49 protein-coding genes (1 of these 49 cut by a window edge) are annotated in these 57,399 nt (G+C 66.0%); 17 read left to right on the top strand and 32 right to left on the bottom strand.

Annotated features, from left to right (window positions below):
- Positions 1-208: 208 nt before the first annotated feature.
- Positions 209-1,474, bottom strand: coding sequence for a LuxR C-terminal-related transcriptional regulator (locus tag ACWDTF_RS11705; protein WP_449754411.1), 1,266 nt, complete (start codon positions 1,472-1,474; stop codon positions 209-211).
- A gap of 147 nt (positions 1,475-1,621) precedes the next feature.
- On the opposite strand from ACWDTF_RS11705, the gene ACWDTF_RS11700 reads away from it, so the two are divergent.
- The 4 genes from ACWDTF_RS11700 to ACWDTF_RS11685 all read left to right on the top strand — a co-directional run bounded on the left by ACWDTF_RS11700 (position 1,622) and on the right by ACWDTF_RS11685 (position 5,697).
- A complete protein-coding gene (locus ACWDTF_RS11700) occupies positions 1,622-2,710 on the top strand; it encodes an S-(hydroxymethyl)mycothiol dehydrogenase (protein WP_355276483.1) in 1,089 nt (362 codons plus the stop codon).
- 6 nt (positions 2,711-2,716) lie between these two features.
- On the top strand, positions 2,717-3,349 hold the full coding sequence (locus tag ACWDTF_RS11695) for an MBL fold metallo-hydrolase (RefSeq protein WP_449754410.1): 633 nt from the start codon (positions 2,717-2,719) through the stop codon (positions 3,347-3,349).
- A 223-nt stretch (positions 3,350-3,572) separates the two neighbouring features.
- Positions 3,573-5,264: a SulP family inorganic anion transporter gene (locus tag ACWDTF_RS11690; RefSeq protein ID WP_449754443.1), complete on the top strand. Its 1,692-nt coding sequence runs from the start codon at positions 3,573-3,575 to the stop codon at positions 5,262-5,264.
- 76 nt (positions 5,265-5,340) lie between these two features.
- Complete coding sequence (locus tag ACWDTF_RS11685; RefSeq protein ID WP_355276479.1) at positions 5,341-5,697, top strand: helix-turn-helix domain-containing protein; 357 nt, start codon at positions 5,341-5,343, stop codon at positions 5,695-5,697.
- Positions 5,698-5,915: 218 nt separating this feature from the next.
- On the opposite strand, the gene ACWDTF_RS11680 is transcribed toward ACWDTF_RS11685, so the two are convergent.
- Entirely contained in the window at positions 5,916-6,521 is a 606-nt protein-coding gene (locus tag ACWDTF_RS11680) for a ClpP family protease (protein WP_240857440.1), read from the bottom strand.
- A complete protein-coding gene (locus ACWDTF_RS11675; RefSeq protein WP_240857439.1) occupies positions 6,518-7,132 on the bottom strand; it encodes a ClpP family protease in 615 nt (204 codons plus the stop codon). The genes ACWDTF_RS11680 and ACWDTF_RS11675 overlap by 4 nt, the downstream gene beginning before the upstream one ends.
- Positions 7,133-7,247: 115 nt before the next feature.
- On the opposite strand from ACWDTF_RS11675, the gene ACWDTF_RS11670 reads away from it, so the two are divergent.
- Positions 7,248-8,777 carry an ATP-dependent DNA ligase gene (locus tag ACWDTF_RS11670; protein ID WP_240857438.1) on the top strand — a complete coding sequence of 510 codons (1,530 nt, stop codon included), beginning with the start codon at positions 7,248-7,250 and terminating at the stop codon, positions 8,775-8,777.
- Positions 8,778-8,953: 176 nt separating this feature from the next.
- On the opposite strand, the gene ACWDTF_RS11665 is transcribed toward ACWDTF_RS11670, so the two are convergent.
- The 16 genes from ACWDTF_RS11665 to ACWDTF_RS11590 all read right to left on the bottom strand — a co-directional run bounded on the left by ACWDTF_RS11665 (position 8,954) and on the right by ACWDTF_RS11590 (position 27,286).
- Complete coding sequence (locus tag ACWDTF_RS11665) at positions 8,954-9,811, bottom strand: IclR family transcriptional regulator domain-containing protein (protein WP_433257273.1); 858 nt, start codon at positions 9,809-9,811, stop codon at positions 8,954-8,956.
- On the bottom strand, positions 9,808-12,264 hold the full coding sequence (locus ACWDTF_RS11660; protein ID WP_433257275.1) for a GcvT family protein: 2,457 nt from the start codon (positions 12,262-12,264) through the stop codon (positions 9,808-9,810). The genes ACWDTF_RS11665 and ACWDTF_RS11660 overlap by 4 nt, the downstream gene beginning before the upstream one ends.
- 57 nt (positions 12,265-12,321) lie before the next feature.
- Positions 12,322-13,170 (bottom strand): formyltetrahydrofolate deformylase, encoded by an 849-nt coding sequence (gene purU, locus ACWDTF_RS11655; protein ID WP_355276471.1) that lies wholly within the window; start codon positions 13,168-13,170, stop codon positions 12,322-12,324.
- Positions 13,171-13,172: 2 nt separating this feature from the next.
- The gene (locus tag ACWDTF_RS11650) at positions 13,173-13,748 is read right to left on the bottom strand and encodes a sarcosine oxidase subunit gamma (RefSeq protein WP_355276469.1); all 576 of its coding nucleotides are present in this window, start codon (positions 13,746-13,748) and stop codon (positions 13,173-13,175) included.
- Positions 13,741-16,674, bottom strand: coding sequence for an FAD-dependent oxidoreductase (locus ACWDTF_RS11645; RefSeq protein WP_449754409.1), 2,934 nt, complete (start codon positions 16,672-16,674; stop codon positions 13,741-13,743). The genes ACWDTF_RS11650 and ACWDTF_RS11645 overlap by 8 nt, the downstream gene beginning before the upstream one ends.
- Positions 16,671-16,943 (bottom strand): sarcosine oxidase subunit delta, encoded by a 273-nt coding sequence (locus ACWDTF_RS11640; protein WP_240857433.1) that lies wholly within the window; start codon positions 16,941-16,943, stop codon positions 16,671-16,673. The genes ACWDTF_RS11645 and ACWDTF_RS11640 overlap by 4 nt, the downstream gene beginning before the upstream one ends.
- 22 nt (positions 16,944-16,965) lie before the next feature.
- On the bottom strand, positions 16,966-18,177 hold the full coding sequence (locus ACWDTF_RS11635) for a sarcosine oxidase subunit beta family protein (RefSeq protein WP_240857432.1): 1,212 nt from the start codon (positions 18,175-18,177) through the stop codon (positions 16,966-16,968).
- 29 nt (positions 18,178-18,206) lie between these two features.
- Entirely contained in the window at positions 18,207-19,205 is a 999-nt protein-coding gene (locus tag ACWDTF_RS11630; RefSeq protein WP_240857474.1) for a hybrid-cluster NAD(P)-dependent oxidoreductase, read from the bottom strand.
- Positions 19,206-19,375: 170 nt separating this feature from the next.
- The gene (locus tag ACWDTF_RS11625; RefSeq protein ID WP_240857431.1) at positions 19,376-20,686 is read right to left on the bottom strand and encodes an aromatic ring-hydroxylating oxygenase subunit alpha; all 1,311 of its coding nucleotides are present in this window, start codon (positions 20,684-20,686) and stop codon (positions 19,376-19,378) included.
- A 597-nt stretch (positions 20,687-21,283) separates the two neighbouring features.
- Positions 21,284-22,015, bottom strand: coding sequence for an anti-sigma factor (locus ACWDTF_RS11620; RefSeq protein WP_240857430.1), 732 nt, complete (start codon positions 22,013-22,015; stop codon positions 21,284-21,286).
- Complete coding sequence (gene sigK / locus ACWDTF_RS11615; protein WP_449754408.1) at positions 22,008-22,697, bottom strand: ECF RNA polymerase sigma factor SigK; 690 nt, start codon at positions 22,695-22,697, stop codon at positions 22,008-22,010. The genes ACWDTF_RS11620 and sigK overlap by 8 nt, the downstream gene beginning before the upstream one ends.
- A complete protein-coding gene (locus ACWDTF_RS11610; RefSeq protein WP_449754407.1) occupies positions 22,694-23,611 on the bottom strand; it encodes a DUF1295 domain-containing protein in 918 nt (305 codons plus the stop codon). The genes sigK and ACWDTF_RS11610 overlap by 4 nt, the downstream gene beginning before the upstream one ends.
- Positions 23,611-24,903, bottom strand: coding sequence for a class I SAM-dependent methyltransferase (locus ACWDTF_RS11605; protein WP_449754406.1), 1,293 nt, complete (start codon positions 24,901-24,903; stop codon positions 23,611-23,613). The genes ACWDTF_RS11610 and ACWDTF_RS11605 overlap by 1 nt, the downstream gene beginning before the upstream one ends.
- On the bottom strand, positions 24,900-25,667 hold the full coding sequence (locus tag ACWDTF_RS11600; RefSeq protein WP_240857426.1) for a DUF1365 domain-containing protein: 768 nt from the start codon (positions 25,665-25,667) through the stop codon (positions 24,900-24,902). Before ACWDTF_RS11600 ends, ACWDTF_RS11605 begins: the two co-directional genes overlap by 4 nt.
- Positions 25,664-26,989 carry an NAD(P)/FAD-dependent oxidoreductase gene (locus tag ACWDTF_RS11595; RefSeq protein WP_240857425.1) on the bottom strand — a complete coding sequence of 442 codons (1,326 nt, stop codon included), beginning with the start codon at positions 26,987-26,989 and terminating at the stop codon, positions 25,664-25,666. The genes ACWDTF_RS11600 and ACWDTF_RS11595 overlap by 4 nt, the downstream gene beginning before the upstream one ends.
- 45 nt (positions 26,990-27,034) lie before the next feature.
- A complete protein-coding gene (locus ACWDTF_RS11590) occupies positions 27,035-27,286 on the bottom strand; it encodes a hypothetical protein (protein WP_240857424.1) in 252 nt (83 codons plus the stop codon).
- A gap of 50 nt (positions 27,287-27,336) precedes the next feature.
- Here ACWDTF_RS11590 and ACWDTF_RS11585 point away from each other — a divergent pair, with 50 nt between their 5' ends.
- Positions 27,337-27,732 (top strand): YccF domain-containing protein, encoded by a 396-nt coding sequence (locus tag ACWDTF_RS11585; RefSeq protein WP_240857423.1) that lies wholly within the window; start codon positions 27,337-27,339, stop codon positions 27,730-27,732.
- Here ACWDTF_RS11585 and ACWDTF_RS11580 read toward each other — a convergent pair.
- Positions 27,723-28,295 carry a TIGR03086 family metal-binding protein gene (locus tag ACWDTF_RS11580; protein WP_449754405.1) on the bottom strand — a complete coding sequence of 191 codons (573 nt, stop codon included), beginning with the start codon at positions 28,293-28,295 and terminating at the stop codon, positions 27,723-27,725. The genes ACWDTF_RS11585 and ACWDTF_RS11580 overlap by 10 nt on opposite strands.
- A 1-nt stretch (position 28,296) precedes the next feature.
- On the opposite strand from ACWDTF_RS11580, the gene ACWDTF_RS11575 reads away from it, so the two are divergent.
- Positions 28,297-29,241, top strand: a complete 945-nt coding sequence (locus ACWDTF_RS11575) for a helix-turn-helix domain-containing protein (protein ID WP_449754404.1) — start codon at positions 28,297-28,299, stop codon at positions 29,239-29,241.
- Positions 29,242-29,247: 6 nt separating this feature from the next.
- Here the strand turns inward: ACWDTF_RS11575 and ACWDTF_RS11570 are convergent, their stop codons facing one another.
- Both ACWDTF_RS11570 and ACWDTF_RS11565 read right to left on the bottom strand, forming a co-directional pair.
- Entirely contained in the window at positions 29,248-29,817 is a 570-nt protein-coding gene (locus ACWDTF_RS11570) for a LemA family protein (RefSeq protein WP_449754403.1), read from the bottom strand.
- Positions 29,818-29,858: 41 nt separating this feature from the next.
- Positions 29,859-31,655: a DUF2207 domain-containing protein gene (locus tag ACWDTF_RS11565; RefSeq protein ID WP_449754402.1), complete on the bottom strand. Its 1,797-nt coding sequence runs from the start codon at positions 31,653-31,655 to the stop codon at positions 29,859-29,861.
- Positions 31,656-31,912: 257 nt separating this feature from the next.
- Here ACWDTF_RS11565 and ACWDTF_RS11560 point away from each other — a divergent pair, with 257 nt between their 5' ends.
- The 4 genes from ACWDTF_RS11560 (at position 31,913) to ACWDTF_RS11545 (ending at position 36,484) form a co-directional block, all read left to right on the top strand.
- Complete coding sequence (locus ACWDTF_RS11560; RefSeq protein WP_355277992.1) at positions 31,913-33,190, top strand: GAF domain-containing protein; 1,278 nt, start codon at positions 31,913-31,915, stop codon at positions 33,188-33,190.
- Between the two features lie 180 nt (positions 33,191-33,370).
- Positions 33,371-34,234 (top strand): hypothetical protein, encoded by an 864-nt coding sequence (locus ACWDTF_RS11555; RefSeq protein WP_355277995.1) that lies wholly within the window; start codon positions 33,371-33,373, stop codon positions 34,232-34,234.
- Between the two features lie 250 nt (positions 34,235-34,484).
- Complete coding sequence (adh, locus tag ACWDTF_RS11550) at positions 34,485-36,008, top strand: aldehyde dehydrogenase (RefSeq protein ID WP_240857415.1); 1,524 nt, start codon at positions 34,485-34,487, stop codon at positions 36,006-36,008.
- Between the two features lie 53 nt (positions 36,009-36,061).
- Entirely contained in the window at positions 36,062-36,484 is a 423-nt protein-coding gene (locus ACWDTF_RS11545; protein WP_240857414.1) for a DUF779 domain-containing protein, read from the top strand.
- On the opposite strand, the gene ACWDTF_RS11540 is transcribed toward ACWDTF_RS11545, so the two are convergent.
- Positions 36,477-37,277, bottom strand: a complete 801-nt coding sequence (locus ACWDTF_RS11540; protein ID WP_433257299.1) for a PIG-L family deacetylase — start codon at positions 37,275-37,277, stop codon at positions 36,477-36,479. The two genes, ACWDTF_RS11545 and ACWDTF_RS11540, sit on opposite strands and share 8 nt — an antisense overlap.
- A gap of 70 nt (positions 37,278-37,347) precedes the next feature.
- Complete coding sequence (locus ACWDTF_RS11535; protein WP_449754401.1) at positions 37,348-37,818, bottom strand: hypothetical protein; 471 nt, start codon at positions 37,816-37,818, stop codon at positions 37,348-37,350.
- 158 nt (positions 37,819-37,976) lie between these two features.
- Between ACWDTF_RS11535 and ACWDTF_RS11530 the strand changes: the two genes are divergently transcribed.
- Positions 37,977-40,154 (top strand): DUF2254 domain-containing protein, encoded by a 2,178-nt coding sequence (locus tag ACWDTF_RS11530; RefSeq protein ID WP_449754400.1) that lies wholly within the window; start codon positions 37,977-37,979, stop codon positions 40,152-40,154.
- A 12-nt stretch (positions 40,155-40,166) separates the two neighbouring features.
- Here ACWDTF_RS11530 and ACWDTF_RS11525 read toward each other — a convergent pair whose 3' ends face one another.
- The 4 genes from ACWDTF_RS11525 to ACWDTF_RS11510 all read right to left on the bottom strand — a co-directional run bounded on the left by ACWDTF_RS11525 (position 40,167) and on the right by ACWDTF_RS11510 (position 44,331).
- Positions 40,167-41,819, bottom strand: coding sequence for a hypothetical protein (locus ACWDTF_RS11525; protein ID WP_355278004.1), 1,653 nt, complete (start codon positions 41,817-41,819; stop codon positions 40,167-40,169).
- A 175-nt stretch (positions 41,820-41,994) separates the two neighbouring features.
- Complete coding sequence (locus ACWDTF_RS11520; RefSeq protein WP_240857409.1) at positions 41,995-42,378, bottom strand: DUF4189 domain-containing protein; 384 nt, start codon at positions 42,376-42,378, stop codon at positions 41,995-41,997.
- 283 nt (positions 42,379-42,661) lie between these two features.
- Entirely contained in the window at positions 42,662-43,243 is a 582-nt protein-coding gene (locus ACWDTF_RS11515; protein WP_355278007.1) for a DUF937 domain-containing protein, read from the bottom strand.
- Positions 43,244-43,266: 23 nt separating this feature from the next.
- Positions 43,267-44,331, bottom strand: a complete 1,065-nt coding sequence (locus ACWDTF_RS11510; RefSeq protein ID WP_449754399.1) for an alpha/beta hydrolase — start codon at positions 44,329-44,331, stop codon at positions 43,267-43,269.
- Between the two features lie 408 nt (positions 44,332-44,739).
- Here ACWDTF_RS11510 and gltB point away from each other — a divergent pair, with 408 nt between their 5' ends.
- Together gltB and ACWDTF_RS11500 are read left to right on the top strand one after the other, a co-directional pair.
- Positions 44,740-49,371 carry a glutamate synthase large subunit gene (gltB, locus tag ACWDTF_RS11505; RefSeq protein WP_449754398.1) on the top strand — a complete coding sequence of 1,544 codons (4,632 nt, stop codon included), beginning with the start codon at positions 44,740-44,742 and terminating at the stop codon, positions 49,369-49,371.
- Positions 49,364-50,818 (top strand): glutamate synthase subunit beta, encoded by a 1,455-nt coding sequence (locus ACWDTF_RS11500; RefSeq protein ID WP_355278012.1) that lies wholly within the window; start codon positions 49,364-49,366, stop codon positions 50,816-50,818. The genes gltB and ACWDTF_RS11500 overlap by 8 nt, the downstream gene beginning before the upstream one ends.
- Positions 50,819-51,284: 466 nt before the next feature.
- On the opposite strand, the gene ACWDTF_RS11495 is transcribed toward ACWDTF_RS11500, so the two are convergent.
- Positions 51,285-51,725, bottom strand: a complete 441-nt coding sequence (locus ACWDTF_RS11495; RefSeq protein WP_240857405.1) for an SRPBCC family protein — start codon at positions 51,723-51,725, stop codon at positions 51,285-51,287.
- Positions 51,726-51,944: 219 nt separating this feature from the next.
- On the opposite strand from ACWDTF_RS11495, the gene ACWDTF_RS11490 reads away from it, so the two are divergent.
- Positions 51,945-52,766 carry a cutinase family protein gene (locus tag ACWDTF_RS11490; protein WP_449754442.1) on the top strand — a complete coding sequence of 274 codons (822 nt, stop codon included), beginning with the start codon at positions 51,945-51,947 and terminating at the stop codon, positions 52,764-52,766.
- A 205-nt stretch (positions 52,767-52,971) separates the two neighbouring features.
- Here ACWDTF_RS11490 and ACWDTF_RS11485 read toward each other — a convergent pair whose 3' ends face one another.
- Positions 52,972-53,385: a hypothetical protein gene (locus tag ACWDTF_RS11485; protein ID WP_449754397.1), complete on the bottom strand. Its 414-nt coding sequence runs from the start codon at positions 53,383-53,385 to the stop codon at positions 52,972-52,974.
- 165 nt (positions 53,386-53,550) lie between these two features.
- Between ACWDTF_RS11485 and ACWDTF_RS11480 the strand changes: the two genes are divergently transcribed.
- The gene (locus ACWDTF_RS11480) at positions 53,551-53,691 is read left to right on the top strand and encodes a hypothetical protein (protein ID WP_449754396.1); all 141 of its coding nucleotides are present in this window, start codon (positions 53,551-53,553) and stop codon (positions 53,689-53,691) included.
- Positions 53,692-53,738: 47 nt separating this feature from the next.
- Here ACWDTF_RS11480 and ACWDTF_RS11475 read toward each other — a convergent pair whose 3' ends face one another.
- On the bottom strand, positions 53,739-54,143 hold the full coding sequence (locus ACWDTF_RS11475) for a hypothetical protein (protein ID WP_449754395.1): 405 nt from the start codon (positions 54,141-54,143) through the stop codon (positions 53,739-53,741).
- A gap of 449 nt (positions 54,144-54,592) precedes the next feature.
- Positions 54,593-54,832, bottom strand: coding sequence for an RNA-binding S4 domain-containing protein (locus ACWDTF_RS11470; RefSeq protein ID WP_240857471.1), 240 nt, complete (start codon positions 54,830-54,832; stop codon positions 54,593-54,595).
- A gap of 72 nt (positions 54,833-54,904) precedes the next feature.
- Between ACWDTF_RS11470 and lysX the strand changes: the two genes are divergently transcribed.
- On the top strand, positions 54,905-57,399 hold the 5' portion of the coding sequence (gene lysX / locus ACWDTF_RS11465) for a bifunctional lysylphosphatidylglycerol synthetase/lysine--tRNA ligase LysX (protein WP_449754394.1). The gene runs 922 nt beyond the window's last position; only the first 2,495 of its 3,417 coding nucleotides appear in the window; its start codon is at positions 54,905-54,907; its stop codon lies beyond the right edge, outside the window.

Genomic DNA, 57,399 nt, shown 5'->3' with positions numbered 1-57,399 from the left:
TGCCGCCAAGAAACTAGGGGAAGAAAACTCGTCCCCTACTCTTGGAGTCCTCCCCTAGGAATTTCTAGGGGACGACTGTGAACCCCGGGGAAGAAGTTCTTCCCCTATTTTCAGGGACAGAGCACTGCGGCGTTTGCCCAGGTCAGAGCGTCGGTCACCAACTCTTCGGATCAGCCGGCGGAGCCGGGCACCTCAGCTCAGGGGTGGGTCAGCGAGCGGGTGGCGGAGCGATGCCCGCCCGCACCGCGATCAGTCCGGCTTCGCTGCGCGAGGACACCTGCAGCTTCTGCAGGACGCCGGTCACGTGGAACTTGATCGTCGATTCGCTGACGCCCAGTTCGGCGGCAATTGCCTTGTTACGCTTACCCATTCCCAGATGGCCGAGCACTTCGAGCTCACGCGGGTTGAGGGTCGAGACTAGCGGTTCGTCGGGACTCCTCGTCGGTGAATCGAGCGGGAGTCGCACCGTGACGCGGCTGCCCCAGTCGTCGATCACCTCGACATCGAGGTGTCCGTCGAGCGCCTGGAGCCGACCGCCCAGTTGCCGTCGGAGAGCGTTGCCATCCACCTTGCCGCTGCCGTGATCGCGTATCTCCACCAGCAGGCTCTCGCCGTCGGCCGACCATCCGATCCGCATGCGCGCTGGCGTGGGTTGCGCGAGGAACGCCGCGGTCACCGCACGAACGATGGCGCGCACGGCGTGCGCGGTTTCACCCGGCAGGGACTGCCCGGCCGCTGGTGGTCGGGCGTGCTCGACGTCGACCCCGGCATGCCGCACCAGTGGCATCAGCTCGGTCTGGATCCGATCGATCGTCGCATCGAGGGATTCCTCCGACAGTTCGCGATCGGCATCGCCGACGCTACGCAGGGCGATCAACGCGTCCGACGCCGACCCACTCGCGATGACGCGGGCGGTGCGATCGTCGAGGTCGGGGGAGCGCAGGGTGCCGAGAATCGAGGTCAGGGTTGACTCGTGCATCTCGGTCAGCTGCGTGATGGTGCGGGCGCGCTCCGACGACGCGGCTCGCGATTCGGCCAGGTAGTCGGGGCTGGCCTGCGCGACGCGATGTCGAATCGACATGGCCACCAGGGCAAACCAGGAGTCGATCAGGTCAGGCAGACGCGCGGTCTCCTGACGCGGGATCAGAACGAGCAAGGTGTCGGTCGCGTCGCGTACCACGCGCAGGCGCCGCTGCTCGCCGGCGACGCGCGCGGTCATGGTGATCGGACCGCCGACGTCGACGGCGTTCTTCACGACCTCAAGTTCGTCGACTGTCACCCGCTCCACGATGTCGGTACGACCGGCGACCTTGCGTGGTCGTCCGGTGCATTCGCGAGTGAAGATCACCAGGGCGTCGTGGGCGATCCGGGGTGCGAGGAACTGCGAGAAGCGCTTGGCGATCTCCGGCAGGGGTCCGTCGATGACCGACAGCAACAGCGCCCAATCGTCGGGCTGCTTGGAGCTTGTGGTCACCCATCGACCGTACCAACGGCCAGGTTTTCCCCGCCAATCGTCTAGGTGACGGGGTGGTCAGATGGCACCATTCTTATGGGTGGCCACGCCAGGGTTGTGCCCGGCGTGAAGAGAACTGATGGACCGATCGCACAGGAGTTCCAGCACATGTCGCAGACAGTCAAGGGCGTCATCTCACGCAGCAAGAAGGCGCCGACCGAGGTCGTCGACGTGGTGATCCCCGATCCCGGCGCTCGCGACGTGGTGGTCGCGATCAAGGCGTGCGGCGTCTGCCACACCGACCTCGCCTACCGCGAGGGCGGTATCAATGACGAGTACCCGTTCCTCCTCGGCCATGAGGCCGCCGGCGTGGTCGAGTCGGTGGGCTCGGACGTGACACACGTCGAGGTCGGCGACTTCGTGGTCCTCAACTGGCGTGCGGTCTGCGGACAGTGTCGGGCGTGTAAGCGCGGCCGTCCGTGGTACTGCTTCGACACTTTCAACGCCAGTGTCCCGATGACGCTGACCGACGGCACCGAGCTCACCCCGGCGCTGGGTATCGGAGCGTTCGCGGAGAAGACCCTCATTCACGAATTGCAGTGCACCAAGGTCAATCCCGAGACCGACCCGGCCGTGGCCGGCCTGCTGGGCTGCGGCGTGATGGCCGGACTCGGTGCCGCCATGAACACCGGTAACGTCGGACGCGGTGACTCGGTCGCCGTAATCGGTTGCGGCGGTGTGGGTGACGCGGCCATCGCCGGTGCCCGGCTGGCGGGCGCGACCAAGATCATCGCGATCGACCGCGACGACGCCAAACTCGAGTGGGCGAAGGATCTTGGTGCCACGCACACCATCAACGGGAGCGAGGTCGACGACGTCGTCACCGCCGTGCAGGATCTCACCGACGGATTCGGCGTCGACGTGGTGGTGGACGCGGTGGGTCGGCCGGAAACCTACAAGCAGGCCTTCTACGCGCGAGATCTCGCCGGCGTCGTGGTTCTGGTCGGGGTGCCGACACCGGAGATGACGTTGGAGATGCCGCTGGTCGACTTCTTCTCTCGCGGTGGTGCACTCAAGTCCTCGTGGTACGGCGACTGCCTGCCCGAACGCGACTTCCCGATGCTCGTCGACCTTTACGAACAAGGCCGACTGCCGCTGGAGAAGTTCGTCACCGAGCGCATCGGTCTGAACGACATCGAGGCCGCGTTCGAGGCGATGCACGCGGGCAAGGTGCTGCGCTCCGTGGTGGAGATCTGATCCGACATGAGTGGTGAACTTCGCATCGACAATGTCGTCACGTCCGGCACGTTCTCGCTCGACGGCGGGACGTGGGACGTCGACAACAACATCTGGCTGATCGGCGACGACGACGAGGTGGTGATCATCGACGCCGCCCATTCCGCCGCACCGATCCTGGCCGGGGTGGGTGATCGCACAGTCAAGGCGATCGTGCTGACCCACGGGCACAACGATCACATCACCGTCGCCCCTGAGCTTTCCGAGCAGACCGGTGCACCGATCCTGCTTCACCCCGGCGACGACATGCTGTGGAACGACACGCATCCCGACGTCGAGCATGGAGATCTCGAAGACGGACAAGAGATCTCGGTGGCCGGAACCGGCCTCAGGGTGATCAACACTCCCGGGCATTCACCGGGGTCGTCGGTGATCTACGTGCCGGAGGCCGGTGTCCTCTTCTCCGGTGACACCTTGTTCTCCGGCGGCCCGGGCGCGACGGGACGCAGCTACTCCAGCTTCCCGACGATCATCGCGTCCATCCAGGAGAAGATCTTCACCCTCGACCCGGAGACCAAGGTCTACACCGGACACGGCGACGGCACCACCGTCGGCACCGAGTCGCCGCATCTGGAGGAATGGATCAAGCGCGGCAGTTGATCCGAAGGGTACTGCCTTCGGCCACCTGAACTGGGGAATCCCTCTGCTGGTTGAGTAGCGTCAGGCGAGCTTGCGCCCTTCGATACGCTCGCAAGCTCGCTACTCAGGAACCGCCTGGCGCGTATCGAAACCTGGCGAGCCGAGAATGTCGGTGACCACTTGGTTGCGCGCCTATCCTTGATCGGTGACGCACCCGCCGACAGATCGAACCCCTGCCCAGCGAATGGCGCGGCTCGTGCCGCCATCGTTGGTGGGATACCGCGCTGCGTGGCTGCGGACCGATGTGCTCGCCGGTGTGACGCTGGCGGCCGTGGCGATTCCGGAATGCATGGGCTACAGCTCGATCGCCCACGTCCCGATCGTCGCCGGCTTGTACTCGATCATCCTGCCGGCGCTGGCCTTCGCGATCCTCGGCTCCTCCAAGTTGATGGTGGTGGGCGCGGATTCGGCGACTGCGGCCCTCCTTGCGTCGGGCATCGCGGGGCTTGGTATCGCAGGTCTGGCACCCGACAGCCAGCAGTGGCTGGCGTGGGCAGGGTTGATCGCCTTGGTCACCGCGGGCATGCTGGGCGTGGCGTGGCTGCTGAGGCTCGGGTTCCTCGGTGACTTCTTGTCGACGGCGGTACTCGTGGGCTTTCTCGCCGGCACCGGAATCACCGTCCTCACGGGTCAGGTCCCGGACATGCTCGGCATCGAGGGTTCGGAGGGTTCGCTCGTCGACCGGTGGTGGCAGATCCTTCGGCACCTCGGCGACATCGATCCGTGGTCGCTCGGTTTCGCGGTGGCGACACTGGCAATCATGGTGGGCGCGCGCAGGTTTGCGCCCAAGCTTCCGGCGGCAATCATCGTGGTCGTGGGTTCGATCGTGCTCGTCTCGGTTCTCGGCTGGTCCGACGATCTCGCCGTCGTGGGAGCCCTCGACGGCGGCCTGCCGCCACTGGGCCTTCCGGACGGCCTCGGATGGGCGGAGGTGCCCAAGGCAGCGACCGTCGCGATCGGCTGCGCGATCGTCATCTTGGCCCAAAGCGCTGCCACGGCACGAGGATTCGCCCAACGGCACGGTGACGTGGCCGACGTCAATCGGGACATCTTCGGGCTTACCGGCGCGAATGCCCTTGCCGGTGTGTCGGGGACATTCGTGGTCAACGGCAGTCCCACCAAGACGCAGATCCTCGAGGAGCAGCGCGCTCGCACTCAGGTCGCCAACATCACGATGGCCGGTGTGACGCTGCTCGTGGTGGTGTTCCTCGATTCCGCACTGGCCAACCTCCCGCATGCGGTGCTGTCGTCGATCGTCTTCCTCGTCGCAGTCAATCTGATCGATGTGCATGCGCTGAAACGGATCTGGCAGGTCCGACGGATCGAGTTCGGTATCGCGATCGTCACGGCAGTGGTCGTGATCGCGTTCGGTGTGCAAACTGGCATCATCACGGCGATGGGGGTCTCACTGCTCGAGATCATCCGCCGCCAGTATCGACCGGAGCGGTTCGTGGTCGGCGTCAGCGACCACGGCCGCAACCGCCGATACCAACCGGCGGAGCCGGGATTGCAGTCGCTACCCGGTCTGATCGTGTTCCGGTACGACGCGGACCTGTTCTACGCCAACGCAAGTCGATTCGCCGACGACGTCAGTGCGCTGGTTCGCCAGGCCCCGGACCCGTTGCGCTGGCTGGTGCTCGACTGCACGGTGATCGGCGACGTCGACTACTCGGCGTCGACGGTGCTGAGCAACCTGATCAAGTTCGTGCATTCCCGCAACGCCCATTTCGTGCTGGCCGGCGTCGACCCGGAACTCTCTGCGGCACTGCGCAGTGATGGCGTGCTCGCCGATCTCAACCCCGACCATGTGTATCCGACTGTTGGAGCTGCGGTGCGCGCGTTTGAGGAGGCGTTCCCCGAGGCTCTCGGCAGCTGAACAACCGCCCACGAAAGCGTTCTGCTCAGAGCAGAACCCGCAGCCACCCGAATGAGGGAGGCATACCATCGTGCACATGGCAGTCGACCATGCGCCGCAGCCCGAACCCCTCTGGCGGGAAGTGACCGGGCGCGTCCTGCGCCGTCATCGACATGAGCGTGGCGAGCGACTCGTGGAGACTGCCCGACGTGCCGGGGTGTCGAGCCAGTACCTCTCCGAGCTCGAACGTGGTCGCAAGGACGCGTCGTCAGAGTTGCTGATCGCCGTGGCAGGTGCCCTCGAATTGACCTTGCTGGACCTGACGCGGGAGGTCGCCGCCGAACTGAGCCGGGCGTCGTCGTTGGTCCCGGTCCGGCTGCGCTCCACCACGACGGTCGGCCCGAGGTATATGCCGCACAACGGTTTCCGCGGACCAGTTGCGCTTGCCGCGTGATCCCACCCGATGGCTGAGGTGTGAGGAGCGCAAGCGACGAGCCTCGAAGCCCTGGTGACCGTCGTTACTTGGTCGCCGAATTGCCTTGTCTTGCCGAGCCCTTCGAGGCTCTCGGCTAGCGCCTCGAGCACCTCAGGGAGCGGAAGGGATCCCGCGCCTTTGGAGCGGGAGTGGAAGAGATCACCCTTTGGAGCGGGAGCGGTCGATGACCCGCGACGTCAGGTCCGCGCCAGCGGCGCACGCGCGTCGATGATCTGGTCGGCGAGGCCGTAGGCGACGATCTCGTCAGCACGCAGAACCCGATCACGATCGGTGTCACGCCGCAGGGTTTCGAGATCCTGACCGGTGTGATGACTGAGCGCGGTCTCGATCTCCGCGCGGATGCGCAGGATCTCTTCGGCGGCCAAGATCAGATCGGGAATGGTGCCTCGCCCCTGACCCGACGGTTGGTGGAGCAGAACCCGCGCATGTGGCAGCACCGACCGACGCCCGGGTTCGCCGGCGGCCAGTAGCAGCGCTGTCGACGACAACGCCTGTCCCACACAGGTGGTCGCGATCGGTGCGTGGCAGTACTGCATGGTGTCGTAGAGCGCAAAGGTCGCGGTCACCGACCCTCCTGGCGAATTGATGTACAGCTCGATGGGCGTCTCGGGGTTGTCGGAGTCGAGATGCAGGATCTGGGCGATCAGCGCGTTGGCCACCCCGTCGTCGATCTCGGTTCCCAAGTACAGGATTCGATCATCGAGCAGCCGGCTGTAGACATCCATCACCCGCTCGCCCTGCGGAGTCCGGGTGATGACATTCGGGATGGTGTAGGTGCTCATGCGGTTTTCACCCCGAATCCGGTGGGAGCTGTTGCGCGCGGGCGTATCTGGGCGAGGTTGTCGACGATGTGATCGACGAAGCCGTACTCGACGGACTCGGCGGCGGTGAACACGTGATCGCGCAGCGAGTCGTCGAAGACGCGCTCGAGCGGTTGGCCGGTCTGATCGGCGATGATGCCGAGCACCGTGTCGCGGACGTGCCGTAGGTCGTCGGCCTGTAGTTCGATGTCGGGCGCGAACCCGCCGATCCCTGCCGATCCTTGATGCAGAAGCACTTTGGCGTGCGGGAGGATGTACCGCTTGCCTCGGGTCCCCGTGCAGAGCAGGAATTGTCCGGCGCTGTAGGCCATGCCGAGGTTGACGGTGACGACGTCGTTCGGGATCAACCGCATGGTGTCCATGATGGCGAGCATCGCGGGCACCGATCCGCCGGGCGAGTTGATCCAGAGCGAGATGTCGGCGACCGGGTCCTCGGCGGAGAGCATCACCATCTGCGCGCACAGCAGACTGCCGATCTCGTCGTCGAGTGCGGTGTCGAGCATCAGGATGCGTTGATTGATCAGATTGTCGGCTGTGCGTTTCCGCAGGACATGCGGTCGTGTGTCACTCATGTGCCCAGCGTGGATCGCGCAGCCGGCGACTGCGCGCAGGTGCTGCTCTGAGCGGTCGAGTGCTGCTGTCGGCGGAGCGGCGTATCGTGCGGCCTATCGACGAGGGAGGCTCTCGGTGAATCTGGACGACGTCGTCCTCGCGTCGGCGAGTGTTGCACAGGACCGGTCGCGACTGCGCAAAACCGGGGTGCTCGCCGAGCTGTTGTCTGCTGCCGGCGCTGCCGAACTCCCGGTAGTGGTGGCCTGGCTGTCGGGCGAGATACCGCAGGGACGGCTGGGGGTCGGGTGGCGTTCGATCGCCAAGCTCGACGCCACCCCGGGCGACGCGCCGACGCTCACGGTGACAGAGGTCGATGCGGCGCTGACCGCACTTGCGACGGCGACCGGCGCCGGCTCGGCGGGGCGCCGCACGGAGACCTTGCGCGGGCTGATGTCGGCCGCCACCGAGTCCGAACAGAGATTCCTCATCGCGCTTCTGACCGGGGAACTTCGGCAGGGCGCGCTGGCGGGTGTGATGACCGATGCCATCGCCAAGGCGTCACACCAACCCCTTGCGCTTGTCCGTAGGGCCCACATGCTGACCGGATCGCTGCCGGCGACCGCCGGTCTCGCTGTTCTCGGTGGTGCCGACGCGTTGGCCGGGGTAACTCTGCAGGTGGGTCGCGGAGTGCAACCGATGCTGGCGACACCCGCCGAGAACCTCGACGACGCGCTCGCTGTGCTCGGCACCGACGTCGTGGTCGACTACAAACTCGACGGTGCCCGGGTGCAGGTTCATCGGCAGGGTTCCGACATCAGGGTCTTCACCCGTACGCTGCACGACGTGACGGAGCGGGTTCCCGACATCGTCGCCGTCGTGGCCGAATTATCTTGTGAATCAGTCATTCTCGATGGTGAGACGCTGACCCTGGATGGTGACGGTCGGCCCCGTCCGTTCCAGGAGACGATGAGCCGCTTCGGATCCGGATTCGCCGACGGCGCAGAGGCCGACGTGCAACGTGTGCTGCGGCCGTTCTTCTTCGACTGTCTGCACCTCGACGGTGCCGACCTCATCGACCGCCCACTGTCAGAACGGCTCGCCGCCATCGACTCGATCGCGCCCGCGCTGCGCATTCCGTCGGTGACCGCACCGACTCCCGACGAGGCACGCACCCACTTCGACGCGGCACTTGCCGACGGGCACGAAGGCGTGATGGTGAAGTCGCTGTCGGGAACCTACACTGCGGGCCGACGCGGTAAGGCGTGGCAGAAGGTGAAGCCGGTCCACACCTTCGACCTCGTCGTCCTTGCCGCGGAGTGGGGCTCGGGCAGGCGGCGCGGCTGGTTGTCGAATCTCCATCTGGGAGCGCGAGATTCAGCGAGTCCAGACACCCCGATCATGGTGGGCAAGACCTTCAAAGGACTGACCGACGAGCTGTTGCGTTGGCAGACAGAGGAATTCCCACGACACGAAATCCGACGGGACGATCACACCGTCTATCTTCGGCCGGAGATCGTCGTCGAGATCGAACTCGATGGCGTGCAACGCAGTTCGCGCTATCCGGGCGGGGTGGCGCTGCGCTTCGCGCGGGTGGTGCGGTATCGCCCGGACAAGACCGCTGATCAAGCGGACACGATCGAGACGATTCGGGGGTTGCTCAAATGATCAACTGGAGAGGCTCTGACACGAAGGGCTAGGAGTCCAATCCCGCTGACCTGCGGAAATGCGTCAGTGTCCTGCCCGCAAAATCTAGGGGAAGAAACTTCTTCCCCCAAGTTCCAAGTCCTCCCCGCGAAAATTGGTGGGGAGGACTCCAAGGATAGGGGAAGAAACTTCTTCCCCTAGATTTTGCGCGAGCCGTGATACCCGAACCGGGCGCTCAGTTCGGCGGCCGACCGCATGATGCTGTCGGCGAGGTCGGGGGCGTCGTCGGGGTCGAGGCGATAGCGCGGGCCGGAGACGCTCAGTGCAGACACCACGCGGCCGGCCTGGTCGCGCACGGGCGCGGCGACGGCGACGAGTCCCACCTCCAACTCCTCTTCGGCGATGGCCCAGCCGCGTTCGGTGATGGTCGCGAGGTCGGTCACCAGGGCGTCGAAATCGGTGATGGTGTGCTCGGTGTACTGCGGCAGTTTCCGTGGCAGCGTCTTGCGCAGTTCCGCTGCGGTCAGGGCGCTGAGCAACACCTTGCCCGACGACGTGGCGTGCGCCGGCGACGACTGTCCGACCCACGTCTGCAACGCGACGCTGGACGACCCCTGCGCCTCCACCACGTTGATCGCTTGCGGGCCGCCGAGCACCGCCAGGTTGGTCGTCTCCCCGGTCGTCATCGCCAGGGCGTCGCAGATGTCCTGACCGTGCCGCGCCAAGTCGAGCGTGGCCGTGGTGGACCCGGCGAGACGCACCACCGTGAATCCGATGCGGTACTTGCGGCTACCGGACAACTGCTCGACAAACCCGCGGGACTCGAGCGACGCCAGCAGGCGCGACACAGTCGATTTGTGTACGCCCAGCTCAACGGACAGCTCGGTGACGCCTGCCGAGCCGGCGCGTCCGATCAGTTCGAGCAACTGCAGCGCGCGGTCAACCGATTGGACGGCGCCGCCTGCGGACTTCTCGGAATCGGACGCATCAGACATGGCGAGACCCACACTACCGCGCCGGTTGACGAAGCCCGGGACCACGACCGGTTCGCTCATCGGCGGATGCGTTTCATCTCCGGATCCACCACCGGATCGGCCACGACGGTCGCACGGTAGGTGGTCTCCAGGTAGGCGACGTGGACCTCGGTTCCGTCGGAGACGTCCGACGGCAGCCATGCGAAGGCGAGACAGGCCCCGACAGTCGGCGACCAGCCCGCACTGGTCACATAGCCGACGACGTCGTCGCCGAAGGAGACCGGCTCCTTGCCCAGCACGACGGCGGCTGGATCGGCGAGACGCAGGGTGCGTAGCTGCGACGTCGAATCACGCTGCGGAAGTGCCTCTTTCCCGATGAAGGTGTCCTTCGACATGCGGACGGCGAAGTCGAGTCCGGCGGCCGACGGAGTGTGTTCGATGGTCATGTCGGTACCCGCCGAACGGTAGCCCTTCTCGATCCGCAAGCTGTTGAACGCGATTCGGCCGGCCGCGATGATGCCGTGCGGCGCACCGGCGTCGAAGATCAGATCCCACAGTGCGCGGCCGTATTCGGCCGACGTGTAGATCTCCCAACCCAGTTCGCCGACGTAGGACACCCGCATCAGCGTGACCGGAATCGACCCGATGGTGGTCGCGGCCGATCGGAAGTAGCGCAATCCGTCGTTGGTGAGATCGAGCGGTGTCAGCGGACCCAGCACATCGCGAGCCAGCGGTCCCCACAGTCCGATACAGCAGGTGGCTCCGGTGATGTCGCGCAGGGAGACCGAACCGTCGTCGGGAAGATGGCGGCTGATCCAGTCGAAGTCGGTGGGACCGTTTGCGCCGACCTGGAAGGTCTGTTCACGAAGGCGCGCGACGGTCAGATCGGAACGCACACCACCCTTCTCGTCGAGCATCAGCGTGTACGTCACCGAACCGACCGACTTGTCGAGGTTGTTGGTGGTCAACCGTTGCAGCAGGTCGAGCACGCCGGGTCCCGAGAGTTCGTAACGGGTCAGCGGCGTCATGTCGTAGGCGGCGACGTGACTGCGCGTCCACGCGGCCTCGGCCACCGCGATCGGCGACCAGTGTCGCGCCGACCACGCGTCCCGCGCGGGGATCTCCAGGCCATCTGCGATCAGCGAATCCAGCAGCGCACCATTGGATTCGAACCAGGCCGGGCGCTCCCACAGACCTGCCTCCCAGAACTGGGCACCGAGCGCGACCTGACGTTCGTAGAACGGACTGGTACGCACCTGCCGTGGCGCCTTGCGCTGGTCGTGCGGATGGATGACGTCGTACACCTCGACGAACGACTGGGAACTCGTCGTCAGGATGAAGTCGTCGGTGAGCGCGGCATCCTCGAAGCGGTACAGGTCGGTCTCGTGGACGTCGATGCCGGGCGTGCCGTCGACCATCCACTCGGCCATGGTCCGTGCGACGCCCGCCGAGTGGGTGACCCACACCGCTTCGGCGACCCAGAATCCGGACAGCTCACGGTGTTCGCCCATGACCGAGTGGCCGTCGGGGGTGAAGGAGAAGATGCCGTTGAAACCCTCCTCGACCTTGCCGTCGCCCAATTCGGGCAGCAGCGCCGCGCTCTGCAGCCACGCTTCCTCGAAATCGCCTGGCGTGAAAGCAAGTTTGGACGGCATCTCGTCGAGTGAGATCACCGCGTCGTAGTCGAGTGCACCGACGTCGGACGGCATCGGTCGGTGACCGTAGTAACCGATGCCGAGGCGATCGCCGTGCTCGCGGAAGTAGAGATCCTGGTCCTGGTGACGCAGGATCGGCAGCGACGCCTCGGCGAGCGGGGAGTTCACGCCCGCTCGGGAGGCGACCGGGGTGGTGATCGCGTACTGATGGGCCATCGGGACCAGCGGGATCGTCAGACCCACGCGCCGGCCGAACTCGCGGCCCCAGAATCCGGTGCAGCACACCACGATGTCGGCGTCGACGATGCCGGTGGTGGTGCGCACGCCACGAACGGCGCCGTTGGACTCGACCACCTCGACGACGTCTTGATGCGGTAGGAATCGGGCACCGCGAGCCATCGCCCGAGTGGCCTGTGCCTCGACGGCCCGCAGCGCCTTGGCCAGCCCGTCGCGGGGCGTGTGCAGGCCGCCGAGGATGGTGTCGGGGTCGATGAGCGGATGCAGCGCAACGCATTCCGCTGGATCGAGCAACTCGTGTTCGACGCCTCGCGAAGCCGCCCAACCGGCCTTGCGATGCAGGTCGGTCCAGCGTGCCTCGGTGGTGGCCACCTCCAGGCCGCCCACATGGTTGAAGCACCAGCCGTCCGGATGCTCCAGGGACGAGAACTTCTCGAGCGTGTAGGAGGCAAGCTCGGTCATGGTCTTCGACGGGTTGGTGGCGAAGACGAGGCCGGGGGCGTGAGAGGTCGAACCGCCGGTGGCGAACAGAGGACCGCGATCGAGGACGGTCACGTCCGTCCACCCGCGGGCGGTCAGTTCGTCGGCCAGTGACGACCCGACGATGCCGGCGCCGACGATGACGACTTTCGGTGTGGTCATGAGGAATCCTTCTGGGGGATCGGGATCAACTGAAGACGGGATCAACTGAAGACGGGATCAACTGAAGACGACGGTGCTGGTGCCGTTCATGAGGACGCGACGCTCGGCGTGCCAGCGCACCGCGCGGGACAGGGCAAGTGCCTCGGCATCGCTTCCGACAGTTGCCAGTCGCCGCGGGTCGTGTGTGTGATCGATGCGGATCACTTCCTGCTCGATGATCGGTCCTTCGTCGAGATCCGGTGTCACGTAATGCGCGGTGGCGCCGACGTACTTGACGCCGCGTTCATGTGCCTGGTGATAGGGCTTGGCGCCCTTGAATCCCGGGAGGAACGAATGGTGAATGTTGATTGCTCTTCCGCGTAGCGCCGAGCAGGTCTCGTCGGACAGGATCTGCATGTATCGGGCCAGCACCACCAGGTCGGCGTCGTATCGATCGACCAGGCTCAGCATCTCGGTCTCCGCGCTCGACTTGGTATCCGGTGCGACGGGTATGTGGTGGAACGGGAGGCCTGCGGATTCGGCCATCGGGGCGAGCTCGGTGTGATTGGATACCACCCCGACCAGCTCGCCACCGAGAGTGCCTGCGCGCCAGCGGAAGATGAGATCATTGAGGCAGTGCCCGAGGGTGGACACCATCACCAGGATGCGCTGCGGACTGTTGTCGCTGACCTCGTAGGTGGCGTCGAGCCCGGTCGCGAGGTAGTCGAAGGCGGCGGCGAGTTCCGCGCCGGTGGAGGTGCGCGCTGACGTGAATTCGGTTCGCACGAACAGGGTGTGGGTCACCGGGTCGTCAAACTGCCGGTGATCGATCACCTCGCAGCCGTGGCTGTAGAGAAAGGAACTGATGGCATGCATGATCCCGGCGCGGGACGGGCAGCGCAGTGTCAGTGTGAACACGTGAGACATGGTCAACTCCCGGGCGTCGGTAGTGGATGGACATACTCGTGGGCGGCGTCGACGAGCCACGCGGCGAGGTGCTCGGCAAACGAGCTGCGCACATAGAGCACAAACCGTTCGTGGTCTTCGCTGCGATGCAGAATGACTCCGGTCTGGGCGATCAGGGTCTGCGCCACCTCGTCGGGAGCGAAAGAGCGGGGAGACAGGTCGATGGAGCAACCGTGAGCGAGAATCGTTCTCGCATGAGCGCCGCCGAGTTCGACGCGTGTTCGCTGGCCCGAGACGTCGGCGACATAGCAGCTCGCTCCGGCACGACGCTCCACCTCGGCGAGCCACTCTGATGATGTCCGGTGTGTCGACGTCAACAGCCACTCGTCGGGCCCGAGCCACACAGCGGTTTCCGATCCGCGGCGATCACGTGTGATGCGGCAGACCCCGGGAAGTCCGAGCCGACTGATCGCCTCAGCGTCGTCGGTGCGCACACTGACTTGCGCGCAAGGGGTTTCGGCCAGCAGTACCGCCGGGGCGTGCGACGCGAACCGGTCGGCCCACGCGGTCAGCGGGGTGGCCATGGTGAGTTCATCCATCGCGGCGTTCTCCTTGCGCATCGACGAAAACTGTTGAGGTGACCTCGACTTCGCACAAGACATCGCCAATGGGGACGTCGAGGCGCTCACCGATCAAGGCCGATCCACCCTGGAGGAGTGCGAGCGCGAACGGTCTTCCCAGTTCGGCGCTCTGGTAGCTCGACGTGACGTGACCCAGCATCGGAATCGGCGGTGGCGGCAATCTGCGGTCGTCGGAGTAGCCGATGATCTGCGACCCCTCCGGTAGCCGCGTGACCCGGTCGGTGGGGAGCAATCCGACGAGCTGCTTGCGGCGAGGGTCGTGGTTGGACGCGCGGGCGAACGAGCGCTTGCCGATGAAGTCGGGCTTGCGCTTCGACACCACCCAGGACATCCCGAGATCGTGCGGGCTGACCGTTCCATCGGTGTCTTGCCCGATGATCGGATAGCCCTTCTCGGCGCGCAGGACGTGCATCGTCTCGGTGCCGTATGGCGTGATCCCATGCGGCTCACCGGCGGTGATGAGTGCGTCCCACACGGCCCTGGCGTGGCCGGCATCCACGTTGACCTCGAAGGCGAGCTCGCCGGAGAAACTGATCCGAGCGATGCGAACGGGAACGCGACCGAAAGTGGTGTCGCGCCAGCCCATGAACTCGAAGGCGTCGTTGCTGACATCGAGCTCCGCGAAGACGGTCCCGACGACGTCGCGCGAACGAGGACCGACGACGGGGAAGGTGGCGACCTGGTCGGTCAGTGAGGTGGTGAAGACACGCAGGTGCGGCCATTCGGTTTGATGCCATTCCTCCATCCAGTCGAGGATGGCGGCCGCGTTTCCGGTGGTCGTGTAGACGGTGTAGCGATCGTCGGCGGCGCGGAGCACGGTACCGTCGTCGCGCACCATCCCGTCGGGGCCGCACATCACGCCGTAGCGGACCTTGCCGACGGCCAGACTGCTCATCATGTTGGCGTAGAGCAGGTCCAGGAAGACGCCGGCATCGGGCCCGGCGACGTCGATGACACCCAGGGTGGAGCCGTCGAGGATGCCGACTCCGCTTCGGACAGCGGCACATTCGCGCAGCACCGCGGAATCCATATCCTCCCCGCCGCGCGGATAGTAGCGGGGCCGCTTCCACTGACCGACGTCCTCGAAGACTGCACCCCGGTCGACATGCCACTCATGAACAGGTGTTCGGCGCACCGGATCGTAGAGCTCGCCGCGCGCACGACCGGCGAGAGCGGCGAAAGACACCGGCGTGTACGGCGGTCGGAAGGTGGTGGTTCCCGCATCTCCGACGGGGATGCCGAGGAGTTCCGCGACGATACCCGAGGCGAGGACGCCCGATGTCTTGCCCTGGTCGTGTCCGGTCCCGATGGTGGTGTAGCGCTTCACATGCTCAACCGAACGCATACCGGCACCGATCGCGCGTGCGATGTCGGCGACGGTGGCGTCACGCTGCAGGTCGACGAACGACGTGGTCGCGGCGTCCGGATCTCCCGGGACGCGCCAGCAGACAGCGGTGGCCGCAGGGGTCCGTTCGTCGACGCGGGGGACCCCACGGAACTCGGGGAGCACCGTGCCCAACGAGAGCAGGGTTGCCAGCGCACCGCGCCGCCCGTCGGCGAGGCAACCCTGGACCGTAAGTAGACCCGCTGCAGCCCCGACGATCTCGGTGTTCGGTACAGATCCAGTGGGGACGAAGGCACCCAAGTGCTCGTCGAAGTCGATGGCACCACGCAGCTGGCTCCACAGGTGCGCGGCCGGATTCCATCCACCGCTGACCAGGATCGTGTCGCAGTCGATGGTGAAGGACGCCTCGATTCCAGAGCCGGTGACATTCGGCCCGCTCGCTCCGCTCCCGGCGCCGGTGACATTCGGCCCGCTCGCTCCGCTCCCGGCGCCGGTGACATTCGGCCCGCTTGCTCCGCTCCCGGCGCCGGTGATCTCTGCGCCGACCACAGCATCGTCGCCGATGGCACGACGCACCACGGCGTCGGTGTGCAGCGGAATACCGAGTCGCCGCGCGGTTTCCACGAGATCGGCCGACACGACCGGCCGCACGTCGACGATGGCCGGCACCTCGACCCCGGCTTCGGCGAGCGCGAACGCAGCGTCGTAGGCGGAATCGCATGCGGTGAACACAACGGCGCGACTGCCGACCAGCACACCGTGCCGGCGGAGGTGGTCGAGAGCCGAACCGGCCAGCATCACGCCGGGAAGGTCGTTGTCGGCGAACACGATCGGACGCTCGTGCGAACCCGTGGCAACGATGATGCGTCGAGCCCGGATTCGGTGCACCCGCTGCCGGGACAGATGTGTCGGCGCATCGACACCGAAGTGGTCTGTGCGTCGTTCGACAGCAAGGACGAATCCGTCGTCGTAGCCACCGAATGCAGTGGTACGGACAAGTCGGCGCGTCTCGGGGAACGCGTCGAACTCCGCCACGGCGTGCTCGACCCACGGTGCCCACGGGGTGGCCCCGCCGGGTTCGGCCCGATCGTCGACGAGTAACACCTCGAGGCCCGCGCGAGCCGAGATGAGTGCAGCCATCAAACCCGCTGCGCCCGCGCCGATGACGAGGACGTCCGGATGGTGGTGCAGGGCATCGTAGCGGGCGTTGTCGGGATCGGCGGAGAGCGTGCCCCGACCCGGCACGCCGCGCGCCACGAGACCCGGACACAACTCGACCGTCGTGGCAGGAACCATCGGTTCGGCAAAAGGTGCGTCGATGCCGACCTGCGCTGTCGGGTCCTCGGCCCACGATCCGGTGATGCCACGAGGGCGGCCGAGGTTCACACTGGTGGTGACGGGGCGAATCCCGTTGGCCAGCAGCGCCGATGCCAGGGTGTCGCCGGCATACCCGGTGTAGGTGGTGCCGTCGAAGACGAAGTCGATCGGGCGGTCACGATCAATGCGGCCACCACTCGCGGTACGGAACTGGTTGCTCATTGGTTCACCTCGCGCGACGGGAGGGGACGGTCGGTGACGGCGTACGACACGGTGTCTCGCTCGACGGTGAACCACTGCCGGCACCCGGCGCTGTGGCACCACCGTTCACGCAGCACACCTTTGGGATTGGGGCGGAAGAACAGGTAGTGCGCCCAGGCTGTGTCGTCGAGCGCGGCAGGGTCGGCCGGATAGGCGATGCCCGCGGCGGCACCGTAATGGAACTCGGTCTCCTCGCGTGGTCCGCAGTGCGGGCAGGGGATCATCTGCATGGCTGGTGGTCTCCGTTTGGGATCAGTGTGCGACGGCGGCTGCGCCGTGTTCGTCGATGAGTGCGCCGGTGACGAAACGGTCGAGGGTGAAAGGTGCGTTGATCTCGTGTGGCCGACCGGTGGCGACGGTGTGCGCCATGCACCACCCCACACCCGGGGTGGCCTTGAATCCGCCTGTTCCCCAACCACAGTTGAGGTACACGTTGTCGAAGGGGGTGGCGCCGACGATCGGTGAGGCGTCGGGTGTGACGTCGACGATGCCACCCCAGGTCCGCAAGAGCCGGGCACGGCCGAAGATGGGGAACAACTCGACGGCGGCCGCCATCTGACGCTCGATGATGTGGAAGGCGCCGCGCTGGCCGTAGCCGTTGTACGAGTCCACGCCCGCTCCCATGACCAGTTCGCCCTTGTGTGCCTGGGACACATAGACATGAACCGCGTTGGACATGACGACCGTCGGGTGGACGGGTTCGAGCAGTTCGGAGACCAACGCCTGCAATGGATGGCTCTGCACGGGGACCGGGATGCCGAGTTGGTCGGTGAGTGTCGACGTGTGCCCGGCGGCGCACAGGGCGACGGTACCCGCTCCGATGCGCCCGAGGCTGGTCTCGACCGCGGTGACGCGTCCGCCGTCGGTGACGAACCCGGTGACCTCGCAATTCTGGATGATGTCGACACCGGCCTCGCTCGCCCGGCGCGCGAATCCCCAAGCGACATAGTCGTGCTTGGCGATACCACCACGTGGCTGGAAGGTCGCGCCCAGCACGGGGTAGCGGATGTCCTGCGAGGTGTTGACGATCGGACACACCTCGGCGACCTGCTTGGGATCGAGCCACTGCGCGTCTATTCCGTTGAGGCGGTTGGCTTCCACGCGTCGGACGCTATCGCGGACGTCCTGCTCGGTGTGCGCGAGATTGAGAACTCCGCGCTGGCTGAACAGGATCGGGTAGCCCAGTTCCTCCTCGAGTGTCTCCCACAGCTTCAGCGAGTGCTCGTAGATGCCGGCGCTCTCGTCCCACAGGTAGTTGGACCGGATGAGCGTCGTGTTGCGGGCCATGTTGCCGCCGGCCAGCCAACCACGTTCCAGCACTGCGACGTTGGTGATTCCGTGGTTGCGCGCCAAGTAGTGCGCGGTCGCGAGCCCGTGTCCTCCGCCGCCGACGATGACAACGTCGTAGGAGGGTTTGGGGTCGGGGTTGCGCCACAGGTGGCCGGGATGTTCGGGCTGTTGCATCGTCGTCCCTTTCACAAGTCGATCTCTCATCAGAAGTCGATCTCGACCGGGGAGAGTGGTTCGGAGCAGCAGAGCAGGATCTTGCCCTGTGAGATCTCACGGGCGCGGATTCCGCCCTGATGATTCATGACGACATCGCCGGACAACTTGACCACCTTGCACGATCCGCACAGACCCATGCCGCACGTCGACGGCAGGGTGACACCTGCCGCGGCCGCCGCGGCGAGGATCGTGGTGCCTGGAGTCACGGTGATACGTCGTGCGCGGCGGGTGAAGTCGACGACGACTCCGGCATCGTCGTCCGGCGGCACGGTGGGCATCCGGCTGCCGAAACTCTCCTCGTGGATGAGTGCGAGGTCGCCCCCGGCCGCAACGAGTGCGGAGCGGACGCCGCTGCGGAACTGTCCTGGTCCACAGAGGAATACGATGCGATCGGCAAGCTCGGGGCAGACACGTTCGATCATCGCGCGATCGACGCGGCCGCGATGACCTGTCCATTCCGGGAGCTCGTCGTCGGGCATGCGGGTGGCGGCGAACGCGAGAGTGAGGTTGGGATGCCGCTGGGCGAGGTCTTCGAGTTCGTCGCGGAACGGGATGTCGTCGACACTGCGCGCGCTGTGGACGAAGACGATGTCGGTGGGAGCGTTGGCGTCGGTGATGGCACGAACCATCGACATCACCGGTGTGATCCCGCTGCCCGCGGAGATGAAGAGGTACTTCTCGGCAGGACGGGCAGTGTAGGTGAACCGGCCCAGGGGGCCGCTGGCCGCGATCACCATCCCCGGTGCCATGTTGTCGTGCAGCCAGTTCGAGACATGGCCACCGGCAACACGTTTGACGGAGATGGACAGGGTACCCGGCCGCGTCGGCGGTGATGAGATGCTGTAGCAGCGCTGGACCGAACGTCCGTCGATGTCGAGGGTGAACGACAAGAACTGTCCCGGCTCGAAGGCAATCGTCTGCGAATCCTCCTCGCCGCCTTCCCCGTCCGCGATGTGTGGGAGAACCCGGAAAGTGAAGGTCGCCATCTCTCGGGTGGTGTCGCTGCGATCGACACAGGCAAGGAGATGATCGGTGGGTCGTGGCTTGTTCCCATTCGGCCCGCTCGCTTCGCTCCCGGCGCCGGTGACATTCGGCCCGCTCGCTTCGCTCCCGGCGCCGGTGACATTCGGCCCGCTCGCTTCGCTCCCGGCGCCGGTCACGCGGTCTGCCCCGTTGGCGCTGCAATGGAGGGTATTCCGAGGTTGGTGCGCAAAGTGGTGATGTACCAGTTGACGAATGCCTCGACCTGGAACTCGGACGGACCGTAGGGACCAGGCTCGTAGGCGGGGCTGCGGATGCCCTGCTGGGCAAGCGCAACGAGGTCGGCATCCTGCTGGTTGGTGATCTCCCACACGGAGGTCAGGCGATCGAGGTCGTAGTCGATGCCTTCCACCGCGTCGGCGTGCACCAGCCAGGTGGTGCGCACGACGGTCTTGTCCGCGGCGAGCGGGATCGCCGAGAACAGCACAGCGTGGTCACTCGTGACGTGCAACCACATGTTGGGCTGCAGGTGCATCGACAGCCGCCCGAGGCGCTTTTCGTCCATGTCGGTCAGCAGACGTGTACAGGCCGCCGTGCCGTCGAGTGTGAACGACTCTCCGGCGAGGTCCATGGCATCACGCTCGATGTGGAAACCCGTTGTGCGCGTGTCCAGCTGCTCGATGCGAGGGTGAGGAAGGCCGTAGGAATCCCACACCTCTCTCGCCTCCGCGGTGGCCTTCCGGTAGCGAGCGAAGACGGGTTCGAGTCGCGCGGGGATTGCGTCGTCGGTGCTGTAACCCCATGTCGGGAAGAAGACGTTGAGCAGTTCCGGATGCCCCGCGCAGTGGTAGCACTCACGGTTGTTCTCCATCGTGAGTTTCCAATTGCCGTCTTCGACGAGGTCGGTCTGCTTTGCGACCTTCGCCTCGGCGAGACGGTGCGGGGCAAGGTACGGCTCGACGATCTCGGCGACATCATCGATGTCGGTGGGCGGGTCCGCAGCCAGGCAGATGAAGATGAGGCCGGCGATCGATCGTACGTGGACCGAACGCAATGTGTAGCAGGACTTCTGGAAGCCCGGTGCCTGGGCCTCGGCGAACATCAGCCGGCCGTCCATCCCATAGGTCCAGGAGTGGTAGGTGCATACGATTGTGCCGGTCGAGCCACTCGGCTCGGTGAGCAGTCGGGCCCCGCGGTGACGACACACGTTGTGGTGCGCCTTGATTCGGCCGTCGTCGTCGCGGGCGATGATGACCGAACGGGTGCCGAAGTCGATGGTCACGTAGTCGCCCGGCTCGCGGATCTCGGCCTCGGTGGCGACGAAGATCCAGCGTTTGGAGAACACCTCGTCGAGATCGAGCGTGAAGAACTCGTCGTCGACGTAGAAGGGCGCAGGCAGACTCTGCCCGACGACCCGGTCGCGGATGAGGCGCTGGGTGGCTGGTGTGACGCTGCTGTCTGCACTCGAGACGAGGTGAGGGGTCATCGTGACAGCGGGTACCAATCTCTGTGACGGATGTTCGTGATTGACGGTGATCGGATCGGCGGCGGTCCGACACGGGTAAGTTGCGTCATATGCAACATAGAGCGGTGTACGCAACAAGTGTGCGATCCGTGAGGTCACGTGTCAAGTGGGGCGTGCGAAGTGTCGCCGGTGCCGAATCGGAGAACGCGAGTGCTGGTGTTTGTGCAGCCCCGAAACGTGGTGAGTCTGCGTTGTCGTCTCACCGATTCGCCCGGGAAACTAGGGGACGAAGATTCGTCCCCTACCCTTGGTGTCTTCCCCCAGAAATTACTCGCGGAGGACTGTGAACCCCGGGGAAGAAAGTTCTTCCCCTAGATTTTTCGGCAGGACGCTGACGCATTTCCCCAGTTCACAGCGTCGCTCACCGAATCTCTCGAGTCAGCGTTGCTACGTCGGCGATCGTGGAGGTGGGAAAAGCGTGGTTGCCGAGGGCGACGCATTCAGATCGCGACCCGTCGGATGGCTGTACACCTCAACCCGACCACATGCATTGTGACTCGGCGCGCCTCCCAGGTACGGATTTCCGCAGTTCGCGCGGCGGTCACCAAGCTCGTCGGATCAGCTCAGCGGGAGTTGCGCGACGAACGGAGTCGTCGGACTGGCGGACCCGCCGGGCGGTTCGACGGTGAAGGCGAGCGCTGTCGCCGATTGCAGGTTCGGGATGACCGCGGTGGTGACCGGTTGGACGTCCTTCTCGGTCATGGTGCCGGCCGATCGTGCACCTTCGGGGCCGACCAGCCACATCTGGTACACGGTGCCGGGTTTGGGCGGTGGGACCGAATTCATGACCAGGACACCGGAATCAGTGCTGTGCGAGAAGTAGACGGTTGCGGTTCCGGTGGCGACAGCGCCGGCGGAGGACTGGACATCCTTGGCGGCGAACACCTGCTCGGGCCCGGGTGGCGGCGCGTCGTCGTCGGTCATCGAGTACCCGATCGCCCAGCCGACCGCACCGACCGCGATGGCGACCACCGCGGCTGCAGCCGAATAGATGATCCGTCGGCGCCGATTCGGCAGTGACACCACGTTCGACGTCTCGCTGGTCGCGGTTTCCTCACCCTCGGTCACCGACGAGAGGATTCGGTCGCGGAGCGTCGACGGAGGTGCGGTCGCGGTGACCGAACTGACCGAGGCCATCGCCTCCCTGGTGGCGCGGACCTGGCGCGCGAACTCGTCGCGCGTCGCGGGTGAGGCGTCGGCCAGTTGTGCTTCGACCTCGCGGAGCTCGTCGTCGGACAGCGCGTTGAGTCCGACCACGGGTGCTAGTTCGAGGAGCTCGTCGTCAGACATCACGATCTCCCAGACAGCGTCGCAGCCGGGTGAGACCGTCGCGAATGCGGCTCTTGACCGTCGGCAGCGCGACCGCGAGCCGCTCGGCGACCTCCCGATAGGTGAGTCCCTGGTAGTAGGCGAGGTCGACGGACTGGCGCTGCGTGTCGGTCAGCGAGTCCAGGCACCCCAGGACCGCCTCGGTGGTCTCGGCCGACCCGGCCGCCTCGCTCACCGTGTCGAAGGTGGATTCGTAGTTCTCCGCGCCATAGCGCGCCTCGCGCGCGGAACTGGCGGTCTCGCTGCGAACCCGGTCGACCGCGCGACGGTGCGCCAGGGTGAGAAGCCACGACAGCGGGGACCCGGCGTCGGGGGAGTAGGAATCCGCGGTGCGCCAGACCTGCAGAAACACCTCTTGGGTGGTCTCCTCGCTGTATCCGGGGTCGCGCAGTACGCGCAGTACCATTCCGTACACCCGGTCGCTCGTGGTGTCGTAGAAGTCCGCGAATGCCGCCTGATCCCGGGCCGCGACCCGCGCGAGCAGCCCGGCAAGCCTCGCCACCTCGGTGGAGGACTGTGCGGTCACGCGAGCGGGCCGAATCTCAACGCGGTCATCGAGGGTCACATTAGTGCGCCCGCCCGAGGCGCTCAACAACGCGGGCGCGCCGACGACGCTCGAGAACAGACCCGGCGCGAGAATCATGGCGCTGCCGTGACCTTGCGCGGCGGCCGAGGCAAGAAGTACGACGTGCGTGCCTGGTACTCGGGATAGCCCGGTCGCTTGCTCATCGACTGCTCGAGGAGCCGTGCGCCGGTCGCGTACACGAGGAAGTACGTCATTGCGATCGGTGAGAGCAGGGTGAGCACGCCCGGCCACACCGACGCGGCGATGATCCACATGCCCCACCAGACGCACGCGTCGCCGAAGTAGTTGGGGTGGCGGGTCCACGACCACAGCCCGCGGTCCATGATGACGCCCTTGTTGGCGGGGTCGGATTTGAACCGCCGCAACTGCGCGTCGCCGATCGCCTCGAAACCGAACCCGCCGACCCAGAGCAGGGTCCCGACGACGGTCAGGACCGTGGCCAGGGTTCCGCCAGATCCCAGTACCGCCGACACCTGGATCGGCAACGAGACAAACCATTGCGATGCGCCCTGTGTCGCGAAGATCTTGCGCGCCACGATCCCGAGGCCGTTGCCGCCGGCTACATTCGGCCCGCTCGCTGCGCTCCCGGCGCCGGCCAAATTCGGCCCGCTCGCTGCGCTCCCGGCGCCGGCTACATTCGGCCCGCTCGCTGCGCTCCCGGCGCCGGCACGTTCGAGTAGCGCGGTATAGCGCGGGTCCTCGCCCCTACCGCGGGACTTGACGTGCATGTGCCAGGACAGGCGCAACCCCCAGACGGAGGTCAGGATCGCCAGCAGCCAGCGACGGGTGGCGTCGCCGTCACCGATGGCCACCGCGAGCCAGGCGACGCCGACGAAACCGAGTCCCCACACGACGTCGACGACGTTGTAGCGACCGATGCGATGGCCGATCAACATCGCCACGCCCTGGATCACCGCCAGCAGCAGGAGCGCGGCGACGGTCAGTACGAGAAACCCAGACCACCCGGACATCAGGACGGCTCCCGGGTGAAGACCAGCTGGTACACGTCGAGGTAGCCGGCGCGGAATCCGGCCTCGGAGTAGGCAAGATAGAACTGCCACATGCGCAGGAAGGTCTGGTCGAAGCCGAGGCGCAGCACGTCGTCGCTGTGGGCGAGGAAGCGTTCGCGCCACAGCCGTAACGTCTCCGCATAGTGCGGGCCGAGCGAGATCCCATGTGTCAGGCGAAGTTCCGTGTGACGACGTACGACGGCACGCAAGGCCGGTACGGAGGTCAGCTGGCCACCGGGGAAGATGTACTTGTGAATCCAGGTGTGCGTGTTGCGGGAGGCCATCATGCGGTCGTGCGGCATGGTGATGGCCTGAATGGCCACCCGACCACCCGGGGCGAGCACCGAATCGATGGTGGAAAAGTATGTGGACCAATACTTTTCGCCAACGGCCTCGATCATCTCCACGGAGACCACCGCGTCGTAACTTCCTTGCACATGGCGGTAATCGAGGAGATCGATCTGCACCCGCTCGGACAAGCCGGCCGCGGCGACGCGGCGACGCGCGAGGTCGCGCTGTTCACTCGACAGGGTCACCGATCGCACGGTGGCGCCACGTTGGGCGGCACGGATGCACAGTTCGCCCCAGCCGGTGCCGATCTCGAGGACGCGGGAGCCGGGCCCGACGCCCGCCAGGTCGAGGAGCCGATCGATCTTGCGGCGCTGCGCATCCGCGAGATCCGCCCACGCGGGCGGTGATTCGGGCGAGAGCTGGTCGAAGACGGCGCTGGAGTAGGTCATCGTCTCGTCAAGGAAGGTGGCGAACATCTCGTTGGAGAGGTCGTAGTGTCGCGCGATGTTGCTGCGCGTATTGGCGGTCGTGTTCTCCTCTGCCGCAGGCTGTCTCGGCAACACCAGGGAGCGCAGTGGCTGCAGTGCGCGAGGAACCAGCCGGGCCGCACGGGTGGCGAATGGCGTCAGGACGCCGACCAGGTCGTCGGTGCTCCAATCGCCGGCCATGAACGCCTCGCCGAAACCGATCAGACCACCGGAGCCGAGCCGGCGCCAGAACTCGTCGGGCCTGCGCACGATCATCCGCGGCTGCAACTCGTCGGCGCGTCGTCCGCCGAGCGATCCGTCGGGATACTCTACGCGGATGTCGAGGGCATTCACATTGCGTCGGAACAGCATTGCGGCCGCGCGCGCTCGCACGCGCGACGAGATGCCGCCGGGAAGGGAGGCGACGTCCGGCCAGCGCGCGGCGTCGACGGATGGGGTCGGGTTGCCGCCGTGATTCTGGGTGGGGGTGCTCATCGGTTGACCTCCTCGAGGTGGACGGTGGTGGTTTCAGGATGTGTCGGCCGCGACGCGACGGGCAGCCGCCGCAACCAGAGTCGTATGCCGTGCAGTCGAATTCGTGCCGAGACCGCCAGCGGCGCGAGCGGCATTCGCAGCTGGGCGGCGACGATCGCCCGGCGGGTGGCCGGCGTCGCGCGACCGCGCAGAGTCGCGACGAACGGTCCCTGGCCTTCGCGCTGCAGGGTCACCGAGATCGACACCCGGCCCGACGCATCGGGTTCGGGGAGCGACAGCGTGTAATGCCCGTCGACCGGATGGAACGGCGACACGTAGAAACGCTTGTCGACGGTTGCGCGTCCGGCGGTGTCGGTGGCGACGATGTAGCAGTGTCGTTGGCCGTAGGTGTTGTGCACTTCGGCGACCACGTAGGCGAGTGAACCGTCGGCGCGATGGCACCAGAAGACACTCAGCGGATTGAACACATGCCCGGCGACGCGCGCCGCGAGCAACGCGGTGACCCGGCCGTCGACCGGCTCGACACCCGCGTCGCGCACGTGACGGTCGAGCCGATCACGCAGGGAAGCACCGGGAGTCGGTGGTTCGGGGAAGTGGTCGTCGGGGACGAAGCGGGCAAATGGACGCAGATGGCGCGGCAGCTGCGGCAAGTCGTCGATGTCGACGAACCAGGTGTAACTGCGGTAGGTGAAGGCGTGCCGGATCGGCGTCCGACGAGTGTGGCCGATCGTGCAGGGGACTATTGATGAGCTCGAGAGGGTCATGCCATCACCCGTCGAGTCACATCGGGACCCCAGGTCACGCCCAGTCGAGCGGCGGCACGTGCACCGGAGGCGGCGCCGTCCTCGTGGAAGCCCCAACCGTGATAGGCCCCCGCGAACACGATGGTGTCGGAGTCGATCTGGGGGAGAAGCGCCTGAGCGGCAACGGATTCGGTGGTGTACAGCGGATGCTCGTAGGTCATCTCCGCGCGAATCTGGGTGGGGTCGATCAGATCGGTACGGCCCAGGGTGACGAGCATCCGCGAGTCTGTCGTCGGCAACCGCATCAGTCGCGTCAGGTCGTAGGTCACCGCGACCTCGTCGCCGTCGGAACGGATCTGGTAGTTCCACGACGCCCAGGCCCGACGCGCGCGGGGCATGAGCGATGTATCCGTGTGCAGCGCAGCCGGTTTGGGCAGGTAAGTGATGTCGCCGAGAACCTTGCGTCGTAGCGGGGTCGCGTCGGCGAGCATGCCCAGCGCCTGGTGCGGGTGAGTTGCGATCACCACCGCGTCGAACCTCGACGGGCCCGCGCCGTCGTCGGCGGTCACCTCGACCCCACCGTCGGACTCGGTGACGCGGGTGACCGGTGCGTTGGTGCGGACGTCGCCGCCGCGCGAGCCGATCTCGTCGGCGACGGCGGACACGTAGCTGATCGACCCGCCGACCACCGTCCGCCACTGCGGCGAACCGAACACCGAGAGCATGCCGTGGTGGTCGAGAAAGGTGAACAGGTAGCGCGCCGGATATCTGGCGGCACGGGCCTCATCACACGACCACACGGCAGCAACCAGCGGGTTCAGGAAGTTGTCGCGAAAGTACGACGAGAAGCCCTGTTGCTCGGCGAACTCGGCGAGCGCGATGTCGCGGCCGGAGTCGTCGGGCTCGTCGAGCAGCGTTCGCGCCGCCCGATGGAACCGCTTCACCTCCGCGAGCATCAGCAGATACCGTGGCCGGGTCACGTTCCGCGCGGTGGGGAACAGGCCCGACACACCGAGCGCGCCGGCGTACTCCAGGCCGGTGATCCGCGACGACACCGACATCGACATGTCGGTCGGCTGGGTCGCGACGCGGAGTTCGTCGAACAGCCGCAGCAGGGTCGGGTAGGTGCGGTCGTTGTGGACGATGAAGCCGGAGTCCACCGGGACCGTCGCGCCCGACGGCATCGTCACCGCGTGGGTGTGGGCATGACCGCCGAGCCGGTCGTCGGACTCGTAGAGGGTGACGCGAGCGGTCGAGGACAGGACATGTGCCGCCGTCAGACCCGCGACGCCGCTGCCGATGACGGCGATCGATCGTGGGCCGGGCTCACCGGTGAGTGTCATGCCCGGTATTCGGACCCCGAACCCCTGGTGGATGGGTGATCGGAGTCACGGAATCCAGCCATTTCGGCGTGGGTACCGCGCCCGCAGATGACTGTAGAGATAGGTGCTGACGAGCAGGGCGGCGGCGCTCGCGACCGCGGGCCAGAGGAAGTCGTTGTCGATCGAGGAGCGGATCGACGCGACCGCCCAGCCGATCGCGAGGAGCACGAGGGCGATGGTGGCGAGGATCCGGACGACCAGGGTGAGCGTGGTCAGGATCGCCCAGGCCACCTCGCGTCCCCGTCCCGGTCCTGGCATCTCCACAGCATATCGACGCCTGGGAGACGTTTCCGGGGGAGAATGCGGGCATGCGAACAATTCTGAATGTGATCTGGCTGATCCTGTGCGGTATCTGGCTGGCCATTGGCTATGTGCTGGCCGGCATCGTGTGCTTCATCCTGATCATCACGATCCCGTTCGGGATCGCGTCCTTCCGGATGGCGAACTACGCACTCTGGCCGTTCGGGCGCACTGTCGTGCGCAAGCCCGGTGCCGGTGCGATGTCGCTGATCGGCAACATCATCTGGATCGTGGTGGCCGGTTGGTGGCTCGCCATCGCCCACATCACGGCCGGAATTCTGATGTGCATCACCATCATCGGGATTCCGCTGGGGATCGCCAGCTTCAAGATGGTGCCGATCTCGCTGTTGCCGCTCGGTGCCGAGATCGTGCCCTCCGACTCGCCCGAGGCCGCCTACCGCTGATCGCTGCGTCGACCGAGACGTGCGAGGAGCCGGGTCTGACGGTCGGCGTCGTCGGGGATATCGATGCGTTCACACACGCCCTCGCTGTAGAGGGCGTCGCCGAATCCGTCGGCGGCGGTCTCCATCTGCGTGAGTTCGTCGTCGGTGAATCGAAGGTCGAGACCTGCGGCGGACGCGACATCCCAGCGGTGGGCGATCATGTCGAAACCGTAGAACCTCAGCAGTGTTTCGCCGACGGTCGTCGGGCCGAAGTGGCCGTCGAAGGTCAACTCGGCGACCTGCGGGTCGGCCAGGACGCTCTCGACTTTCTCGCGATGTGCGCGCCAGGCCGACGCGGGATCGTCGAGGTCGGGCGAGGCACCGAGGTCGACGTCGTGGCCGCCGAAGAAGTCGCGCTGCGTGCCGATGACGTGGCCGACGACGTCGCGGACGGTCCAGCCCGGGCACGGCGACGCGGCCGCCCATGCGTTGGCGTCGACGGTGTCGAGGACGGCGCCGAAACCCGTCGCGAGTTCGGCGTACTGGTCGGCGATGGTTGGTGTGGTGTCAGTGGAGGTGGTCATGATGTCAGTCAACAGCGAGCGAGGTGGTCCGGGATTGAACATTCGCGACAGATCTGAGCGAGACGGCCTCGACGACGTCGAACGAGCACATCTCGTCGACCCCGCCGACACCTCGTTCCAGATCGGCCGTTGGGGTCCGACGCCCGACCTGGCCGAGGTGATCCGCCGATTCTGGGTGCCGGTCTGGTCGGTGCCGGCCGGCGCCGGGAGCGCAGCGAGCGGGCCGAATGTAGCCGGCGCCGGGAGCGCAGCGAGCGGGCCGAATGTAGCCGGCGGTCAGGCACCGCAACGGGTCCTGCAGTATCCCGTCTGTCTCATGGTGGTGAGCAACGAGTACGCCCGGTTCTACGGAGTGGCGACCGGTCTGAGTGAGACGACGCTGAGCGGCCAGGGTTGGGCGGTCGGTGTGATGCTCACGCCGGCGGCCGGTGGTCTGCTGCTCGACGGTCCGGTCGACGAGTGGACCGACCGGCACGCCGAACTGTCAGAGGTGTTCGGCGAGCGAGGTGCCGAGCTGGCCGACCGGGTGCGCACGACGATGGCCACCGATCCCACCGAGGAGAGCACGCAGCGTGCGGCGACCGGCGTGGTCGAGGACTGGTTGCGTCCGATCCTCCCTCTCGACGACGCCGGGCGGCTGATCAACGAGATCGTCGACTACGTGGAGAACGATTCGTCGGTGGTCGCGATCGGTCAGATCTGTGCACGATTCCATCTCACCGAACGAAGTCTGCAACGGTTGACCCGACGCCGACTGGGGTTGACGCCGAAGTGGCTGATCCAGCGTCGGCGGCTGCACGAGGCGGCCGGTCGGCTCCGCGCGGCCGACGGCACGCTGGCCGCCCTCGCCGCCGAATTCGGCTACGCCGACGAGGCACACCTGGTGCGGGACTTCCGCACGGTCACCGGCCTGACGCCGCGCGAGTTCACCGCCCGATTCACCTGAGAGAGTTCAGAACTGGACCTGCGGCGGAGCCTGCTGGCCCTCGGGTGCCCGGTAGAAGTCGCGGTTGCCGACCTTCGCGATCCCGGCGAAGAACATCCACGGGATGGTCTGCACCAGGCTGTTCAGCCGGGCGACGGCGTCGTTGTAGAACTGCCGGGCGAACGACAGCTTGTTCTCGGTGTCCGACAATTCGTTCTGCAACTGGATGAAGTTCGACGACGCCTTGAGGTCGGGGTAGTTCTCGGCGACGGCGAAGAGTCGGCCGAGCGCCTGGCCGAGTGCGCCGTCGGCAGCGGCCTTCTGTTCGACAGTCCCGTTCTGTGCGGCCTGGGCGACCCCGGCTCGTGCGGCCGTGACCTCCTCGAAGACGCCGCGCTCGTGGGCCGCGTACCCCTTCACGGTGTTGACGAGGTTCGGGATCAGGTCGGCGCGCCGGGTCAGCGCGACGTCGATGCCGCCGAGCGCTTCCTGCGCCGCGATGTCGGCGCGGCGCAGCTTGTTGAAACCGACCATGGCGAACACGGCCAGGAGTACGACGATCACCACGATGATGACGATCAGGATGATTGCGGTCATTCTTCACATGCCTTTCGCGTAAGTGCTTCCATGATCTCCGGTCACCAGGAACCCCCGCCACCACCGCCACCTCCGCCGCCGGAGAAACCGCCGCCACCACCGCCCGAGGAGGACGACGACTGAGTGGCCGAATACGCCGACAACGACGAGGACAGGCTGGACTCGAAACTGTCGAAACCGCTCGCGTCGCCGAAGAACCCGTGCGTGGTGCTGCTCGAGGTGGGACCGAACCACACCGGTACCGGAGGTTCGGAGCCCGTCGCGATCCGGTACTTCTTGGCCCACGCATCGGCACAATCGAAGGCGACGGCATAGGGGATGTAATCGGTGTAGAGCTCACGCCGGGCGCTGAAGTCGAGACGTTCCTGATTCGACGTCGTCGAGATCAGACGCTCGAATCCGCCTGCGCGGGACCAGATGTCACGTCCGAGCAAGGTGCGTCGCGTTCCGACGCCTGCCGCGTACAGTCCCGCGCCGCCGATGGCGAAGGCGGCGATGGGCGCGACGATCAGCGAGAACGGCAACCATTGGAAGAAGAACAGCACCGCGGCCACCACGAGTGCCAGCGCGACCAGTGCGCGACCGGTCCATTCGAATCTGCTGGTGTTGATGGCGCCGCTCTCCGCCGCCCACTTCGACGTCGCGGACGCCAGCGCTCCGGTGGCCGCCTGCAGCTTCTCGCCGGCGTCGACCGAGCCGTCGGTGGTGAAGCTGCGTCCGGCTTCTCCCGTCAGGTACAGCGCCCCCGCTGCCGCCCGAGAAGGCGCGTCGATCTGTTGCCACGCACTGCTGTCGACGAGGGAGGTGACCGTCCACTCGGTGCCGTCGCGGTCGAGGCGGACGTATCCACGATCCGCCAGGTAGAGCAACGTCGCGACGAGTGCCCGTTTCGGCATCCGCTCGCGCGTGACGAAATACGACTGCACCGGACCGAGGTACCCACCGGGCCGCTGCGGATCGGTGGGTGGCTCGTACATCACCGGCAGAAGCGGCGTCGACTCGCGGCTGCGCAGCACCCACGCGACGCCGATCCCGAAGGTCAGTAGCGACAGCAGCGCCAGCACGATGGCCACCCACAGCGATCTGCCCAGGATGGGGTCGAAGAACACGGGCCATGCGGTGGCGTCTCGCTCCGGTGCGGCCGACGGCAGGTCGGCGCGGAAGGTCACCCCGGTGTTGGGGTGGAGCGCGCCGGTGGTCACCGTGAACTGCGTCGGGCCGGATCTCGTGATGGTGCAGGCCGTGCCGTCCCTCGTGCGGCATGCGGTGGCCAGCGGTGCCTCCGGGAGGTCGACGACGGTCTCTGATCGGGCGATGGCCATGCGCCAGCCGTCGGGCACGACGCGCCACAAGAACCGAGACGTGTCGCCGCCGCTCCAACTCCCTGCCGTCATGTCCTCGGCGCTGCTCGGTGCGATCGCTCCGGCGATCTCGTAGGTGATCACATAGGTGTGGATGCCGGGCGTGAGATACCTGTCCGGATCCCCGATCTTGGCGACGCGGAACCGCTTTCCCGATTCCCAGCTGAAGTCCACCGGCACCGAACCGTCGTCGAGCGCCACGGTGATGTTCTCGGGGATGTAGCGAACATGCGAGTCGGCTGAGTCGGTGACGTCCCAGAACCGGAAGATTCCGTGCCGGGATGCCGGGAAGTCCGCGGTGATCGTCTCGCGGGCGGTGAGCCTGCCGTCGGCGGCGACGCGGTATTCGGCGCGGTACTCGGTGATGCTGACGGGGTCGACTCCCGAACCGGCGTCGTCGTCGACGTCGATCGACGGGATCGCCAGGCCGATGAGCGCGAGCACCGCGACGGCGACCGACATCAGTACACGCTTCATCCACGGAAGCCTAGTGGTGTGTCTCCAACGCCGGAGACTGGTCACGTATTTTCCGAGACACACCACAAGTAAGTGACTCTGTCGATCGTCACTCCAGGTGGGAGGGTATGTCTCACCTTCGACCGACACCCCCCGAAACGGGCATGCGGGCTACTCTGGACTCGAGCACGCGCGAGCGACTCCGTCGGGGGAATGTTGCCGAGGTCACACTTGGCACGGCAGAATCGGAACCCTATGAGGCAATCGACGGAGGATGAATGAGCGACGCAGCCGCCGTGGCCTCCCGGATCCGTCAGGCGTACGAGAATTTCCTGTCGGGTATCACCCCGCCCGAGGACTCCGTCCGGTCGGTGGTGCGAGAGTCGTGGGCGCGTTCCCTCAACCGCGGTGTCGACCCTGGTGAGGCCGATCCCGACAAGTCGTCGACGCCGACGATGAGCGAGTCGGAATTCACCGAGTACCGTGCAGCGCACCCCATCACCGCCGTTCGACCGCTCGTACAGTCGTTGATGGTCGACGCGATCGCCGACTCGGGTGTCGTGGTGGCGCTGACCGATCAGGTGGGACGTCTGCTGTGGGTCGAGGGCGAGACGGGTGCGCGCGACAAGGCCAGCCACATCAACTTCGTCGAGGGTTCGGTGTGGAGCGAAGAGGTGGTCGGCACCAACGCGCCTGGGCTGGCGCTGGCCGTCGACCGCGGCGTGCAGGTCGTCGGACCGGAGCATTTCTCCGGGGCTGTACAGGAGTGGAGTTGCGCGGCCGCCCCGGTGCACGATCCGCTGACCGGCCACGTGATGGGCGTGATCGACGTGACCGGAGGCCGGGAGGTGGCAGCGCCTTTCGCATTGGCGGCGGTGCGGTCGGTGGTCGCCGCTGTGGAGCGTGAATTACAGTCCAAGGCAGTTGATCTGGCAGACCCCAATACTTTTGTCGAGACGATCGAGGGCGCGCGTCTCACGGTGCTGACGGACCAGGGATATCGGTGGCAGCGCGCCGGCGCGTCGTCGAGGACATTGTCCCGCAGGCACGCCGAGATTCTTGTTCTGCTGCAGGCATTTCCCGAGGGGCTCAACACCGAGCAACTGGCGCTGAAGCTGGCCGAGGACGGCATCGACCCGGTCACCGTGCGCGCCGAGATCTCCCGTCTGCGTCGCGATCTCGGCGACGACGTGGTGGGTTCGCGACCGTATCGGCTGACGGCAGAGTTGTCGTCGGACGTCGGCGACATCCGCGCGCGGGTCGCGTCGGGAGGCGAACTCGAGTCGGTGATCGACGAACTCGGCCGTGGCGGTCTGCTGGTGGAATCGGCGGCGCCCGGCATCGTCGAGATCTTCGAAGAACTGCGCGAAGACGTGCGTTCGCGGGTGATCGCCGAAGGGAATGTCGGGGCGCTGCGGAAGTGGACGTCGTCCATCCATGGTCGCGACGACCTCGCTGCCTGGCGGCGCCTGGAGCATCGGCTCCCCGTCGGACATCCCGACCGCGCGGTCGCCGGTGGACGCATCCGGCTGCTCGACAAGCGGTACGGCCTCTAGCTCGACCCGCGGAAATCTGTACGTGGGAGGTCCGTCGGGTGCACAGTGCAATTGGCGAGGCTCCCAGGTACAGGTTTCCGACGAGGCGAGCTGTCCACAGTTGGGACGGTCTCCACAGATTCGGCGGTGCCCGGGCTGGGCTGGTCGCACGGGGCCCTTCGGGCGTCGATGCTGCCGCGCATGGAATTCGAGAAACTGATCGAGACGTTCGGCGGCGTCGTCTCGACCGCTCAGCTCATCAGGTGCGGCAACACCGAACGGGAGATTCGGGAAGCGATGGCAATCGGATTCCTGACACGGATACGGCACGGCTGGTACGCGACGCGCGACGCGGATCCCGTTGTGGTGAAAGCTGTTCGCTCCGGTGGCGTGGCGTCCTGTCTGACTGCACTCGGCAAGCACGGGGTGTGGGTACCCGAGCATCCACGTGACTGCCATTTCCGGGTGACCCGGCATGGGCAGATCAAGGCCGACGACGCGTGTCGTCGCTACGGGCGTGACGTCGCCGCGGTGGGCGCCGTCGACGACGTCGCGACCGCGCTGCTGTACTCACCACATTGCGTCGACGAACTGGGTTTTCGCGTCCTGTGCGAGTCAATCCTGAACAAGAAGCTCATGAGACGCGCCGCGATGGTGAAGCTGTTCAAAGGTGGGCCGGCCTACCTCACCGACATCGTCCGCCATGCCGACGACAAACCCGAGTCGGGGACCGAGACCATCGCGGCGCAACGATTCATCGGCGCGGGCTTCTCTGTGCGCCCGCAGGTCTGGATTGCACCAGACATCCGCGTCGACCTGCTCGTCGGCGAGGTGCTGGCGCTCGAGATCGATTCGCGAGCGCATCACACCGGTGAGGACAACTACGAAAGCGACCGGGCTCGCGACCTGAAGGTGACGGCGCTCGGCTACATCCCGCAGCATCTGACTTACAAACAGGTGGTCCATCAGTGGCCGAAGACGCTCGAACAGCTTCAGATCCTGGCGCGACTTGGGATGCATCGGGGTCCACGTCGGCGCAACGGGCGACGGAAGATTGCCGGCTGAGCGCCGTCGGATGTCTGTACGTGGGAGGGCCGTCAGGTGCACTGTGCAGCTCACGGGGCTTCCAGGTGCAGATTTCCGACGAGGTCGGAGGGCTGTGATCAGCGCAGATGCCACGTTGCAACCGCTGCAACGCACGTGCAACCAAGGCACTCCTACTCTGTGCAACAGATCACATGCAGACCACTCAGTGGCTCATGTGACAACCACAACGTCCTCGCCCAGCGAGGCCGACATCGAGGAGTTACACCACATGACTGTCTACGCAAAGCCGGGAGCCGAAGGCTCGGTCATGAGCTACGAGTCGCGCTACGACAACTGGATCGGCGGCCAGTGGACCGCACCGGTCAAGGGCCAGTACTTCGAGAATCCGTCGCCAGTGGACGGCAAGGTCTTCTGCGAGATCGCGCGCTCGACCGCCGAGGACATCGACCTCGCGCTGGACGCCGCACACAAGGCCGCACCGCAGTGGGGCAAGGTGCCGGTGGCCGAGCGTTCGCTGGTCCTGCTGCGCATCGCCGACCGCATGGAGGAGAACCTCGAGAAGCTGGCCGTCGCCGAGACCTGGGACAACGGCAAGGCGGTCCGCGAGACCCTGGCCGCCGACATCCCGCTGGCCATCGACCACTTCCGCTACTTCGCCGGTGCGCTGCGCGCCCAGGAGGGTTCGATCTCGGAGGTCGACGAGGACACCGTCGCCTACCATTTCCATGAGCCCCTCGGTGTGGTCGGTCAGATCATCCCGTGGAACTTCCCGATCCTGATGGCCGTCTGGAAGCTCGCACCTGCGCTTGCCGCGGGCAACGCGGTGGTGCTCAAGCCTGCCGAGCAGACCCCGGCGTCGATCCTGTACTTGATGAGCCTGATCAGCGACCTGCTGCCGGCCGGCGTGCTCAACGTCGTCAACGGCTTCGGCGTGGAGGCCGGCAAGCCGCTGGCGTCGAGCAACCGCATCCGCAAGATCGCCTTCACCGGTGAGACCACCACCGGCCGCCTGATCATGCAGTACGCCTCGGAGAACCTCATCCCGGTCACCCTGGAACTCGGTGGCAAGAGCCCCAACATCTTCTTCGACGACGTGATGAGCGCCGACGACGGCTTCCTCGACCGCGCGCTCGAAGGCTTCTCGATGTTCGCGCTCAACCAGGGCGAGGTCTGCACCTGCCCGAGCCGTGCGCTCATCCAGGAGAACATCTACGACGACTTCATCGGCAAGGCCGTCGACCGGGTCAGCCAGATCAAGCAGGGCAACCCACTCGACACCGACACCATGATGGGTGCGCAGGCGTCGAACGACCAGTTCGAGAAGATCAGCTCCTACCTGGCCATCGGCAAGGAAGAGGGTGCCAAGGTCCTCATCGGCGGCGAACCCGCCGACCTGGGCGGCGACCTCTCCGGCGGCTACTACATCAAGCCGACCGTGTTCGACGGCCACAACAAGATGCGCATCTTCCAGGAGGAGATCTTCGGCCCCGTGCTGGCGGTCACGACCTTCAAGGACTACGCCGACGCCATCCACATCGCCAACGACACCCTCTACGGACTCGGTGCCGGTGTGTGGAGCCGCGACGGTGCGACCGCCTACCGTGCGGGCCGCGAGATCCAGGCCGGCCGCGTGTGGACCAACACCTACCACGACTACCCGGCACACGCCGCCTTCGGTGGGTACAAGCAGTCGGGTATCGGCCGCGAGACCCACCTGATGATGCTCGAGCACTACCAGCAGACGAAGAACCTCCTCGTTGGATACGCTCAGAACGCGAAAGGATTCTTCTGATCCGGAACTTCGTTCGGATCGGGGTCTTCTTCTAAGCCAAAGAGGTGTAAGACATGACCACCGAACAGCAAGCAGTTGATCGGGTGGTCGCCACAGACGCCGCCGTGCAGCTCCTGACGAAATTGTCGGAGCTGCACGGCGGACTCATGATCCACCAGTCCGGTGGGTGCTGTGACGGCTCGGCCCCGATGTGCTATCCGGTCGGGGAATACCGTGTCGGACAACGTGATGTGTTGGTCGGCGAGATCGAACTCCCGGAACCCATTCCGGCGGTGCGGGTCTGGATCAACGGCGACCAGTTCGAGCTGTGGAAGCACACCCAGATGATCATCGACGTCGTCAAGGGGCGCGGCGCGGGATTCAGTCTCGAAGCGCCCGAAGGGGTTCGGTTCCTCGCACGCTCGCGTGTGTTCAACGAGGAGGAGAACACCTGGCTCGAGGCGTGCCCGCCGCGGCGCGGCGCGGAGGTCAGCTGACCGACGGATGGTCGAGCCACCAGGCTCGAACCATGCCGTCGGGCCGGCCGGGTTCGATGTAGTGCTCGGTACCAAAGGCAAACGGGAACATCTCGATCGGCAGTTCCAGGAGCTGCTTCACGTCGCTCTGGCTGGCATGACACGCCAGCGCCTCGCGTTTGGTGTACACATCGTCGCCGAGGTCGACGGCCCAGTGCAGTTCCGCCTCGGGGGTTCCGATCGGGTTCCCGTCGTCGCCGCGGGTGTCCGGGTCGAACCCTTCCATGCCCATCTCGGTTGCAAGCGTGAACAATTGACGCATGAGATCGCGGTTCATCGTGACCTCGAGGTAGCGCGGCGTTCTGGCCGCCAGGTCGGCAGCTGCGCGAGTGGCCTTGTGCAACATGACATGATCGGGGTGGCCGTAGCCGCCGTGCCAGTCGTAGCCGACGACGACGTCGGCATCTTCCTCGTCGAGCAGGTCGGCCAGGCGGCGTGCCGCTTCGCCGAGGTCGGCGCGTGAGAACACTCCGTCGGCACCGTTCTGCGACCATCCCGTCATGCCCGAGTCGCCGTAGCCGAGCCATTCCACCCGCGCGGTACCGGTGATGGCCGCCGACGCCTCCGCCTCGCCGCGGCGTCGAATCGCCACTGTTTCGCCAGGGGCCAGATCACCTGGGTCATCGCCCGGATCGCCGTCGGTGCAGTAGACGACGACCACCCGATGTCCCTCCCGCGCAGCGCGAATCATGGTGCCCGCGGTGCCCGTTCCCTCGTCGTCGGGGTGGGCGTGGACGAAGACGATTGTGCTCACCCGTCGATCATGTCATCCGACGACGCGCCGGGCCCGCGACCTCTCGGTCACGGGCCCGGATTGTTCGTCCTCACCAGAGGTCGAAGCCGACGTTGGTGTTCGGGTAGTGGCTGGTGAAGTTGTGGTTGATCCGGTACTGGCCGGCGCTCGCACCCGACACACCGGTGGTCCCGGTGTTGGTGTTGGCCTGCGAGTTCAGCACCTCGTAGGTGGCGGTCGGCCCGCCGACGCCGATGCGGTAGGCGACGGTCGCGGCGAGCTTGGTGCCGTGCGGTGCGACGACGGAGATGGTCTCGCTGGCGCCCGGTGCCAGTGTCTGGCGGGCTCCGCTGACGACGACCCCGTTGCCGCTCGTGCCGGTGCTGAGCAGATGCTCGGTCTTGTTGGTGTGGTTGGTGATCGTCATCGCGATGGTCGGCTCGCCGGCGTGCGTGACCGGCAGGGTGCCGGCATTCGCGATACCGGCGAATCCTGTTCCGACGGCGGCGATTCCGGCGACTCCGGCGGCGGCTGCGGTGATGCGGCGGGTGGTGGTGTTCATGGGTTTCTCCTCGGTGTGCGGCGGGGTTCTCCTGTGGTCTTGCCTGACACCGAGAACTTTGCCGTGGATCGGTTCCGGGCGGATTCCGCCAACCATCTGATGGATCGGATGAACGGGACTTCCCCCGATCGGGGGACATGCAGGGATAGCCTTCTGTGATGGCGGAGTGGTTCGCGCGCGACATCGTCGACAACGGGCGATTGCCGCTGTTCTTTCTGCTCATCGCGTTTGTCCTGACGTTCCTGTTCATCCGGTTGAGCGTCCGGATGATCCGTGCCGAGGTGAGTTGGTGGCCGGGCAACGTCACACCCGGTGGCCTGCACATGCATCACGAGTTCTTCGGTGTGATGCTGATGCTGATCTCCGGCTTCTCCTTCGTGGTGCTGTCCAACTTCCATACCCCCGTGGCGGATTGCGTCTTGGCCGTGGTGTTCGGGATCGGCTCTGCCCTGGTGCTCGACGAGTTCGCACTGCTCCTCCACCTGCGTGACGTGTACTGGGAGGAGGAGGGGCGCGCGTCGGTCGACGCGGTGTTCGTCGCCATCGCGTTCGTGCTGCTGTTCCTGGTGGGATTCCGGCCGGTGGGGTTTGCCGATGTCGCCGATGTGCAGAACGCCCCGACAGTCGGGGAGAAGATCGCGGTGATCGTCCTGGTCGCCATCGTCGGACTGCTGGCGATCATCACCCTGTTCAAGGGCAAACTCTGGACCGGTTTCCTCGGCCTGTTCATCTCACCGCTGCTGATCGTCGGCGCCATCCGGGTCGCACGGCCTCAATCCCCCTGGGCACGTTGGCGTTACGTCGATCACCCGGGAAAGATGGCCAAGTCGCGGGCACGTGAGCGGCGGTACCGGCAACCGCTGATCCGGTGGAAGGTGGTGGTGCAGGAAGCGCTGGCCGGACGGTTCGGGATTCCGGAAGCACCCGCCGAACCCGTCGTCGTGCCGCCGAACCCGCAGCATCCGCGGCGCGCGCCCAACCGGGTCGCGTCGGCCATCCGATGGCGCCGGACGCGGAGGCATCTGGAGCGCCGGCCGCCGTGGCGTCTGCCGGTCACCATGGTGTCGGTCTCGATCGTCGTGGCCGTGATTGCCGCGCTGGTCGACGACGACCTCGAACTCCGCGAGCTCGACGTCGGGACGACAGCAACCCTGCTCGGCGTGATCGCCGGTGCGATGGCCACACTCACCGGTCTGGTGTTCACCGCGGTCACCCTGGCGATGCAGTTCGGGGCGTCGCAGATCTCGGTCCGGGTGATCCCGATGTTCCAGCAGGATCCGGTGATGCGGTGGTCGATCGGGGTGTTCCTGTCGACCTTCGCGTTCACGCTGATCATCGCGCTCGACCTGGCCACGGGTGCCGAAGGCGGGCCCGGGATCTCGACGGGTGTCGCACTGGGAATGACGCTGCTGAGCGTGTACATGTTCATCATCCTGATCGGCAAGGTCGGCAGCATCCTGAATTCGTCGCAACTGCTGCGCTGGGTGGAAACCGAGGGACGCGGCGCCATCCGCAGGCTGTATCCCGACGAGATGCCTGTCGACATGGAGCGAACCGTTGCGCGCATTGGTTCCGACGACGATCGGGTCACCGACACAGAGCCGGGAATGATCGTCACCCTGCGGGACATTCCCACGCGTGGCAGGGTGCTGCTCGCCATCGATCTCGCGCGTATCCAGCGGCTGGCAATTCGGTGGGATGTCCAGGTGGACTTGCTGATCGGGATCGGCGACTTCGTCCCGAACAATGCCGGGGTCTTCGAGGTGTTCGGCGATCGTCGCCGGGTGCATCCGCATCAACTGCTCACCTGCCTGCTGTTCGGTGACACCCACCTGCCCGAGGTGAGTCCGGCCGCGGCACTGCAGGCGATCACCGACGTTGCGCTCAAGGCACTGTCGCCGGCCATCAACGATCCCAGTCGCGCGGTGCAGGCGCTCGATCACATCGAGAATCTCCTACTGATGTTGGCGCCGCGAGTCTTCGCTGATCAACAGTCCGGCTCGCTGTCGATGATCCGGGGCTACCGTCGCAGCTGGGCAGATTATGTCGCCATCGGAACCGATCAGATCCGGCAGTACGGGGCGGGTTCGGCACAGGTCGAGCGCCGGCTCCGTGCGCTCTTCGAAAACCTCATCGCGCAATGCCCCGACGTGCAGGACGCCCCACTGATCGAGCGACTGCAGGCGCTCGACGAGCAGGTCGAACGAGAGTGGCCGACCAGTCTCGACCGCCGGCTCGCGTCCGAAGCCGATGTGCAGGGGTTCGGTTCCGAGAGTGGCCGGACGCGGGGGCGTCGTCTGAGCATCAACAGGCCGAAGCCTGATCCCCTGGAGTAGTGGCAAGCACCTTTACTTGTAGGGCCGGGGCACGATCTCGGTGCGGGGCTCCGCATGCTGTGGCGGTAGCGGACCGGACGGGTGGGGAGCGCTCGGCCCCGGTTGCGGGGTGGGCCACGCCGGAGCGGGGGGCGGTTGCGGAGCGAACCCCCTGGACGGCGGCGCGAATGGCCCGGATTGTGGCGCGAACGGTCTGGATTGGGGCGGACCGTAGGGGGGCGGTGCATACGGCGGCGGTCCATACAGCGGCGGGGGTGGGGTAGGACCCACGCCCGCGGAGGCGAACATCTCCGGATGCGCCCGCACATACCCGGCGACCCACGAAAGCCCCAGCCCCAGGGCGACAGTGGCGGCGAGCAGAAATGCGTCGATCGCGATCGTGCCGGCGGCATCCGAGTACACGGCCGGCGGCGTATCCGGCAGGCCGGACCAGGGAGCAGCGAAGACGAGTGGCGTGGCGAGCAGTGCCCACAGGCTCTTGGCGAGAACAACGATGAAGCCGGCCGCACACGCCGCAAGGAACAGGTGCCGACACAACGTCGCCGGCCACGCACTCGTCCCGCCGCGTGCCTCCAGTATGGCGAAAACTCCTATCACCACCGCGAATACAGTCATCGCGGCGACCGCGCCCAGCGCGAGAGGGCGACGTTCCTGTGGCGCCGCGGAACTGATGCCGACCGCGAGCAAGGTGCACACCACGATGCCGAGCACGCCCGACGCCACATGCATTTTCTGCCAGTTACCCGAGCCCATGGCCGCTGTGGCCGGGATCAGAAGAGCCACGCTCAGAGCGCTCGCCGCGGCGAGCAGAGCGCGCCACCGTTCGGCGGAGACGTTGTCCCACATACTGACCGGCTCCTGGGACAGTGGATGCTTGGTGACCGACGTGACCAGGCGGTCGATTCCGAAACCCAGCCAGGCTGCGCCGACAAGAGCGGCAACCACACCAACGCGGCTGAACAGGACGATGAAGAAGATTCCGCCGTAAGGGGTTTCGGTCCCGGAGAGAGTGGCGTCGAGCTGCTCGTAGATGTTTCCGGGACGTGTGGACTCACTGAGTCCGTTCAGCGCCGAGACCATGGCTTGAGTGCACCCCAACGCGACCAAACCCCCGACCGGAGCGGCGAGCAGTGCCCATTTGCTGGCGCGCCGAGTGCTCATCCAGGCGACGAGAAGTGCGATGAGGGTGAGGAAGCTGGACCAACCCGACGATGAGAACCCAGGGTCGGGCGGTTCGTCGGTCGGTGTCACGGTCGCGGCGACGAGCCCGAGCGAGAGCACTGCCGGTATCCACACCAGTCGCGCCGAGAGCGCCCGTCCGAACGGACGGGTTCCCGGTCCCGATGTGATGAGGATCGCGGGCAGACCGCAGAGCAGAAAGGTCACGACGCCGATGATGCAGATGGTGGTGATCACTTCTGCCTGGGTGACCGGTGTGGTGCGGCCCTGGAAGAACTCCCCGTTGCCGTAGGCGAGTTGCAGTACCAGGCTGGCCGGATAGGCCAGTACATAGACGACCGAAGCAACAACGACACCGACGAAGCCCCGTGGAACGGTGCGCTGCGATCGGTTTGCGGCACCGGGGTGAGCGTGGGGGTGAAAGCCCGCTCCTGCCGGCGGTGGGAAGTGCTGCGAGCCATATGGATCCGGCGCAGGCATGTTCATCGCCCGATTATAGGGATATGCCCGGTCGGCTATCTGTCACCCGATCGAACCAATCGGCGGCGTCGTCTGAGCATCAACACCTCCAAGCCCGGCCCGCCCAGGCCCTGACCAAAGAAACTGCGCCCCACCCGAAGTGCGGGTGGGGCGCAGTGTTCTCGATCAGATGGGGCAGGTGTCAGTAGCGGTCGGTGCACACCCAGCGGGCGACGTAGCCACGGAGGCCGAGCTTGCGCAGGGCCGCGCGCTTCGCCGAGCCGGGGCTCTCGTAGCCACGCGCCCAGGCGACGCGCGTTCCGCCGTTCGAGTAGGCAACCGCACCGCAGGAGTTGTAGAAGGTGAAGTAGCCGCAGTCGTAGCCGCAGCGCGACCGGACGGCGCGAGCTGCGGAGTTGCTGCTCGGATAGTTCCAGGCGCCGGCAGTGCCGCCGTCGTTGTCGTAGGCGATGGCGCCCCAGTAGATTTCCTGGGCCTTGGCCGGGGCGGGTGCCGAGAACAGCGACGCGCCGAGGGCGAGGGACATGGACAGCACGATGGCTGCGATGATGCGGCGTGAATTCATGGGTGGATATTAACCATGCACTCAGGTTCAGTCGTACGACTGGGTCGCTTGTTTCATTCGTCCGACGGACAGCGCCATCATGCTCGCTGAACAGGGGAATTCAGACATTCGGAGCGCCGTCGGCGACGTCGGGTGAGTGCGCGCGCCGGTGGGTGCGGCGATGAACTCCCTGGTCACGGTGATCGTGCAGGCCTGCCGTTTGTGAGCAGAGCCTATGAATTCGCTGAGCGAGCGAAATCGTCGTTGTGACGGGTATCACTCGGTGGAATCGCTTGCCGCAGCGCTACTTCCGGCCGCCGAGGATCGATCCGAGTAGATCCCCCAAGCCGCCCGCCGAACCGCCGCCCAGGATGCCGCCGAGCACGCTGCCGAGTCCGCCGGCGGCGCCACCTCCACCACCGAGTGCGCCGCCGAGAACCGACCCCAGGTCACCGCCGCCGTTGGTGGTGTTTCCGGCCCCACCGGTGATCTTGCGGACGAGGAAACTCAGCACGATCGGCGCGAGGATGGGCAGCGTCTTCTTGATGAGGCCCTGGTCCACCGACGCCGCGGGCACCTGCTCGGAGAGTGCCCCCGCCACCTGGTCGGTCTGGTTGCCAAAGATGTTCGCGACGATCTTCGATCCGTCGTCGGTGTCGACATCGCCGAGGTCGATGGTGCCCTGGGCGAGGTCGTTGTCGTGCTGCTCCAGTGCCGAGGCGAGGCGTTGCGCAGAGTTCTCGTCCTGCGTCTGGGCCTGCAGTCCGGTGAGCAGGGCCGGAATCGCCTGGGCGGCAGCGGCGCGCGCCGAGGCCTCATCGGTTCCCAACTGGTTGGCGATGTCGCCGATCGGGAGCCGGGACAGGAGTTCGTCGACGTCGGACATGATGTGCCTCTCGCTCGGTCAGGTCAGAAGGGATGAGCCGCGTTGATGAACTGAACGGCCGATGCGAGAGCGTGCCGCGACTCGGGCGCAAGACGAGAAAACATCTGGAAGACGTGGCCTTGATCGGGCCACTCCTGCAGGACCGACGTCGCGCCCGCGCGGACCAGGGCACGGTGGGCGGCTCGCGCGTCGGCGCCCATCACCTCGAGGCCCCCGAACTGGATCAACGTGTTCGGCAGGTCCATGTCGGGGGTCAACCGAATGCGCATGCGCGGGTGATCGGCGTCGGCGGTGTGCGTGTACAGCTTGAGGATTCGCTGCGCGGCGACCGCGTCGATGATGGGGTCACGCTTGCCGGCCCGCTGGAAGTCGACGGCGAGTGAGAAGGTCGGGTCGTAGAGCGGGGAGAACAGCACCATCGTCCCGGGTTGTGCGGTGCCGGACGCATGGTTGGCGGCGAGCAGGTCGAATGCGAGGTGGCCGCCGGCGGAGTCACCGGCGATGACGATCTGGTCCGGCCGGAATCCCTGGGACAGCAGCCACCGGTAGCCGCGGATGGCGTCGTCGCCGCCGTTCGGCCATCGGTGATCGGGTCCGAGTCGGTAGTCGAGCGAGAACGCCGACATGCGCGTCCGGTTACTCAGCCGAGCGACCAGACCGCGGTGGGTGCGTGGCGAGCAGACGACATACCCGCTGCCGTGCAGGTAGTAGATGATCCGCTGGTCCGGGTGGATCGGACCAGGTGCGACATGCGTGCCGGTGACCCACTCGCCACGGACCTCACCGCCGTCGAAGCGTTCGCGGATCTCGACCGCGCGGGTGCCGGTGGGGACCGGGCACAGCGCCGTCAGCGACCGGTTGACCCCGGGCCGCATGGCTCGGATCATCTGCGCGGTGATTCTCGGATGGGACGCCCGGGCCGACGACATCAGCGGGCGGGCGACGTGGGCGAGGTAACTGTTGGTGGCCCTCGCGCGGGACGAACCACGACTGCCCGCCGGGCCCAGGGGACCAACGGGCGCTTCGCCCGGGATCGGTCCGTCGGGGGACAGCTCGATCTCATTGGGCAATGGCAACGTTGCGCTCACGCGCTAGACAGTAGTCCGGCAGGGTTCGCCAGGGAGTGAAATCGGGCGTAAATGTGGCGCCAACCCGCGTGTAACCTGCGTGATCAGTCTCGATGTGGTAGCCGGATTTCAATAGTTGACCCCCGGCGTGAGAAAATGGCCGACAATGCTCATACGACTGCGAGCGGGCCGAGACGGCTGCACGTGAGCTGAGGGTGAAGCAGGGTGGTGCCGGGCGGCGTGCGCGTCTGCCGGCAGCCGCATCAGCAACGGCGCTGATGGGAGATACCACCATGTGACCGTCGGATCTACCCAGGTCAGCCCCCGATTCGGGCAGGTCTCGACGCGTGGTCACGGGACTGGCGTGTCCCCCAGACATTGACGACGTGGATGCGTGTGCCCATTTGGCACACAAAGTGAGGCGAAGTTATGAAGCATGCTCCGGGCCGGGTCGGTCTCTACGACCCTCGCAACGAGCACGACTCGTGTGGTGTCGCGTTTGTCGTCGACATGTATGGACGGCGTAGCCGCGACATCGTCGACAAGGCGATCATGGCGCTCGTCAACCTCGAGCACCGAGGTGCCGCCGGCGCCGAGCCGAACACCGGTGACGGCGCGGGCATCATGATCCAGGTACCCGACCGCTTCCTGCGCGAGGTCGTGGACTTCGAGTTGCCCGTCGAGGGCCGCTATGCGACCGGCATCGCCTTCCTTCCCCAGGGGGCCGAGGACGCCCGCCAGGCATGTGCCGGCGTGGAGAAGATCGTCGAGGCCGAGGGATTGAGCCTGCTCGGCTGGCGTGAGGTGCCCACCGTCGACTCCTCGCTCGGTGCTCTGGCGCGCGATGCGATGCCGACGTTCCGTCAGCTGTTCATCTCGCTGCCCGACGCCATCGCCGCCGGCGAACCGTCGGACGACGAGCGGATGGAACTCGAGCGGCGTGCCTTCGTGGTGCGCAAGCGGGTGCAGTACGAACTGGGCACCAAGGGTGCCGGTGCCGACGGTCCAGGCCGCGAGACCGTCTACTTCCCGAGCCTGTCCGGGGCGACCTTTGTCTACAAGGGCATGCTGACCACCCCGCAGCTTCGCGATTTCTACGTGGATCTGCAGGATTCGCGGGTGGAAAGTGCACTGGGCCTGGTGCATTCGCGCTTCTCCACCAACACCTTCCCGTCGTGGCCGCTGGCCCATCCGTTCCGCCGGGTCGCCCACAACGGCGAGATCAACACGGTCACCGGCAACGAGAACTGGATGCGGGCCCGCGAGGCGCTCATCAACACCGACGCGTTCGGTCCCGATGCGGCTGCCAAGATCTTCCCTGCGTGTAGCCCGGGAGCATCGGACACCGCACGATTCGACGAGGCGCTCGAATTACTCCACCTCGGTGGCCGCAGCCTGCCGCATGCCGTGCTGATGATGATTCCCGAGGCGTGGGAGCGGCACGAGTCGATGAAGCCCGAGCACAAGGCCTTCTACCGCTATCACTCGGCGCTCATGGAGCCGTGGGACGGCCCCGCGTCGGTGTGCTTCACCGACGGCACCGTGGTGGGTGCGGTGCTCGACCGAAATGGTCTGCGCCCCAGCCGAATCTGGGTCACCAAGGATGGTCTCGTGGTGATGGCGTCGGAGGTCGGCGTCCTCGACATCGACCACTCCGACGTGGTGCAGAAGATGCGTCTGCAGCCGGGCCGCATGTTCCTCGTGGACACCGCGGCCGGCCGCATCGTCGACGACGAGGAGATCAAGGACGAGCTCGCCGCCGAGCAGCCGTACGCCCAGTGGCTCGACGACGGTCTGGTGGAGATCGACGACATCGCCGCGCGTCCGCACATTCACATGGCACACGAGCGAGTTGCGTTGCGCCAGCAGGTGTTCGGGTACACCAACGAAGAGCTGAACCTGTTGGTGGCGCCGATGGCCAAGACCGGCGCCGAGGCGATCGGGTCGATGGGCACCGACACCCCGATCGCGGTGCTCTCCGCGCGGCCGCGGATGCTCTTCGACTACTTCCAGCAGCTTTTCGCCCAGGTCACCAATCCGCCGTTGGACGCGATTCGTGAAGAGGTGGTCACCAGCCTGGGTGGCACCATCGGCGCCGAGGCCGACCTGTTGAATCCCGGCCCGGGCTCGTGCCGCCAGATCGTGCTTCCCGAGCCCGTTCTGGACAACGACGCGCTGGCCAAGCTGGTCGACATCGAGGACTGCAAGACCGCCAGCGGTCGCGACATCTCCGACTTCCAGAGCCTGCACGTCCACGGGTTGTACCCGGTCGAAGAGGGTGGCGCCGGTCTGCGCCGCGCGCTCGACGAGATCCGCACCAAGGTGAGTGCGGCGATCGACGACGGCGTCAACCTGATCGTGTTGAGCGACCGGGAATCCGACGAGAAGTCGGCACCCATTCCGTCGTTGCTGCTGACCGCGGCTGTGCACCACCACCTGGTGCGTGAGCGCAAGCGCACGCGCGTGGGACTCATCGTGGAGTCCGGCGATTGCCGCGAAGTCCATCACGTGGCCGCGCTCATCGGTTTCGGTGCGGCCGCGGTCAATCCGTACATGGCCTTCGAATCCATCGAGGACATGGTGGAGCGCGGTGCGCTCGGCGACATCGACTTCGCGAAGGCGCGCGCCAACTACATCAAGGCCGCGGGCAAGGGCGTGCTCAAGGTGATGAGCAAGATGGGCATCTCCACGCTCGCCTCCTACACCGGCGCCCAGCTGTTCCAGGTGATCGGCATCGGGCAGGAGACCGTCGACGAGTTCTTCACCGGTCTCAACAGCCAGCTCGACGGCATCGGCCTCGACGAGATCGCTGCCGACGTCGCCAAGCGCCACGCGCTGGCGTTCTCCGAGCGACCCACCGAGCGCGCCCATCGTGAGCTCGAGGTCGGCGGCGAGTACCAGTGGCGGCGTGAGGGGGAATACCACCTGTTCAACCCGGACACGGTGTTCAAGCTGCAGCACGCCACCCGCACCGGGCAGTACTCGGTGTTCAAGGAGTACACCAAGCTCGTCGACGATCAGTCGCGCAAGATCGCTTCGCTGCGTGGTCTTTTCGACTTCAACTTCGGCGACCGCGATCCGATCCCGATCGACAAGGTCGAGCCGGCCCGCGAGATCGTCAAGCGGTTCTCGACCGGCGCCATGAGCTTCGGCTCGATCTCGGCCGAAGCGCATGAGACCCTGGCCATCGCGATGAACCGGCTCGGTGGGCGGTCGAATTCGGGTGAGGGCGGCGAGGATCCGCGTCGCTTCCATCACGACGAGAACGGCGACTGGCGACGCAGCGCGATCAAGCAGGTCGCGTCGGGCCGCTTCGGTGTCACCTCGCACTACCTCTCCAACTGCACCGACATCCAGATCAAGATGGCGCAGGGGGCGAAACCCGGTGAGGGCGGCCAGCTTCCGCCGCACAAGGTCTACCCGTGGGTGGCCGAGGTGCGTGGTTCGACGCCGGGCGTCGGCCTGATCTCGCCGCCGCCGCATCACGACATCTATTCGATCGAGGATCTCGCACAGCTGATCCACGACCTGAAGAACGCCAACCCGGCCGCACGTATCCACGTGAAGCTGGTCAGCGAGGTCGGTGTCGGTACCGTCGCCGCCGGTGTGTCCAAGGCACACGCCGACGTCGTGCTCATCTCCGGTCACGACGGTGGCACCGGTGCGACCCCGCTGACCTCGATGAAACACGCCGGTGCGCCATGGGAGATCGGTCTCGCCGAGACGCAGCAGACGTTGCTGCTCAACGGACTTCGCGATCGGATCGTGGTGCAGGTCGACGGTCAGCTCAAGACCGGCCGCGACGTCGTGGTGGCCGCGCTGCTCGGAGCCGAGGAGTTCGGCTTCGCCACCGCACCGCTGGTGGTCTCCGGCTGCATCATGATGCGGGTCTGCCACCTCGACACCTGCCCGGTGGGTGTGGCCACCCAGAACCCGCTGCTGCGTGAGCGTTTCACCGGAAAGCCGGAGTTCGTCGAGAACTTCTTCCTCTACATCGCCGAGGAGGTGCGCGAACTCCTGGCTCGGCTGGGCTTCCGCACGCTCCAGGAAGCCGTGGGCCACGTGGAGGCGCTCGACACCGGAAAGGCGTTGGCGCACTGGGGTTCGGCCAAGGCGGGCAAGCTCGATCTCAGCTCGATCCTGTCGGCTCCCGAGTCGCCGTTCATGAACCAGGACCTGTACTGCTCCGGCGTCCAGGATCACGCCCTGGACAAGGCGCTCGATCAGCAGCTGATCGCGCAGAGCCGCGAGGCCATCGACAACGGCACCCGGGTGTCGTTCAGCTCCAAGATCACCAACGTCAACCGTACGGTCGGCACGATGCTCGGTCACGAGGTCACCAAGACCTATGGCGCGCAGGGTCTTCCGGACGGCACGATCATGGTCGACTTCACCGGTTCGGCCGGCAACAGCTTCGGTGCGTTTGTCCCCAAGGGCATCACGCTTCGACTCGAGGGCGACGCCAACGACTTCGTCGGCAAGGGGCTCTCGGGTGGGCGGATCGTGGTCCGTCCGGCCCGCAACGCGCCGGAAGACTTTGTCGCCGAGGACAACATCATCGCGGGCAACGTCATCGGATTCGGCGCCACCGCAGGCAAGATATTCTTGCGCGGCGTGGTCGGCGAACGATTCTGCGTGCGTAACTCGGGTGTGACGGCCGTCGTCGAGGGCGTCGGCGATCACGGCTGTGAGTACATGACCGGTGGCCGGGTGGTGGTGCTCGGCGACACCGGGCGCAACTTCGCGGCCGGCATGTCGGGCGGTATGGCCTACGTGTACGACCCCGAGGGCAAGTTTGCCGACAATCTCAACACCGAACTCGTGGACATCGAGGAACTCGACACCGAAGACGTCGAGTTCCTGTCGGCGATCATCACCGAGCATCGCGCGGAGACCGAATCCCCGGTCGCGGCTGCGATTCTCGAGGACTTCGACGACACGCAGAGCCAATTCGTCAAGGTGATGCCGCGTGACTTCAAGCGAGTGCTCGCGGCGATCGAGGCGGCACAGCGGGATGGACGAGATGTGAACGAAGCGATCATGGAGGCCGCACGTGGCTGACCCCAGAGGATTCCTCAAGCACCCCGAACGTGACCTGCCGGACCGTCGTCCGGTGGAGTTGCGTCTGCTGGACTGGAAAGAGGTCTACACCGACTTCGCGCACTCGGATCTGCAGACGCAGGCCAGCCGGTGCATGGACTGCGGTATCCCGTTCTGCCACAACGGCTGCCCGCTCGGGAACCTCATTCCGGAGTGGAACGACCTGGTCTACAAGGACCGGTGGCGCGAGGGTATCGAGCGCCTGCACGCGACCAACAACTTCCCGGAGTTCACCGGGCGGCTGTGTCCGGCCCCGTGTGAGGCGTCGTGCGTGCTGGGTATCAACCAGCCGCCGGTGACCATCAAGCAGGTCGAGGTGGAGCTCATCGACAACGCCTTCGACAACGGCTGGGTGACCCCGGTGCTGCCCGCGGAGAAGACCGGCCGTTCGGTGGCCGTCGTCGGATCGGGACCTGCGGGACTTGCTGCCGCGCAACAGCTCACCCGCGCCGGCCACGACGTGACGCTCTTCGAGCGCGCCGACCGGATCGGCGGACTGCTGCGTTATGGCATCCCCGAGTTCAAGATGGAGAAGCGCCACATCGACCGTCGCCTCGAGCAGATGGAGGCCGAGGGCACCGTCTTCCGCGCCGGCGTCAACGTCGGCGTCGACGTGACCGTCGAGCAGTTGCGCACCGACTTCGACGCGGTGGTGCTCGCCAACGGCTCGACCATCGGTCGCGATCTGCCGATCCCGGGACGCGAGCTCGACGGCATCCATCAGGCGATGGAATTCCTGCCGCAGGCCAACCGGATTCAGCTCGGCGACGAGGTCGAGGGCCAGATCACCGCGAAGGGCAAGAAGGTCGTCATCATCGGTGGCGGCGACACCGGTGCGGACTGCCTCGGCACCTCGCTGCGCCAGGGCGCCGAGATCGTGCACCAGTTCGAGATCATGCCGCGTCCGCCCATGGAACGTGCCGAGTCGACCCCATGGCCGACCTACCCGTTGATGTACCGCGTCTCGTCGGCCCACGAAGAGGGCGGCGAGCGGGTGTTCTCGGTCAACACCGAGAAGTTCACCGGCGCAGACGGCAAGGTCACCGCGCTCCATGCGCACGAGGTGGTCATGCGCGACGGTCGCTTCGAGAAGGTCGAGGGCTCGGACTTCGAACTCGAATGCGACCTCGTCCTGCTGGCGATGGGCTTCGTCGGACCGGAGCGCGAAGACTTCCTGGACAAGCTCGGCGTCGAGTACGACCAGCGCGGAAACATCAAGCGCGACGACAACTTTGCTGCCGTCGGGCAGCCCGGTGTGTTCGTCGCCGGTGATGCCGGCCGTGGTCAGTCGCTGATCGTGTGGGCCATCGCCGAGGGACGGTCGGCCGCCGCGGCCGCCGACGCGTTCCTCACCGGTGCCTCGGACCTGCCCGCCCCGATCTACCCGACGCAGGTCGCGCAGCGCTGAGGTTGCCTGACTCGAAGAATTGGGTGACCGGCTCGCTGACCAGGGCAAATGAACTGGCAGCCTGCCCGCAAAATCTAGGGGAAGAGTTTCTTCCCCGGGTTTCGTAGTCGTCCGCGAGAATTTTCTAGGGGAGGACACCAAGGGTAGGGGACGAGTTATCTTCCCCTAGTTTCTTGGCGGGGACCTCTGTGATGGTTGACCGCGAGGGCGGCTTCGCCGTCCTCCGAGGCGCGTGGTCGGCGTGTCGCGATTTCAGAAACTGCGTGTCTGGTCAGAAACCCGAGGCGCACCAGCGGTTTCTGGCCGCACCTGCGGTTTCTGGCGACAAGCGCTAGCTACGCGAGCATCGAAGCGCACAGTGAGACAAGTTAATTGGTCGACCAGATAGTGACGGTCGCCGGGCCTCCGAGGCTCCTCGCCAGCGCTCGTCGCGCCTCAGGCAGCGGAGTTCGGCTGCAGATCGAGATCACTGAGTGGCCTTTTCGATCGCACGCGTCATCTGCGGCGGCACCGTCTGCGCCAGCCGGTTGAACCCGAGCTGCGCGAGCGGGTCGGCGAGGCGCGCAAGCCCGTTGAAGTCGACGTGCGCGTGGTAGGTGACCTCGGTGTGCCTGTCGTCGACGCTGACCAGGGAGAGGTCCTCGGTGCTTGTGGCGGTCTTGTTGGTGCCGGTGAACACGATGTGGTCGGTGTCGTCGCGGGTGAGTTCGTAGACAAGGGTTGTCGAGATGCCGAACAGCCGCGACTCGTTGTGCCACTTGGTGCCGCGGCTGATCGGATCTGTTCCGATCTGTTCACACGACTGCGTGCCCGGATCCCAATCCACCGCGTTGGCGAAATCCCGCAAGTAGGCGGCCACCTCGGCGAGTGGACGTTCGACGGTGAATGAGCGGCTGACGTCGACCATGCTTTCCTTTCGGCTTGGAGTCGCTTTCCCAGGTGCATTCGTCGCCGTCGCCGGATCGGATGCCGGGTTTCGTGACCCGCCTCGGCGTCCTAGACTCGCCGATATGCAACGCCGCGCACACAGCCACGTGCCGGCCGGAGGGTGAACCGCATGTCGAAGAGAATCGTCGCCGCCTGTTTCGCGGTGTTGTCGCTGGTTGCCGGGGTAGCGGTGTCGGTTATGCCGACCGCGACCGCCGCACCGGCGGGCTGCCCCAAGATCTACGTGCTCGCCATTCCGGGGACCTGGGCCAACGGCGCCAGTCCCGGCATCATGGCGGAGATCGCGAGTGGGCTCGGAGCCGACACCAAGGTGTCGTTCGTCGGCTACGACGCCACGGCGTTCCCGTGGGAGCGAGCGATCTACGGCAAGTCCAAGGCGCAGGCCGTGGCCAACACCAAGGGCCTGGCCCTGAGCATGCTGCGTCGTTGTCCGGGCACCAGGATTGCGCTGACCGGATACAGCCAGGGTGCCGACGCCGCGGGTGACGTGGCGTCGGAGATCGGCACCGGTCGCGCCGAGATCCGACCAGGTCAGGTCGCCGGGGTGGTGCTGATCTCCGATCCGCGCCGCTCCCGCAAGGACAATCTCGTCGGCCCACCGGTGCGCGGAGAGGGCAGCGGCGGCCCGCGGCTCGACGGCATGGGCTGGGTGCTGCCGCGCGCCTTCACCATCTGCGAACCCAAGGATATTTACTGCAACGTTCCGCGCGACTGGTATCTGACACGCATCGTCGGGTACCTGGCCGAGACCAGCAACCCGACGCCCAGCCAGATCCTGCAGTATCAGGCCGAGGCAGGAGCAATCGTCGCCGAACTGCTCACCCTCGGTGGGCCGGGCAAGATCGTCGGCGAGCTCAGCAACAAGCGAGCCCGGGAACAGATCATCTCCTTCGACAACTTCCTGCAGTCCGGAGCGCACGGCAGCTACCGCACCTTCCAGGTGAAGCCCGGCGTCACCGCAGTCCAGTGGGCGCACCAGTTCCTGGCGGGGCTGGCCTGATCCGGGGAGTCGGTAAGAATCCCGCTGACCTGCGGAAATGGGCCCGCGTCGTGCCCGCAAAATCTAGGGGAAGAACTTCTTCCCCGGGGTTCGTAGTCGTCCCCTAGAAAATTCGCGGGGAGGACTCCAAGAGTAGGGGACGAGTTTCTTCCCCTACTTTCTGTGGGCCGGATCAGGCCGGAGTTGGGTCTGATCCGAAGGCGTCTCACGAGGCCCGGGCGACCGAGAAGCTGCCCGTCTTCTGAACCTGCTCGGGCTCGCCAGAGTAGTTCTTGCAGTCGATCGACACCGTGGTGGTGCGGTCGGCGTCGCGCTTCACCCCGACGTAGCCCGACTGGCCGAGCTTCCACGTGTAGTTCTGTGCGGAGGATTCCGAGCCGTCGATCTTGCAGTCAATCCGGCTCTTCGAATTGTTCGTGATGGTGACGTTGATCGTGGTCGCGTCGGCCTTCCAAGAGCAGCCGATCCTGGAGCCGGTTCCGGACAGCGAGCACCCACCTGTCTGGTCGGCAGGTGGGTCGGCGGAGAAGCTGCCCTTCTGATGTATCTGCTGCGACTCACCGGGCAAACTCGTGCAGTCGATGTCGACCCGAGTGGAACTGTCGGGGTCGCGCTCCACCGAGTAATCGTTCACTGAGCCGGGGAACAGATCGTATGTCTTGGCAGACGACTCAGACCCGTCGATGGTGCAGCGAAGTTTGCCGAAGCGTTCGAGAGTGTGATCGAAACGTACTTGCCGCCCGTTGACCACTTGCACCAGATCTGGCGCCCGAAGATGTTCTCAGTGCCCGACAAGTTGCACAAACCGCTGGTCGCGGCCTCGGCCGGCGCGGCAAACGTGACACCGCCGACGACGGCCGCCACCGCCACCGCAGTGGCGCATAGTCGTGCTGCGTTGCCCTTCATCTTGTTCCCCCGATCGTGATGGGTTGTGTAAAGCCGGCTGAGCGTCGGACATGTCCCGAACTGGACTCAGTCGCCCCGGACTGCGAAGCTGCTGGTCTGCTCGATGCGCTCGCGCTGGTCGGTGAAGCTCTTGCAGTCGACGTCGTACCACCGGGTCCACTCTGGGTCGCGCTTCATCACGACGGTGCCTTTGGCGCGTGGCCGAAGATCGATGGACTTCTTCTCGAGCGAGATGCCTTCGACGTCGCAGCGGATCGAGCTCACCGACGAGGTGTTGGTGATCGTCACGTAGAGGTTGTTGTCCTGGGCTTGCCAGTCGCAGTCGAGGCTGCGTCCCTTGCTTCCGTGCGTGTCGCACGAACCCGACTTCGGGTACGCCGACGCGATCCCCGGCTCGGCGAGCGTCAGGCCACCCGCGATGGAAGCAACGACCGCTGCCGTAGCGCACAGTCGCATCGTGTTGAGCTTCATTGATCCCCCGATCTGATGTCGCTGCAGTTTAACTGACTTCTTCTGCATCCAGAACCAGGTGTCATTCGATCGTGAATGTGACGCGCGTCGCACACCGATGGGTAACACCTGACGTGCGACGATCGATGTAGCCGGTACGTTGATCGACCCCGTGTCGTCAGCCGGCGGGTGGCGAAGGCCACGCGAATTGGTGAAGACAACCTGGCAGCCGACCGACTACAGTGAGACAAAGTTTCACTACGCCATAGTGAAAACGAGCCGTATCAGATACGGCGCCGAAAACAGTGTAGAGACAACCAGGGATTGATTGGTCATGAAGTTCGCCGACACACTTCATTCTCCCCGTCGCAGTTCAATGTTGAGCTCGATCAGCGGAGGCCGTCTAGGCCGCGTCCGCACCGCACGCATGTTCCCGGCCGAGGCCGAGCGGCTGATCACCCCGGCCGAGCTCAAGCGTCTGCACGGCTGACGCGAGCCGCGCCGCCACCGAACTCGACCACGTCGCCCACGTTCAGCTGGCGGCCGCGCCGAGTTTCGACCTCGCCGTTGACGAGTACCAGCCCGTCCGCGATCACCTCTTTTGCTTCCGCGCCGGATTCGATCAAGTTCGCCAGTTTGAGGAATTGACCGAGCCGGATCACGTCGTCGCGAATCGGAACGTCGTCGAGGTTGTCAAAAACATCGTCCACGATCACCGATCTTGCCCGAAATCGTCGTCTCGATCCGAACGGATTGGCGGTGTCGGGGTCTACGGTTGAGCAATGGCCATCGAGACCCCCGCGGCACACCCCTCGCCGACGGAGACCGACGACCCCGCACACCACCGCACCGGATCGGTCCGGGCGAGCACGGAAGCCGACCGCCGGTCCTTCGATCTCCTCGAAAAGATCAGGCGGCCCAGCGGTTTCGGCAGCAACGCCCCCAAGATCGCGGGCCGCGTGGTGGGTGTCATCGCCGGCATCGCGCTGCTGTCGAGTCTGTTCCCGCTGTTCCGCCACATCATCCATGTGCCGCGCGACTTCATCGACAACTACGTCATCTCGCTGCCCAACACGAGCTTCGCGTGGGCGTTCGTGTTGGCACTCTTGGCTGTTGCGTTGTCGTCGCGCAAGCGCATCGCCTGGTGGATCTCGACCGTCTACTTGGTCTTGTTCATGGCGGGCAACGCAATCCTGCTGATCGATCCGGTCGCGTCCGAGTTCGGCGTCGACCGCGCCGAACGCATCGAGATCGGTATCGGTCTGGCCATCGACGCAGCGGCGCTGATTTTCCTGATCGTCACCTACCGGCAGTTCTACACACGCGTCCGACGTGGCGCGATCCTGCGCGCCCTCGGCGCACTCGTGGCAGGCCTGGCTCTCGCGACCCTCATCGGATGGGCGGTGGTGTGGGCGTGGCCCGGTTCTCTCGAACGCGGCGAGCGGTTGCCGTACGCCTTCAACCGGGTCGTCACGTTCGGCTCGATCGACGACCGCACCTTCGACGAACACCACACCCATGTGTTCATCGACAGCCTGCTCGGCCTGCTGGGTGCGTTGGCGCTGATTTTCGCCGCGACCGTCCTGTTCCGATCGCAGCGGCTGCAATCGCTGATGACCAACGACGACGAGAAGCTGATCCGCGCCCTGATCACCCGGTTCAACGACGACGACTCGCTCGCCTACTTCTCCACCCGCCGCGACAAGGCGGTGGTGTTCTCACCCGACGGGCGTGCGGCCATCACCTACCGCGTCGAAGTCGGCGTCGGACTGGTCGGTGGCGATCCGGTCGGCGACCCGGAGTCGTGGCCCGAGGCGATCGAAGAATTCCTCACTCTGTGTGAGCGTTACGGCTGGCATCCCGCCGCGATGGGGTCGAGTTCCCGGGGCGCGGCCGCCTTCGACGCGGCCGGGTTCGGCTCGCTCAACATCGGCGACGAGGCGATCCTGCACACCCGCGAGTTCAGCATCAGCGGATCGGCGATGAAGGCTGTGCGGCAGGCGGTCACCCGAACCCGTCGGGCCGGAGTCACCGTCCGCATTCGCCGGCACAGCGAGCTGTCCGACGAGGAGCTGACCCAGATGGTGGCGCGGGCGGATGCGTGGCGCGACACCGACGAGGAACGCGGCTTCGCGATGGCACTCGGGCGTCTCGGGGACCGGGCCGACGACGACTGCCTGCTCGTCGAGGCGGTCGAGCACGAGGGCAGCGCCGACGAGAAGGTCATCGGCATGCTGTCGTTTGTCCCGTGGGGCCGACGCGGCGTCTCGCTGGACGTGATGCGACGTGATCGGGGCGGGATCAACGGTGTCGTCGAGACGATGGTCTCCGAGTTGTGCCGTAACTCAGAACAGTTCGGCATCACCGAGATCTCGCTGAACTTCGCGACCTTCCGCGCCTTCTTCGAGCAGGGCCCGCAGATCGGCGCCGGACCCGTCATGCGTCTCGGGTATTCCGTGTTGATGTTCGGCTCGAAGTTCTTCCAGATGGAGTCGCTCTACAAGTCCAACGCGAAGTATCTGCCCGACTGGGAACCGCGGTATCTGTGCTTCGAGGACAACCGCATCCTGCCGCGCGTGGGTCTGGCGACGATCGTCACCGAAGGCTTCGTCACGCTTCCCCGATTCGGTCGCAGGCGTCACTACACCGAGGGACGGTCCGCGATCCCGGTCGGCGTGGATGCACCGGCACTGATTGCCGAACTCGCCGCCGAGGAGGATCGCACGACGGTGGAGGTGCATCGGCCCGAGCAGGTGCGCGTCCGGTTGGCCAAGCTCGAACGATTGGTGGAGGAGGGATTCGACCCGTACCCGCCTGCCGACGCGCCGACGCACACGATCGCGCAGGCGATCGCCGAGCCGGAGGGCACCCAGGTCACCATCGCCGGCCGCGTGACCCGGCTCCGCGACTTCGGCAAGGTGACCTTCGCCGACGTGCACGACTGGTCGGGGCAGGTGCAGATCCTGGTCGAGGAGTCCCGAATCATCCCGGGGACACCGGATTTCGGGTCGGACGTCGACCTCGGCGATCTCATCGAGGCCCGTGGCGTGATGGGCACCAGCCGGTCCGGCGAGCTGTCGGTGCTCATCGACGCCTGGCGGATCAACGGCAAATGCCTGCGGCCGCTGCCGGACAAGTGGTCGGGGCTGACCGACCCGGAAGCCCGTGTGCGCCAACGCTATGTGGACCTCGCGATCAACGAGCGCAGCCGCGAGCTGTTGGCCATCCGGAGCGTGGTGGTCAAGTCACTGCGCGACTTCCTCGCCGAACGTGGCTT

Source organism: Gordonia sp. NPDC003422 (genome assembly GCF_053588675.1).
The sequence above is the reverse complement of the archived record's forward strand: the minus strand, read 5'-3'. Positions and strand labels throughout refer to the sequence as shown.

Excerpts from the sequence above, each read along its gene's own strand:
- ACWDTF_RS11700 (WP_355276483.1), top strand. The coding sequence starts at position 1,622 with ATGTCGCAGACAGTCAAGGGCGTCATCTCACGCAGCAAGAAGGCGCCG.
- ACWDTF_RS11695 (WP_449754410.1), top strand. The coding sequence starts at position 2,717 with ATGAGTGGTGAACTTCGCATCGACAATGTCGTCACGTCCGGCACGTTC.
- ACWDTF_RS11690 (WP_449754443.1), top strand. The coding sequence starts at position 3,573 with ATGGCGCGGCTCGTGCCGCCATCGTTGGTGGGATACCGCGCTGCGTGG.
- ACWDTF_RS11685 (WP_355276479.1), top strand. The coding sequence starts at position 5,341 with ATGGCAGTCGACCATGCGCCGCAGCCCGAACCCCTCTGGCGGGAAGTG.
- ACWDTF_RS11680 (WP_240857440.1), bottom strand. The coding sequence starts at position 6,521 with ATGAGCACCTACACCATCCCGAATGTCATCACCCGGACTCCGCAGGGC.
- ACWDTF_RS11675 (WP_240857439.1), bottom strand. The coding sequence starts at position 7,132 with ATGAGTGACACACGACCGCATGTCCTGCGGAAACGCACAGCCGACAAT.
- ACWDTF_RS11665 (WP_433257273.1), bottom strand. The coding sequence starts at position 9,811 with ATGAGCGAACCGGTCGTGGTCCCGGGCTTCGTCAACCGGCGCGGTAGT.
- ACWDTF_RS11660 (WP_433257275.1), bottom strand. The coding sequence starts at position 12,264 with ATGACCACACCGAAAGTCGTCATCGTCGGCGCCGGCATCGTCGGGTCG.
- purU (WP_355276471.1), bottom strand. The coding sequence starts at position 13,170 with ATGTCTCACGTGTTCACACTGACACTGCGCTGCCCGTCCCGCGCCGGG.
- ACWDTF_RS11650 (WP_355276469.1), bottom strand. The coding sequence starts at position 13,748 with ATGGATGAACTCACCATGGCCACCCCGCTGACCGCGTGGGCCGACCGG.
- ACWDTF_RS11645 (WP_449754409.1), bottom strand. The coding sequence starts at position 16,674 with ATGAGCAACCAGTTCCGTACCGCGAGTGGTGGCCGCATTGATCGTGAC.
- ACWDTF_RS11640 (WP_240857433.1), bottom strand. The coding sequence starts at position 16,943 with ATGCAGATGATCCCCTGCCCGCACTGCGGACCACGCGAGGAGACCGAG.
- ACWDTF_RS11635 (WP_240857432.1), bottom strand. The coding sequence starts at position 18,177 with ATGCAACAGCCCGAACATCCCGGCCACCTGTGGCGCAACCCCGACCCC.
- ACWDTF_RS11630 (WP_240857474.1), bottom strand. The coding sequence starts at position 19,205 with ATGGCGACCTTCACTTTCCGGGTTCTCCCACACATCGCGGACGGGGAA.
- ACWDTF_RS11625 (WP_240857431.1), bottom strand. The coding sequence starts at position 20,686 with ATGACCCCTCACCTCGTCTCGAGTGCAGACAGCAGCGTCACACCAGCC.
- ACWDTF_RS11620 (WP_240857430.1), bottom strand. The coding sequence starts at position 22,015 with ATGTCTGACGACGAGCTCCTCGAACTAGCACCCGTGGTCGGACTCAAC.
- sigK (WP_449754408.1), bottom strand. The coding sequence starts at position 22,697 with ATGATTCTCGCGCCGGGTCTGTTCTCGAGCGTCGTCGGCGCGCCCGCG.
- ACWDTF_RS11610 (WP_449754407.1), bottom strand. The coding sequence starts at position 23,611 with ATGTCCGGGTGGTCTGGGTTTCTCGTACTGACCGTCGCCGCGCTCCTG.
- ACWDTF_RS11605 (WP_449754406.1), bottom strand. The coding sequence starts at position 24,903 with ATGAGCACCCCCACCCAGAATCACGGCGGCAACCCGACCCCATCCGTC.
- ACWDTF_RS11600 (WP_240857426.1), bottom strand. The coding sequence starts at position 25,667 with ATGACCCTCTCGAGCTCATCAATAGTCCCCTGCACGATCGGCCACACT.
- ACWDTF_RS11595 (WP_240857425.1), bottom strand. The coding sequence starts at position 26,989 with ATGACACTCACCGGTGAGCCCGGCCCACGATCGATCGCCGTCATCGGC.
- ACWDTF_RS11590 (WP_240857424.1), bottom strand. The coding sequence starts at position 27,286 with ATGCCAGGACCGGGACGGGGACGCGAGGTGGCCTGGGCGATCCTGACC.
- ACWDTF_RS11585 (WP_240857423.1), top strand. The coding sequence starts at position 27,337 with ATGCGAACAATTCTGAATGTGATCTGGCTGATCCTGTGCGGTATCTGG.
- ACWDTF_RS11580 (WP_449754405.1), bottom strand. The coding sequence starts at position 28,295 with ATGACCACCTCCACTGACACCACACCAACCATCGCCGACCAGTACGCC.
- ACWDTF_RS11575 (WP_449754404.1), top strand. The coding sequence starts at position 28,297 with ATGTCAGTCAACAGCGAGCGAGGTGGTCCGGGATTGAACATTCGCGAC.
- ACWDTF_RS11570 (WP_449754403.1), bottom strand. The coding sequence starts at position 29,817 with ATGACCGCAATCATCCTGATCGTCATCATCGTGGTGATCGTCGTACTC.
- ACWDTF_RS11565 (WP_449754402.1), bottom strand. The coding sequence starts at position 31,655 with ATGAAGCGTGTACTGATGTCGGTCGCCGTCGCGGTGCTCGCGCTCATC.
- ACWDTF_RS11560 (WP_355277992.1), top strand. The coding sequence starts at position 31,913 with ATGAGCGACGCAGCCGCCGTGGCCTCCCGGATCCGTCAGGCGTACGAG.
- ACWDTF_RS11555 (WP_355277995.1), top strand. The coding sequence starts at position 33,371 with ATGGAATTCGAGAAACTGATCGAGACGTTCGGCGGCGTCGTCTCGACC.
- adh (WP_240857415.1), top strand. The coding sequence starts at position 34,485 with ATGACTGTCTACGCAAAGCCGGGAGCCGAAGGCTCGGTCATGAGCTAC.
- ACWDTF_RS11545 (WP_240857414.1), top strand. The coding sequence starts at position 36,062 with ATGACCACCGAACAGCAAGCAGTTGATCGGGTGGTCGCCACAGACGCC.
- ACWDTF_RS11535 (WP_449754401.1), bottom strand. The coding sequence starts at position 37,818 with ATGAACACCACCACCCGCCGCATCACCGCAGCCGCCGCCGGAGTCGCC.
- ACWDTF_RS11530 (WP_449754400.1), top strand. The coding sequence starts at position 37,977 with ATGGCGGAGTGGTTCGCGCGCGACATCGTCGACAACGGGCGATTGCCG.
- ACWDTF_RS11525 (WP_355278004.1), bottom strand. The coding sequence starts at position 41,819 with ATGAACATGCCTGCGCCGGATCCATATGGCTCGCAGCACTTCCCACCG.
- ACWDTF_RS11520 (WP_240857409.1), bottom strand. The coding sequence starts at position 42,378 with ATGAATTCACGCCGCATCATCGCAGCCATCGTGCTGTCCATGTCCCTC.
- ACWDTF_RS11515 (WP_355278007.1), bottom strand. The coding sequence starts at position 43,243 with ATGTCCGACGTCGACGAACTCCTGTCCCGGCTCCCGATCGGCGACATC.
- gltB (WP_449754398.1), top strand. The coding sequence starts at position 44,740 with ATGAAGCATGCTCCGGGCCGGGTCGGTCTCTACGACCCTCGCAACGAG.
- ACWDTF_RS11495 (WP_240857405.1), bottom strand. The coding sequence starts at position 51,725 with ATGGTCGACGTCAGCCGCTCATTCACCGTCGAACGTCCACTCGCCGAG.
- ACWDTF_RS11490 (WP_449754442.1), top strand. The coding sequence starts at position 51,945 with ATGCCGACCGCGACCGCCGCACCGGCGGGCTGCCCCAAGATCTACGTG.
- ACWDTF_RS11475 (WP_449754395.1), bottom strand. The coding sequence starts at position 54,143 with ATGAAGCTCAACACGATGCGACTGTGCGCTACGGCAGCGGTCGTTGCT.